Annotated in this window: 57 protein-coding genes (1 of these 57 cut by a window edge); 43 read left to right on the forward strand and 14 right to left on the reverse strand. The window is 64.3% G+C overall.

Translation table 11 applies throughout. The features are described 5' to 3' along the window. Positions 1–89: 89 nt before the first annotated feature. Positions 90–749: a hypothetical protein gene (locus FJU11_RS02950; protein WP_141165533.1), complete on the forward strand. Its 660-nt coding sequence runs from the start codon at positions 90–92 to the stop codon at positions 747–749. A gap of 6 nt (positions 750–755) precedes the next feature. On the opposite strand, the gene FJU11_RS02955 is transcribed toward FJU11_RS02950, so the two are convergent. After that, a complete protein-coding gene (locus FJU11_RS02955) occupies positions 756–1,112 on the reverse strand; it encodes a hypothetical protein (protein ID WP_141165534.1) in 357 nt (118 codons plus the stop codon). A 37-nt stretch (positions 1,113–1,149) separates the two neighbouring features. Between FJU11_RS02955 and FJU11_RS02960 the strand changes: the two genes are divergently transcribed. From FJU11_RS02960 to FJU11_RS03000, 9 genes are all read left to right on the forward strand, one after another. After that, positions 1,150–1,548 (forward strand): DUF6950 family protein, encoded by a 399-nt coding sequence (locus FJU11_RS02960; RefSeq protein ID WP_141165535.1) that lies wholly within the window; start codon positions 1,150–1,152, stop codon positions 1,546–1,548. Next, positions 1,539–3,758: a phage tail protein gene (locus FJU11_RS02965; protein ID WP_141165536.1), complete on the forward strand. Its 2,220-nt coding sequence runs from the start codon at positions 1,539–1,541 to the stop codon at positions 3,756–3,758. Before FJU11_RS02960 ends, FJU11_RS02965 begins: the two co-directional genes overlap by 10 nt. Before the next feature lie 75 nt (positions 3,759–3,833). Continuing rightward, positions 3,834–5,735 (forward strand): phage head spike fiber domain-containing protein, encoded by a 1,902-nt coding sequence (locus FJU11_RS02970; protein WP_141165537.1) that lies wholly within the window; start codon positions 3,834–3,836, stop codon positions 5,733–5,735. Next, on the forward strand, positions 5,735–6,163 hold the full coding sequence (locus FJU11_RS02975) for a hypothetical protein (RefSeq protein ID WP_141165538.1): 429 nt from the start codon (positions 5,735–5,737) through the stop codon (positions 6,161–6,163). The genes FJU11_RS02970 and FJU11_RS02975 overlap by 1 nt, the downstream gene beginning before the upstream one ends. Continuing rightward, the gene (locus FJU11_RS02980) at positions 6,160–7,254 is read left to right on the forward strand and encodes a hypothetical protein (RefSeq protein ID WP_141165539.1); all 1,095 of its coding nucleotides are present in this window, start codon (positions 6,160–6,162) and stop codon (positions 7,252–7,254) included. The genes FJU11_RS02975 and FJU11_RS02980 overlap by 4 nt, the downstream gene beginning before the upstream one ends. Positions 7,255–7,950: 696 nt before the next feature. Next, positions 7,951–8,799 carry a lysozyme family protein gene (locus tag FJU11_RS02985; RefSeq protein WP_141165540.1) on the forward strand — a complete coding sequence of 283 codons (849 nt, stop codon included), beginning with the start codon at positions 7,951–7,953 and terminating at the stop codon, positions 8,797–8,799. Next, on the forward strand, positions 8,789–9,274 hold the full coding sequence (locus tag FJU11_RS02990; protein ID WP_141165541.1) for a hypothetical protein: 486 nt from the start codon (positions 8,789–8,791) through the stop codon (positions 9,272–9,274). Before FJU11_RS02985 ends, FJU11_RS02990 begins: the two co-directional genes overlap by 11 nt. A 24-nt stretch (positions 9,275–9,298) precedes the next feature. Beyond that, positions 9,299–9,646: a hypothetical protein gene (locus FJU11_RS02995; protein WP_141165542.1), complete on the forward strand. Its 348-nt coding sequence runs from the start codon at positions 9,299–9,301 to the stop codon at positions 9,644–9,646. Between the two features lie 33 nt (positions 9,647–9,679). After that, on the forward strand, positions 9,680–10,582 hold the full coding sequence (locus FJU11_RS03000; RefSeq protein WP_141165543.1) for a glycosyltransferase family 2 protein: 903 nt from the start codon (positions 9,680–9,682) through the stop codon (positions 10,580–10,582). An 88-nt stretch (positions 10,583–10,670) separates the two neighbouring features. Here FJU11_RS03000 and FJU11_RS03005 read toward each other — a convergent pair whose 3' ends face one another. Then, positions 10,671–10,850 carry a hypothetical protein gene (locus FJU11_RS03005; RefSeq protein ID WP_141165544.1) on the reverse strand — a complete coding sequence of 60 codons (180 nt, stop codon included), beginning with the start codon at positions 10,848–10,850 and terminating at the stop codon, positions 10,671–10,673. A 287-nt stretch (positions 10,851–11,137) separates the two neighbouring features. Here FJU11_RS03005 and FJU11_RS03010 point away from each other — a divergent pair, with 287 nt between their 5' ends. Continuing rightward, entirely contained in the window at positions 11,138–11,365 is a 228-nt protein-coding gene (locus tag FJU11_RS03010; RefSeq protein WP_141165545.1) for a hypothetical protein, read from the forward strand. Between the two features lie 16 nt (positions 11,366–11,381). Here FJU11_RS03010 and FJU11_RS03015 read toward each other — a convergent pair whose 3' ends face one another. The 3 genes from FJU11_RS03015 to gph all read right to left on the reverse strand — a co-directional run bounded on the left by FJU11_RS03015 (position 11,382) and on the right by gph (position 13,426). Next, complete coding sequence (locus tag FJU11_RS03015) at positions 11,382–11,780, reverse strand: hypothetical protein (protein ID WP_141165546.1); 399 nt, start codon at positions 11,778–11,780, stop codon at positions 11,382–11,384. 48 nt (positions 11,781–11,828) lie between these two features. After that, positions 11,829–12,248 (reverse strand): thermonuclease family protein, encoded by a 420-nt coding sequence (locus FJU11_RS03020; protein WP_141165547.1) that lies wholly within the window; start codon positions 12,246–12,248, stop codon positions 11,829–11,831. Between the two features lie 503 nt (positions 12,249–12,751). Next, positions 12,752–13,426 carry a phosphoglycolate phosphatase gene (gene gph / locus FJU11_RS03025; RefSeq protein WP_141165548.1) on the reverse strand — a complete coding sequence of 225 codons (675 nt, stop codon included), beginning with the start codon at positions 13,424–13,426 and terminating at the stop codon, positions 12,752–12,754. 179 nt (positions 13,427–13,605) lie between these two features. Between gph and rpiA the strand changes: the two genes are divergently transcribed. From rpiA to FJU11_RS03080, 11 genes are all read left to right on the forward strand, one after another. Beyond that, entirely contained in the window at positions 13,606–14,322 is a 717-nt protein-coding gene (gene rpiA / locus FJU11_RS03030; RefSeq protein ID WP_141165549.1) for a ribose-5-phosphate isomerase RpiA, read from the forward strand. Between the two features lie 4 nt (positions 14,323–14,326). Then, positions 14,327–14,878: a DUF2059 domain-containing protein gene (locus FJU11_RS03035; RefSeq protein ID WP_141165550.1), complete on the forward strand. Its 552-nt coding sequence runs from the start codon at positions 14,327–14,329 to the stop codon at positions 14,876–14,878. Between the two features lie 99 nt (positions 14,879–14,977). Further along, positions 14,978–16,378, forward strand: a complete 1,401-nt coding sequence (gene gor, locus FJU11_RS03040) for a glutathione-disulfide reductase (protein WP_141165551.1) — start codon at positions 14,978–14,980, stop codon at positions 16,376–16,378. 2 nt (positions 16,379–16,380) lie between these two features. Further along, complete coding sequence (locus FJU11_RS03045; protein ID WP_235890791.1) at positions 16,381–17,016, forward strand: gamma-glutamylcyclotransferase; 636 nt, start codon at positions 16,381–16,383, stop codon at positions 17,014–17,016. A gap of 123 nt (positions 17,017–17,139) precedes the next feature. After that, a complete protein-coding gene (locus FJU11_RS03050; protein ID WP_141165552.1) occupies positions 17,140–18,519 on the forward strand; it encodes a class II 3-deoxy-7-phosphoheptulonate synthase in 1,380 nt (459 codons plus the stop codon). 101 nt (positions 18,520–18,620) lie between these two features. After that, on the forward strand, positions 18,621–18,962 hold the full coding sequence (locus FJU11_RS03055; RefSeq protein WP_407946652.1) for a diacylglycerol kinase: 342 nt from the start codon (positions 18,621–18,623) through the stop codon (positions 18,960–18,962). A gap of 59 nt (positions 18,963–19,021) precedes the next feature. Next, a complete protein-coding gene (locus FJU11_RS03060) occupies positions 19,022–20,701 on the forward strand; it encodes an NAD+ synthase (RefSeq protein ID WP_141165554.1) in 1,680 nt (559 codons plus the stop codon). Between the two features lie 125 nt (positions 20,702–20,826). Next, positions 20,827–22,029: a hypothetical protein gene (locus FJU11_RS03065; RefSeq protein WP_141165555.1), complete on the forward strand. Its 1,203-nt coding sequence runs from the start codon at positions 20,827–20,829 to the stop codon at positions 22,027–22,029. A 70-nt stretch (positions 22,030–22,099) separates the two neighbouring features. Next, positions 22,100–23,356, forward strand: coding sequence for an MFS transporter (locus FJU11_RS03070; protein ID WP_141165556.1), 1,257 nt, complete (start codon positions 22,100–22,102; stop codon positions 23,354–23,356). 125 nt (positions 23,357–23,481) lie between these two features. Continuing rightward, positions 23,482–24,897, forward strand: a complete 1,416-nt coding sequence (gene mgtE / locus FJU11_RS03075; RefSeq protein ID WP_141165557.1) for a magnesium transporter — start codon at positions 23,482–23,484, stop codon at positions 24,895–24,897. A 96-nt stretch (positions 24,898–24,993) separates the two neighbouring features. Then, on the forward strand, positions 24,994–25,380 hold the full coding sequence (locus FJU11_RS03080) for a MerR family transcriptional regulator (protein WP_141165558.1): 387 nt from the start codon (positions 24,994–24,996) through the stop codon (positions 25,378–25,380). Between the two features lie 25 nt (positions 25,381–25,405). On the opposite strand, the gene FJU11_RS03085 is transcribed toward FJU11_RS03080, so the two are convergent. Further along, on the reverse strand, positions 25,406–26,419 hold the full coding sequence (locus FJU11_RS03085; protein WP_141165559.1) for a heparan-alpha-glucosaminide N-acetyltransferase: 1,014 nt from the start codon (positions 26,417–26,419) through the stop codon (positions 25,406–25,408). 169 nt (positions 26,420–26,588) lie between these two features. Here FJU11_RS03085 and FJU11_RS03090 point away from each other — a divergent pair, with 169 nt between their 5' ends. Further along, positions 26,589–27,416: an aldo/keto reductase gene (locus tag FJU11_RS03090; RefSeq protein ID WP_141165560.1), complete on the forward strand. Its 828-nt coding sequence runs from the start codon at positions 26,589–26,591 to the stop codon at positions 27,414–27,416. Positions 27,417–27,955: 539 nt separating this feature from the next. Next, positions 27,956–28,378 carry a DUF1489 family protein gene (locus tag FJU11_RS03095; protein WP_141165561.1) on the forward strand — a complete coding sequence of 141 codons (423 nt, stop codon included), beginning with the start codon at positions 27,956–27,958 and terminating at the stop codon, positions 28,376–28,378. Between the two features lie 3 nt (positions 28,379–28,381). Here the strand turns inward: FJU11_RS03095 and FJU11_RS03100 are convergent, their stop codons facing one another. Together FJU11_RS03100 and FJU11_RS03105 are read right to left on the reverse strand one after the other, a co-directional pair. Beyond that, a complete protein-coding gene (locus FJU11_RS03100) occupies positions 28,382–28,672 on the reverse strand; it encodes a hypothetical protein (protein WP_141165562.1) in 291 nt (96 codons plus the stop codon). Positions 28,673–28,755: 83 nt separating this feature from the next. After that, the gene (locus FJU11_RS03105; protein ID WP_235890793.1) at positions 28,756–30,075 is read right to left on the reverse strand and encodes a serine hydrolase; all 1,320 of its coding nucleotides are present in this window, start codon (positions 30,073–30,075) and stop codon (positions 28,756–28,758) included. 387 nt (positions 30,076–30,462) lie between these two features. Here FJU11_RS03105 and FJU11_RS03110 point away from each other — a divergent pair, with 387 nt between their 5' ends. From FJU11_RS03110 to clpA, 3 genes are all read left to right on the forward strand, one after another. After that, positions 30,463–30,792, forward strand: a complete 330-nt coding sequence (locus FJU11_RS03110; protein ID WP_141165564.1) for a phasin family protein — start codon at positions 30,463–30,465, stop codon at positions 30,790–30,792. 231 nt (positions 30,793–31,023) lie between these two features. Continuing rightward, positions 31,024–31,377 carry an ATP-dependent Clp protease adapter ClpS gene (gene clpS / locus FJU11_RS03115; RefSeq protein ID WP_141165565.1) on the forward strand — a complete coding sequence of 118 codons (354 nt, stop codon included), beginning with the start codon at positions 31,024–31,026 and terminating at the stop codon, positions 31,375–31,377. Between the two features lie 9 nt (positions 31,378–31,386). Next, positions 31,387–33,858: an ATP-dependent Clp protease ATP-binding subunit ClpA gene (gene clpA, locus FJU11_RS03120; protein ID WP_141165566.1), complete on the forward strand. Its 2,472-nt coding sequence runs from the start codon at positions 31,387–31,389 to the stop codon at positions 33,856–33,858. A gap of 133 nt (positions 33,859–33,991) precedes the next feature. Here the strand turns inward: clpA and FJU11_RS03125 are convergent, their stop codons facing one another. The 5 genes from FJU11_RS03125 to FJU11_RS03145 all read right to left on the reverse strand — a co-directional run bounded on the left by FJU11_RS03125 (position 33,992) and on the right by FJU11_RS03145 (position 37,374). Then, entirely contained in the window at positions 33,992–34,417 is a 426-nt protein-coding gene (locus tag FJU11_RS03125; protein WP_141165567.1) for an HIT family protein, read from the reverse strand. A 34-nt stretch (positions 34,418–34,451) separates the two neighbouring features. Further along, positions 34,452–34,781, reverse strand: coding sequence for a DMT family transporter (locus FJU11_RS03130; RefSeq protein ID WP_141165568.1), 330 nt, complete (start codon positions 34,779–34,781; stop codon positions 34,452–34,454). Between the two features lie 96 nt (positions 34,782–34,877). Further along, positions 34,878–36,068, reverse strand: coding sequence for a GNAT family N-acetyltransferase (locus FJU11_RS03135; RefSeq protein ID WP_141165569.1), 1,191 nt, complete (start codon positions 36,066–36,068; stop codon positions 34,878–34,880). 107 nt (positions 36,069–36,175) lie between these two features. Continuing rightward, the gene (locus FJU11_RS03140) at positions 36,176–36,895 is read right to left on the reverse strand and encodes a glycerophosphodiester phosphodiesterase family protein (RefSeq protein WP_141165570.1); all 720 of its coding nucleotides are present in this window, start codon (positions 36,893–36,895) and stop codon (positions 36,176–36,178) included. Between the two features lie 14 nt (positions 36,896–36,909). Next, positions 36,910–37,374 (reverse strand): RidA family protein, encoded by a 465-nt coding sequence (locus FJU11_RS03145; protein WP_141165571.1) that lies wholly within the window; start codon positions 37,372–37,374, stop codon positions 36,910–36,912. Between the two features lie 108 nt (positions 37,375–37,482). Between FJU11_RS03145 and FJU11_RS03150 the strand changes: the two genes are divergently transcribed. The 16 genes from FJU11_RS03150 (at position 37,483) to FJU11_RS03225 (ending at position 55,180) form a co-directional block, all read left to right on the forward strand. After that, entirely contained in the window at positions 37,483–38,313 is an 831-nt protein-coding gene (locus tag FJU11_RS03150) for a cell envelope integrity EipB family protein (protein WP_141165572.1), read from the forward strand. Between the two features lie 173 nt (positions 38,314–38,486). Beyond that, positions 38,487–39,701, forward strand: a complete 1,215-nt coding sequence (locus FJU11_RS03155; RefSeq protein WP_181408021.1) for an efflux RND transporter periplasmic adaptor subunit — start codon at positions 38,487–38,489, stop codon at positions 39,699–39,701. 1 nt (position 39,702) lies between these two features. Further along, on the forward strand, positions 39,703–41,691 hold the full coding sequence (locus tag FJU11_RS03160; protein ID WP_141165574.1) for a MacB family efflux pump subunit: 1,989 nt from the start codon (positions 39,703–39,705) through the stop codon (positions 41,689–41,691). A gap of 172 nt (positions 41,692–41,863) precedes the next feature. Continuing rightward, positions 41,864–42,691: a 30S ribosomal protein S2 gene (rpsB, locus tag FJU11_RS03165; RefSeq protein ID WP_141165575.1), complete on the forward strand. Its 828-nt coding sequence runs from the start codon at positions 41,864–41,866 to the stop codon at positions 42,689–42,691. Positions 42,692–42,857: 166 nt separating this feature from the next. Beyond that, complete coding sequence (tsf, locus tag FJU11_RS03170) at positions 42,858–43,760, forward strand: translation elongation factor Ts (protein WP_141165576.1); 903 nt, start codon at positions 42,858–42,860, stop codon at positions 43,758–43,760. A 102-nt stretch (positions 43,761–43,862) separates the two neighbouring features. Continuing rightward, positions 43,863–44,585, forward strand: coding sequence for a UMP kinase (gene pyrH / locus FJU11_RS03175; RefSeq protein WP_141165577.1), 723 nt, complete (start codon positions 43,863–43,865; stop codon positions 44,583–44,585). A 71-nt stretch (positions 44,586–44,656) separates the two neighbouring features. Beyond that, positions 44,657–45,217: a ribosome recycling factor gene (gene frr / locus FJU11_RS03180; protein ID WP_141165578.1), complete on the forward strand. Its 561-nt coding sequence runs from the start codon at positions 44,657–44,659 to the stop codon at positions 45,215–45,217. Positions 45,218–45,267: 50 nt separating this feature from the next. Then, positions 45,268–46,002, forward strand: a complete 735-nt coding sequence (locus tag FJU11_RS03185; RefSeq protein ID WP_268935185.1) for an isoprenyl transferase — start codon at positions 45,268–45,270, stop codon at positions 46,000–46,002. After that, complete coding sequence (locus FJU11_RS03190) at positions 45,999–46,919, forward strand: phosphatidate cytidylyltransferase (RefSeq protein WP_141165579.1); 921 nt, start codon at positions 45,999–46,001, stop codon at positions 46,917–46,919. Before FJU11_RS03185 ends, FJU11_RS03190 begins: the two co-directional genes overlap by 4 nt. Next, complete coding sequence (gene rseP / locus FJU11_RS03195) at positions 46,907–48,040, forward strand: RIP metalloprotease RseP (RefSeq protein WP_141165580.1); 1,134 nt, start codon at positions 46,907–46,909, stop codon at positions 48,038–48,040. Before FJU11_RS03190 ends, rseP begins: the two co-directional genes overlap by 13 nt. A 216-nt stretch (positions 48,041–48,256) precedes the next feature. Continuing rightward, on the forward strand, positions 48,257–50,614 hold the full coding sequence (gene bamA / locus FJU11_RS03200) for an outer membrane protein assembly factor BamA (protein ID WP_141165581.1): 2,358 nt from the start codon (positions 48,257–48,259) through the stop codon (positions 50,612–50,614). Between the two features lie 149 nt (positions 50,615–50,763). Then, positions 50,764–51,825, forward strand: a complete 1,062-nt coding sequence (gene lpxD, locus FJU11_RS03205; RefSeq protein ID WP_141165582.1) for a UDP-3-O-(3-hydroxymyristoyl)glucosamine N-acyltransferase — start codon at positions 50,764–50,766, stop codon at positions 51,823–51,825. Next, a complete protein-coding gene (gene fabZ, locus FJU11_RS03210; RefSeq protein WP_141165583.1) occupies positions 51,818–52,285 on the forward strand; it encodes a 3-hydroxyacyl-ACP dehydratase FabZ in 468 nt (155 codons plus the stop codon). Before lpxD ends, fabZ begins: the two co-directional genes overlap by 8 nt. Before the next feature lie 3 nt (positions 52,286–52,288). Continuing rightward, positions 52,289–53,098, forward strand: a complete 810-nt coding sequence (gene lpxA / locus FJU11_RS03215) for an acyl-ACP--UDP-N-acetylglucosamine O-acyltransferase (protein ID WP_141165584.1) — start codon at positions 52,289–52,291, stop codon at positions 53,096–53,098. A gap of 1 nt (position 53,099) precedes the next feature. Then, positions 53,100–53,975, forward strand: coding sequence for an LpxI family protein (locus FJU11_RS03220; RefSeq protein ID WP_141165585.1), 876 nt, complete (start codon positions 53,100–53,102; stop codon positions 53,973–53,975). Next, complete coding sequence (locus tag FJU11_RS03225; protein WP_141165586.1) at positions 53,972–55,180, forward strand: lipid-A-disaccharide synthase; 1,209 nt, start codon at positions 53,972–53,974, stop codon at positions 55,178–55,180. The genes FJU11_RS03220 and FJU11_RS03225 overlap by 4 nt, the downstream gene beginning before the upstream one ends. Before the next feature lie 73 nt (positions 55,181–55,253). On the opposite strand, the gene gltA is transcribed toward FJU11_RS03225, so the two are convergent. Beyond that, on the reverse strand, positions 55,254–56,221 hold the 3' portion of the coding sequence (gene gltA, locus FJU11_RS03230; protein ID WP_141165587.1) for a citrate synthase. Its footprint extends 325 nt past the window's final position; only the last 968 of its 1,293 coding nucleotides appear in the window; the start codon falls outside the window, past its right edge; it ends in the stop codon at positions 55,254–55,256.

The raw sequence follows: 56,221 nt of genomic DNA on the forward strand, positions 1-56,221 counted from the left end.
ATCCGGTCCCTCCCTGGACTCTGAAGTCTCACAACCTCAGCATCCCCGGTCCGGACCGGATGGACAACCTAATGAAAGCTCACATCTAGATGCCCGGCTTCTATGACGCCATCGACGGCCTTCTCGACGAGACGGCGAAGAGCGACCGGCAACTGGTCTGCCGGCCGACGGTCGAAGCACACTTCCTTTCGTCCACGGTACGCATCTGGGGCGGCATCGGCCCGATGATCACGCCGGACGGTGAGCGCTGGCACGGGTGGAATGCGATCAACGACGGCGGCGACGTGGTGTCGTTCTTCCAGCCGCCGAAGCTCACAGACATTCGGGATGGGTCCTCGCCGCTCTACGAATTCACACTCGGCTATGTGGACGAGGAGACCTACCACAAGACGCGCGACCTCGAGGAAGAGGTGAAGGGCCGCCTGCTCGTCTGCTCGTCGGTCTACCTTGAAGAGGGCAAGACGCGCGCCGCCACGCCGCCCGGCGATAGCTGGCGCCTGCGGATGAAGCAGTCCCGGTTCAGCGAGAAGATCACGAAGGACGAGGACGGTGGCCACCGCCGGCTCTACTCCATGTCGGTGATCGCGAAGAACATCAACGAGGGACGGTCTATGACGCAGTTCGGAATCATGAACGATGCCGGGCAGCGCGCCCGCTCGCTCGAGATGTTCGGTGTCGCGGACGATGCCTATGCGCAGTTCGTGGTCGCCTACATCAACGGCAAGCACCTCAACATCAGCGACTCGTGAGGCACGCTATGAAAGATCGGGCTGCCAGTCTTCTAGGGCTTTCTGTTCCGCGGCTTCCATTTCCTGAGCCTCGGAAAATAGCTCTTGTGCTGACTTACCTTCAGCACATGAAAGAGCGCGGTGCATCTGTTCAACCGCTTCCCGATAAAGAGCTTCGCGCATATCGCCGATGGATTGCTCTGCACTCGTCGTGATGCGGACTTTGACGCGGACGTTATGGGCGACCGGTATGTCGTCGACTTGCCCGTCGAAATTGAAGGCAACGGTGCCGTATACGCCGCGAACACCGTCTAGAAATCCAAACTCTTCAAACTGAAAAAACTGCATGGTTGCCTCCCCTTTGAATGCTTGCCAGTCGAGCATGCCAGAGATCGGGAGCGCATGTCAGAGTGATCAATCCATGAACATCGAAGAGGCGATCGCCGCAACGCTGGCCGATTGGCACGCGAACCCTTTCGGTTGGGCCGATGCCAACTGCGACTTCTCGGTGGCGGACTATGTCGTCCGGCTGACCGGCCGCGATCCCGCTGCGGAATGGAGGGGGCGCTGTTCGGGCGAGAGCGAGGCCCACAGGCTCAAGGATGAGGCGGGCGGCAATGCTGCGCTGATCAGGCAGGGAATGCTCTCAGCGGGCGCATGTGTGGTCGATACGCCGGCCCTCGGCGATGTGGTTGCCTGCCGCCTGCGCGGTCTGGAACTGCCTGGCATCTATCTCGAACCATACGCTGCCTTCCGCTCGCCGGCCGGTGTGCTGCGCAGCCGCATGCATGAACTGATCGAGGCATACCGATGCGTGTGATGCGACCGCTCAAGATGCTTGCCGGTGCGCTGCTCATGTCGACCGCGCTCACAGCGCCGGCAAAGGCCGACCCGGTCAGTGGGCTTGTGGCATTGATCTCTTCGGGTCTGAACGCCGTTGGCGCAACCGTCGCAACGCAGGCGATTGTAGGGCAAGCGATCGTCGGTGTCGCGGGCTCTGCGTTGGGGCAGGCGGCGATCGTCGCGGGGCTTTCCTACGCCGCCAACTCGCTGCTTGCGAACAAGCCGAGCGCCCCGCCGCCGCAGGCCCTGCAGTCGAATTTCACGACCGACCAGAAGAAGCGCTACTACGCTTCCGGCGAGCTTCGCCTCGGCGGCATCGTGACGTTCGCCGAAGCGAAGGATGGCCGGCTCTACAAGCAGATCGCGCATGCCGATGCGGAGGTGACGGAAGACATCCAGATGTACCTCGACAACATTCCGGTCACGTTCCACGATGGTGGGAATGGCGTTGAAACCGACGAGTTCTACGAGAGCGACGAGGATCCGTATTTCTACCTCTTCTCGCGACATGGGACGGTCGATCAAGCAGCGCAGGAAAAGCTGACATCGGTTTTCAGCGAATGGACCGAGCGGCACGTAGGTGCGGGCGTATCAGACACGTTGCTGCGCGTCCGGCAGATGAGCAACAAGCATCGGGCGCGCTATTACGTCTTTAGGGGCGTGCTCGGCCTCGGTGAGCCCGACATCACACGCGCAGCGATGTATGGCCGCTATTACGATCCCCGCAACGACAGCACGCGCGGCGGGGACGGCGACGAGCGCCCCGACCAGCCAAGCACCTGGGGGCCAAGCAAGGGCAATATCGCCCTCCTGATCGCCCAGCATCGCATGGACCCCGAGCGGTTCGCGATGAGCCCCGACGACATCAACTGGGCGAACATCGCCGAACAGGCCGACATCTGCGACGAGACGGTCGTCGATCGCTACGGTGACAGCATCAAGCGCTACCGTGGCTCCGTCATCATCGACAAATCGGAAGAGAGCAACATCGAGGCCGAGAACCGCCTGATGGCCGCGTGCGACGCGATCCGGTTCGAGGATGAGGACGGTCGTTTCGGGATCTACGTCGGCAAATATGTCGAGCCGGACGTGGTCCTGACCGATGCCGATGTTTTCGAGATCGAGAGCAACGAGAACGACGACGGCGAGACGGACTACACCCACTATTACGGGATCTATACCGAGCCGGCTTTTGCGTACAAGGAAAGCTCCACGGCGCAATGGGTCTCGGACGACTGGAAGCAGGGCCAGCCGATCAAGACGAAGGACGTCACGCTCCACGTCCTGCTCGACCACAACACTGGGGTGCGCGCGGTCAAGGCCACGGCGCGGCGGCAGTCGGCGAAGCGCTCGCTTGCGGTTACGGCCGGCCTGCGCGCGCGGCGCCTGCGGTCCCGGCGTTTCGTGCGGCTCAGCCTCGGCGACGCCAACCTGTCCGGTGTCTACGAGGTGGCGAGCCTCGCGCCGGGCGAGGACGGGCTGACGCAGCATCTCACGCTGATCTCGACCGACGCGAGCAACTGGACGCTTTTGCCCGGCGAAGAGGGCGACCGCCCGAACCTCAACATCACGGTGCAGAACAACGGCGGCAGCATCGACAACATCGATCCCGCCGACATGCAGATCGTCTCGCAGACCATCGAGGGTGCCGGCGTCCGGTTCGTGGCCGATTTCCCGGTCCCGAGCCGTCCCGACTACATCGTCCAGATCCAGTATCGCGAGAAGGGCGATACGATCTGGGACGAGTTCGCGATGAAAACCGAGGACGGGGCAGGGCGATCCGGCGGCGTCGCGATCGGCACGACCTATCAAATCCGCTGGCGCGTGACCACGATCACCGGCAGCTCCTCGGGCTGGTCCGACATCGTCGAGATCAAGGCGTCCGGTGACAGCACGGCGCCGGCTGAAGGCGTGCTCGGCACGCTGACCGTCATCAACTCGACCGTCCAGGTGCCTTGGCGCAATGCCAACGACCGGCGGGTCTCGGCGGCACTGATTTACCGCAGCGCGACCAACGACTTCTCGAGCGCAACCGATCTCTACGGCCCGATCTATTCCTCGCCCAACCAGCAACTGCAGCAGCAGGACAACCCAGGCTCGGGCACCTGGTACTATTGGGTCGTCATGCAGAGCGCCACAGGCGTGGCATCCGACCCTGACGGCCCCGGCTCCGTAAGCATCGCTTAGCCGGGCCTGTCACCCAGAAATCAAAGCATGAATGCCTTGGCCGCGTGCCGGGGCGCTTTCGCATGGAGCATTCGCGTGGCCAGTGCACCCCTCGATCCTAAGCAGATCTTTTTCGGCAACCCCGTTCGGGACGATCATCGACCCGACCCGAAAGAGATTGTCCAATTCCTGATCTACCTCAAGTCAGCAATTGATGCCTTGCGCGGTGCGACCGGTGATGCCGACGCACTGGACGATATCGCGGCTGACATCGCAGACTTGCGAAGCGATCTCGACAAGATCCTGGCCAATGCGCCTGAAGATGCAGACACTTTTTCCGAAATCAGCGAGGCATTGAACGCTCTTACCGAGGGTGCGCCACCCGACCGGAATACATTTGCGGAAGTCAGTAGCGTACTCGACGAGCTCCTGAGCCTCACGGTGCAATCGCTAATGGTTGCAAATAGCGATCCGAACAACATCGTTGCGGCGACTACCAGCCCGTCTAAATCCCTTAGCTCTGGGATGCTGTTCTCGCTGTCTCCCGCAGACACCAATACCGGCCCGGTGACGATCTCGATCGACGGCTCCGACCCGATCCCACTCATCGTAAACAGCCGGGCCTTGAAAGAAGGAGAGCTTACGCGGCCGAATACCGTTCTCATCCGCATCTTTTCTGGCGGGGCCCAAGCCAGAATAGTCGGTGGGAACTTGGGCGCCGATCTCGTCAAGGACCGGGTCGATGATCTGACCGGGTTGCTTGTTCCATCCCCCTTTCCGGCACCGCGGACACTTTTGTCGACTAAGCAATGGGTGACGCGCAAAATCGCAGACATGATCGGCGATGATCCGGACGTCGTTTTCGTTGCCGATTTCCAAGCGCAGATGGCGTTGGCCGTCGGCGTTGGCACCATGGACGATTGTCTCGCCTACGATCGAGCTGCATCAGCTTACTACGTCGACCAGGCGGGGCGATATATTTCGACGGCGAGCGGCGATCCGCGCTGGGGCGATCGCGGGTTGATGATCGAGCCATCTCGAACCAACCTTTTCAAGCAGTCGCGCGACCCGACCGCTTCCTCGTGGACGCGGGCCCGGTCGACCGTCTCGCCATCATCAATGTTTGTTGGTGGCCTGTCTGCTGCAAAGTTGATTGAGGACACGTCGAGCGGCACGCACAACATCAGCCAGACGTTCGCCGTGACCGCGGGCGACTGGATCACGGTCTCGATGCTGGTATCCGCCGGCGAGCGGAACTTTGCGGCGATCCAGCTCCAGGGTTCCCCGTTTCCAGGGCAGCCGCGCGCGTCCTTCAACCTTTCCAGCGGGATCGCGAAGGTCACGCAAGGCACGGCCACCGCAACCGCGCGCGCCGTTGCCGGCGGCTGGCTCGTCGAGATCACCGCTCAAGCGACGGCGACGGGCAACGCCGCCGCCTACGTCTTCGCGGCGGTCACGGACAGTGCGATCTCCTACGCGGGCGACGGGTCGTCCGGCATCTACGTGTCCGGCCTGCAAGCCGAGATCGGTCGCTACGCGACGAGCCTCATCCGCACGCTCGACGCCGTCGGGACGCGGCCTGCTGATGTCATGACGTTCGCGGACGCGTCCTGGTGGCCAAAGGCCGTCGGCACCGTGTGGATGCAGGCAGAGGCGCGACCTATCGACGGTGTCAGACTGATCGGTGGGCTCGGCTCCGGCGACACGCCGCTGGCGATGGTGTCGGCAACCGGGAGCATTTCGGCGCAGACCAACGGTGTCAAACTGACCGCAGAAACCGGCGGCAATTCTTGGGGCCTCGGATCAACCGTGGAAGTCGTCTCGTCTTGGGACCTGACCGGGCGATCGCTGGCAATGGAAGAGGGGATCGTCGCTGCGGACGCCGAACCCTCCCGGTCGACCGTCATGACGCACATCGGATCGCGCGGCACCGACACGCCCATTGACGTGATGTGCGGCTACGTCAAGCAACTCAAAGTCTGGAAGGCGCGGGCATAATGAAGAGCATTTCTCAGATCTTCGCGGATGAACCCTATGTCGTGGCGACCGGCGGCAACGGCGCGGGCTTCGAAAACAGTTCAACGCTGGTCTTCACCAACACCTACACGTTCGGACGGCAGGAGATCGGCTCCACGAACGGCACTTTGACCGTCGATTACGAGCAAGGTCAGCAGGTGCGCGCGGTGCTGACGGAGAACGTCTCGACCATTGCGCTGCAGAACATGCCGGTGTTCGGCGGGCGGCTCGAGATGATCCTAGTGCAGGACGAGGTCGGCGGACGCACCGTATCGTGGCCAGCGGCTTGGGTCACCGGGGGCAGCTTCGCGCCGGAGGTCACCGCGACGCCGGGCGCGAGAGACCGGTTCGTGATCTCGAACGACGGCTTCGATATCTACCTCGACATCGCCGGGCAGGACTACCGATGAGCGAAAACACGTTCGGCCCCGCCGATCTCACGGCGCCGATCCGCATCCTCCACAACCGCGTCCAACCGCGGCCGGACGACACGATCGACAGCTACGACGGCTTCCCGATCGGGATGGCAGCATCCCAGAACATCGCCAACATGAACGCCGTGCCGGCGGGCTGGGACGGCGAGATCGCCCATTTCCAGTGGGCGCATCGCGCGTCGGCAATCGAGGGTACGGAGAAGGGCACCAAGCCGAACCCGATCTCGCCGACGATCCGGCGGGCGGACGGGATCGTCTGCCGCGTCCAGTATTCGACGATCGCCAAGGCCATGGCGGCATCTAAGGTCTGCATCATGACGACGCTCGGCTACGACCCGGCCGAGTGCGCGGTCGTTGCGGCCGATGCTGGCTTCGATTCTTCGGCGATCGTGTCCTACGCCGACGCCGTGGACGGGTGCGAGGCGCTGTTCGCGGACGACCCGAACCCCGACGCGACGCCGCCCTACGCCGGCGAGCCCTACCATGTCGCGACAGACCGGATCATCCTGGCCAATGCGCGGATCGTCGACAACCCGGCTCAGGCGTGGGGTATCGTCTACGACTATGAAGCGCAGGACGGCCGCTCGTCCGATGCAACGCGCACACACATCGCCGATCTCGCCGAGGTCTGCCACACGAAGGGCTTCAAGCTTCTTGTCTACACCAACCCGCTGGACGGAGCCGGCGTCCTGCAGAGTGGCCTCACTCGCGACAGCCTCGGCGACGTCCTGGCCGCCGTCGATCGCCTCAGCATCCTCGTCGGCACCGCCTATTCCGGCGGGAACGTCGTTGGGCATTTCCGCCGCCAGCTCGCAATGCTGACGGGGCCGGACGGCAGCGGATCACCTGACATGGCGAAGGTGTTCGTGACGTTTGCTTTATCGAGCGGCGAGGTCGACGCCCGACAGGTCCGGCGGCTACTAACCGAGCTCTCCGCAGTGCGGATGCTCTGGTATTGGCCGGACTTACAAACGCTCGGTGGCGATCGAAGTCGCACAGTTAATCGTGTTATCGCCGCCTCAGCCTACGGGCACTTGATGCCTCGCCCAAGCACCGCAATCGCTTAATTTCAAAAGTGCTGGCAACATGCCGAGCCGCCTGCCTCCGAGCGGGCTTTCGATGGGCGGCGCCAGCAAAAAAACCGGTCCACAGGCAACAAGGTCGCGGACCGGTTTTTAGGAGCAAAGCAGAAGGGAGGAGAACCTGCTTCGTCTGAGATCCTGCCCCAACATGGTTAACCGGTGGTAAACCGAATAAGGCCCGAACTCAGTTCCCAGTTCCGGAACACGCCGTCCGTGAGCAGTATAATCTCCAAGCTGCGCCAATTATAAAGGTTGTCATAGCGATCGCCATGAAGGCTGCAGCCATCAGCATCAAGGTTGCCGTCAAGAACAGATGGCCGGCCAAGAGCAGACTGCCGGCAAATCGTTCCGCAATGTTCGAATAAGCGATTTCCATGACCCCTCCATGGTTATGGAGCGAGATAAAAACACGGCATCGTTCTTGAGTCGAGTCTTACGTTCCTTAGAACCAGCCTCAGGGCGCGTCCAGGAATTACCGATAAACCGAAGAGTACGCTACGCGCTTCCATGAGAAGGGCGCGGCATTCTAACGGTCGGCGGCCAAACGTGCGAGCGCATACGTGGCGGCAATAAAGCCGGCGGTGAGTGCGAGATAAAGCATTTCTGAATCCCCTCAGGTTGCATCGACCAGCAAAACACAAGTCGAGCTATCTGTCACATCCCCACGATCAGGAGACCATCATGGACCCTACCGTTCCGTCCGGAGCGGCGCGGCTGCTCGACTACGTGCGCGACACGGAGACGGGCTCTGCCGGCGCCGACAGCTACCGCACGATCTACGGGCACAACGAGGACAAGCTCGCCAAGCCGCTCACGTCCATGACGCTCGGCGATGTGGTCGATGCGCAGGGTGGTTGGAGCAAGCGCTTCGGCTCGTCCGCTGCCGGTGGCTACCAGTTCATGCGCGCGACGCTGCAGGATCTGTCCAGTGATCTCGGCCTGCGCGGCACCCAAGTGTTCGACCCGAACCTACAGGACCGGCTCGGCTACCACCTGCTCAAGCGGCGCGGCTACGAGGCGTTCGCATCTGGCGAGATCGGCCCGACCGAGTTCGGCCGGCGGCTGGCAATGGAATGGGCGTCTTTCCCCGTCCTCGAAGACTGTCAGGGCGCGCACCGTAAGCTCAAGCGCGGCGAAACCTACTATGCCGGCGACAAGCTCAACAAGGCGCTGATCAAGCCGGCAGAGATGGAAGCGTGCCTTCGCGAGGTGCGCGAGATGATTAATGGCGAGGCCGCGCCCGTGCCGTCGGAAATCCCGACCCAATCCCCTCGACCGACACAGGAGGCAGACATGCCCGAAAAGTCCACACCGGCCAAGCAGGTCGCCAAGGCCATCGGAGGCGGGAAGGGCGCCGCGCAGGGAGTGACCTTTGCCGGCGGCCTCGTGATCATCTGCTCGTATTTCGGGCTGATCCCGCCCGATACCACGCCGACGCAGATTGCACTGCTCTCGACGGCGGTAACCGCGGTGGTCGCGCCGCTCGTATCGTTCGTGCAGGCGTACATGGCGCCGCGCAATGCCGAGTAAGCGCGCAGCGATGCCGCAGCGAGATCAATGGAGCACGGCCGGTGAAATGTTCCCCTCGCGGGTCTTCGGCCGGCTCAAGCGCCGGTTCCCGGAGCGCATCGTCGAATGGCTGTGCGCTGCGGAGCTGGTCGGATGGGGGGCGGTCTTCTACGGCCGCCCCTTCATTTTCAGCAACCCGGCCATGGGCATGCTTCGTAAGATGGCACCGGCCGAGCTGTGGGGCGTTTGCCTGATGACAGTCGGAGCCCTCTGGATCGTCGGGCTCGTCGTCAACGGCGCTCGACACAAGACGACATCCAAGATCCGGGCGACCTGTGCGACCGCGGGCCTCGTTACCTTCCTGCTGCTCGCACTCGGCTTTGCCGTCGCATACCCGGAGCAAATGACCGGGCTGTGGCTCGTGACGCTCATCCTGCATGTGCTCGCCGCGGCCTACAGCGTCTTTCGCGCCATGGTCGACCACGAGCGCGGGTAGGGCGGCATGGGGGACGTAATGACCATGGCATCAGTACCGGACTGGCTCGTCTATATCGCGGTCGGCGTCGGCATCGCGATCTCGACGGCGATTGGCCGGCTCGGCATGCAGTGGGGCCGAGCAAAGCCGCACGGCCAGGCCGGTGAGCAAAATTTTCAGCTATCAGGCGCGCTGGTTGATTCCTCGGCCGTCCGGCAGATGGCGAGCGCTGTGGAGGCGCAGACCATGGAGATGATCGAGCAGCGAAAGATGGCTGAGAACCACGCTCATTCCCTCAATCGCCGGCTGGAAGCACTTGGCGACCAGGTCGACCATCTGACGGGCGAACTGCGGCTGCTGCGCGAAGAGATGATCCGGGGCGTGCGCTTATAGAATTCTGTCGCGTGCTGTTTTACGCTCCATCACATGGGAAAATTCGACGACACAGATCCAATTGTCGCGCTTACGATCCTCGTTCGGAACGAAGCAGATATCATCGAAACGAATATTGATTTCCACCGCCGAGCCGGGTTCGACGTCATCATCGTCACCGACAATGCTTCTACCGACGGGACTAGCGAGATCCTGCGCCAACGGGAACAACTCGGTCAGATCGTCCTTCTGCAAGAACGATCAGACGCATATCGTCAGGACGCATGGGCCACGAGGATGGCGCTGCTCGCGCGAGAAACGTATGGCGCAGACTGGGTATTGAGCGGCGATGCTGATGAGTTCTGGGTTGTGCCAGGCGGTTCGATCAAGGATGAGTTGACCAACCGAAAGAAGCTCGTTCTGGCATGCGAGCGACGGAACATGGTGACAGATTACGAAACTCTCGGAAGAGAGCCGTGGTGGGAAGCCCTGATATACCGAGCGGATCCGCCTGTTCCCATGCCGAAGAACCACGACCGCATACGCGACCCACTGCCGGCCCCGTATTTCTTCCTGCAACTGCCGGGGAAGTCAGCCTTCAGCCTCGACGGTCTAGAGCGGATTGAGCGAGGCGCGCATAACGCCGTATATGATTCTGGGAAGCCGCAGAAAGGGGAATGTGGTATCGTCATCTATCACTTCCCGCTTCGCGATATCGCCGAATTCGAACGTTCGACCCGTCAGATCGGAGCTGCCATTCGCTCGGACGCATCGCTTCAACCAAATACATCGTGGAAGTATCGACGGTGGCTCGCGCAACTTGAGGCGGCGGGCTCAATCGATACCGCTGTTGCCGAAGCGCTGCCCAGCTCTGTTGAGCTTTCGGAGAGGCTCATGAACAACGAGGCAATCCAGGATACGTGGATGCGTGATCGTCTTCGAAAGATCGTGGCGTGATCCAGGTACAAGTCCCGTCTCGCACGTTCTGGATTGCCCATATCTGATACAACGGCCCGTCGGCCTTAGCGGTCGGCGGGGCGAATTGCTACTTGATCAGACGGATGCGCGCCTGCTCGTAGGCTCGGGCGATCGTAAGGCAGTTGCGCGCTTCGTCGCCTGCCATTTCGACGAGATGCGCGAGAAAGCCCCCATCCAGCTTCCTCGCATTGGTCAGCGCAGACTGCAGATCTTGCTGCACCGCTTCCAAGATTTCCCTCTCGCTCATGGTCTATATTCCCCTCAATTGCAATTTACGCTGTGTAAGGTGTGCTCCATAACGAGACGAGTCGAGCGCGAATACCGCGGTAAATGCCCTTCGATTGGGCAAATGCCATCACGGTCCTGTGAGATTCCATCTGAGAAAGGGTCCCGGCGACAGGGACGCAGCCATCCCCGTGTTGTTGCGTCGCAGAACAAATAAGCGATGCAGCCAGCCGGGAAACAAGACGTTACTGATACATGGTTGCATTGCGGGGACCGTCAGCCTTACGCATAGCGGCGGAGGGTGCTTCCATGACTTCGAGACGAATGGCCGATTTAAGTGTGGAGTTCGAGCGGGCGATTTTTACGGGCGACGGAGACCGGGCTGCAACGGCTTTCGCCGATCTGATCCGGGCCGGGGATCTCCAGATCTCCACCGACGCGCGCGAGTTTCTCGACGATGCGATCCACGGCCGCGACGCACAAACGCGGCTGCTCGACAAGCTCGGCCGATCTCGGCCTCAGGGATGCCGCGGGTAGAATTCCGTGGCCGACTTCAATCGTCGCGCAAGCTAAAGCCACGCTTTTCGGCCCACGCTGCATGGGCCGCCCGGGCTGCCGTTGCATGTTCGTCGGCCTCAACGAGTTTGTCGCGCCAGCCAAGTGCATCGACCGCGTCGAGCATGCGGAAATGCGCCGCCTCGGCTAGACGGGCTGCTTCGCCTTTAGTCGCCGCATAGCCTCTGTCTTGACCGATACGAGGCGAAATCCGCGTGTCGCTCCCCACGACGTGGTTGGCGTGCCATTCCCACGGCTCGCGCCCGGGATTGCCTGTTGGTTCGAAGACCCAACAGACGGATACGGAAAAGCAGTTTTCCCGGTCCATCGCGATGTAGTTCCGCGGCACGTCGGGCCAGGTATGTCGCCAGTCGAGGCGTAGGGGGGCATCAACCATGCCGCGATGCTGCCGATTCCAGACCGGAACATCAAGAGAACATTTTCGCTATCGGCACCATGGGTTCCCGTGGTTCGGCCACTTCTGCGCCAAACCTTCGCTCATCAGTACATCACCCGCGTCGCGCCCATCCGCCAGCGTGATCGTCACGATCTTGCGGCCGTAGTAGCCTGTCTCGCCGGTGTCGTTGACGGTGTAGCCGTCAGCCATCAGAGCGCGCAGTCGGTCGCGGGACTGCTTCGCCAGGCGCTTCTCTCGCGGGCATGACGCATGCGATCCCATCTCCGGCGCGTCGATCGCGGCATAGCGCCATTTGACGCCGTCCTGCCATCCGCTATCGCCATCGATCAAGCAAGTGACCTTGCGCTCGGCGCGGTGCGACCCGTGGCAGATCGGGATGGCGAAGGCAGGGGTGGCGCACAGCATGAGTGCGGCGGTGATGATGGTGCGTCGCATGACGGCTGCCACGCTAGGGTCTCCGTCTGCGGAGCTTGATCAACTCGCTTCGAAGCGCTTCTCGGCAGTTCCGCATCGCCGTCTGAAATTCATCGGATTCTATCTGTCTGCTGATTTGCGTAGATGTGGCGGCGAGTGACGATCGAAGCCGATCAAACGCGAGGTCCCGTTCTCGGGCACGCTCGTTGTGGAGGCGCTGCTGGGGCTTGGGATCTTGGGCGCGCGGTTCGAGCATAGCCGGTCCTTTCGAATGTGCTGTCATTGACCATGTCCCATCTTCCGTTCCTGCGCAATAGGACCACGGGGAAGCAGTGCTCCCCGGTTCACTTGAACCAGAGACCGTGCCCATACCGTGAACATCAGTCCGGCATTGCCGCAAGCGTCCGCGAATAAGCCCCGCATTTCCGGGGTTTCCTGCTTGCCCACTGCCTTCACACGGCAGGGGTCCCTGGTTCGATCCCAGGCGCGCCCACCACCTTCGCTCACCTCTGTTTATTCACGCCCGAGAGGCTCGCTCAGTCGGCGAGCATGTCGTGCACGAGCTCGGCCGTCAGCCCTTCGTAGCTGTCGAGCACGCGGTCGGCGCCGAGCGTCGTGACGGGAACGTCGGAATAGCCGAAATCGAAGACGATTGCGGGAACGCCGGCCGCCTTGGCGGCATCGACGTCGTTGTGCGTGTCGCCGACCATGACCGCACGGGTTGCGCCTTCCACCTTCTCGATCGTCGCGAGGATCGGGCCGCCGTCCGGCTTGCGCGTGGAAAACGTGTCTCCGCCTCCGACGAAGGCAAACCGCGAAGAAAGGTCGAGAAGATCGAGCAGTTTGCGTGCCAGCCTTTCGTGCTTGTTCGTGCAGACCGCGAGTTTCATCCCGTCGGCCGCGAGCCGGTCGAGGCATTCGAGCATGCCCGGATACGGTTTGGAGGCGCCCGGCATCGAACGCTCGTAGTGATCGAGAAAGACCGTGAGCAGCCGCTCCACCTTCTCGTCGTCATGGGCCACACCGCGGATGTCGAGCGCTCTCTGGACCATGACGCGCGTGCCCTGGCCGACGAGGCGGTTGACGTCGGCGTTTTCGAATGGGGCGACGTCGATCGTCGCCAACGCATGGTTCAGCCCTTCGACGAGGTCTGCGCCGGTATCGAGCAGCGTTCCGTCGAGGTCGAAGATGACGAGGTCGCTTTGCGGCATGGCGGCAGGGTCCCAATTCGTGCGGCTTGAACGGATCGACGGCGTAGCGTCGATCTTCGGCTAAGCGATTGTGCATGGAAGCGCAATGTCGAACGTCTCGCTGCGCTGTCACGCCGCTTTGCTCCCGCGGGGCTTCATGCTAACAGCGCGGGCGAGAAAATCGGGAAGGACCGGGCGCAATGGACGCCGAGACGTTGAAGAGGCAGGCCGCCGAGGCCGCGTTGTCCCATGTGGAGGACGGCATGCGGCTTGGAATCGGAACGGGATCGACGGCCGAAGCCTTCGTTCACCTGCTCGCCGAACGGGTGGCGGACGGCTTTTCCGTCGTCGGCGTGCCGACCTCGGAGCGCACGGCGCGGCTCTGCCTGGACCTCGGCGTGCCGCTTCGCTCGCTCGAAGAGGAACCGGAACTCGACCTGGCGATCGACGGGGCCGACGAGGTGGACCACGAACTGCGCCTGATCAAGGGCGGGGGCGGGGCGCTTCTGCGCGAGAAGATCGTCGCTGCCGCCTCCCGCGCCATGGTGGTGATCGCCGACGAAGGCAAGCTCGTCGATACGCTCGGCGCGTTTCCGCTGCCGATCGAGGTCAATCCCTTCGGCCTGAGCGCAACGCGCATCGCCATCGAGCGTGCCGCCGAGCGGTGTGGGCTGAGCGGTGACGTCACCGTGCGCATCGGCGGCGACGGCGCTCCGTTCGAGACCGACGGCGGTCATTACATTCTCGACGGCGCCTTCGCGCGGATTCCGAATCCGGAGGGCCTTTCGAGCGCGCTTTACACGATACCGGGCGTCGTCGAGCACGGCATCTTTCTATCCATGACCTCGGCGGCCATCGTCGCCGGCGAACAGGGCGTGCGCACGCTGACCCCGCAACGTCACGAACAGGAGCATTGATACCATGACCCCATTCTTCCGACGCGGCGGCCTTGTGACGGCCTCCTTCGCTGTGGCCATGCTGGCGCTTTCGTCGGCCGCGCCTGCCCAGGACGCCCCCTCCAAGGAACAGCTCGACGCGGCACGCAATGCGATCGACGCGCTCAACGCGACGGATCGCTTCGACGCGATCCTGCCCAACGCGGCGGCCCAGATCAAACACTCCTTCATCCAGGCCGAGCCGAACTACGAGAACCAGATCACCAAGACGGTGGACGATCAGGCGCTCAAGCTTGCGCCGCGCCGGGCCGACCTCGAAAACGAGATCGCGAAGATCTACGCCAAAGACTTTACGGCCGACCAGCTGAAGGCGATCGCGAAGTTCTACAATTCCGATGCCGGGAAGGCCCTTCTCGACAAGGGTGACGATGTCGCGCAGGAAACGCTGAAGGCGGCCAATATCTGGGCAAGCGGTGTCTCCCGCGATCTTGCCACCGCAAGCCGCAAGACGCTCGAGAGCCAGATCGGCAAGACGGTCAAGGCCCAGCCGTCGGAAACCTCCAAGACGGACCAATAGCCACGGTCGATTCGACCGAAGGGTGTCGGCCGCCACTGGTTTCGTCTGCTCGGCGTCCTAGGTCGGCGTTAACGGACCGTGCAGCATGAAGGGATTGTGATGGCCGGCTACGACTACGACCTTTTCGTCATCGGCGGCGGCTCGGGCGGCGTGCGTGCCGCGCGGCGGGCTTCGTCGCTCGGCAAACGCGTGGCGATCGCGGAGGAATACCGCTACGGCGGAACCTGCGTCATTCGCGGTTGCGTACCGAAGAAGCTGTTCGTCTACGCCTCGCAATTCTCCGAAGCGTTCGAGGATGCCGCCGGCTACGGCTGGACGGTCGGCGAAACCCGCTTCGACTGGCCGACGCTGATCGCCAACAAGGACGGAGAGATCTCGCGTCTGGAGGGTCTTTACCGTAAGGGCCTCGACAATGCCGGCGCGACGATCCTGGATACGCGTGTCACGCTTCGCGACGCCCATACGCTCCATCGCCAGGATACCGGCGAGACGGTGAGCGCCGAAACCATCCTGATCGCGACGGGCGGAAGGCCCAATCCCTTCGCCTCCATGCCCGGCCACGAGCTCTGCATCACCTCCGACGAGGCCTTCCATCTGGAAACGTTGCCGAAGGCGATCACGATCGCCGGCGGCGGCTATATCGCGGTCGAGTTCGCCAACATCTTCAACGGCCTCGGCGTCGACGTCACGCTCGTCCAGCGCGGCCCGAAGATCCTTTCCGACTTCGACGAGGACTTGCGCGACATGCTCGACGGCGCGATGCGCGAGAAGGGCATTCGGCTTGTCTACAAGAACGTCCTCGAAAAGGTCGAGCGCGGCGAGGACGGACGGCTGCGCGCCCATACCTCCGGCGGCGAAGCCATCGAGGCGGACACTGTCATGCTGGCGCTCGGGCGGACGCCCAACGTCGAGAACCTCGGTCTCGAAAAGGCCGGCGTCGAGACCGCGCGATCGGGTGCCATCTGCGTCGACGGGTTCTCGAAGACGAACGTCGACAACATCTATGCCATCGGCGACGTGACGGATCGCCTGCAACTGACGCCGGTCGCGATCCACGAGGCGATGTGCTTCGTGGAGACGGTGTTCCGGAACAACCCGACTTCGCCGGACCACGAACTGGTGCCGACGGCGGTCTTCTCGCATCCGGAAATCGGCACGGTCGGCATCACCGAGGCGAAGGCCGCGAAAGATTACGCGCATGTCGAGGTGTATCGCGCCGAGTTCCGCCCGATGAAGCATACGCTGACCGGCCGGAACGAACGAATGATGATGAAGATCATCGTCAACGGCACGGATCGCACGGTGCTCGGCGTCCACCTCTTCGGGGCGGATGCCGGCGAGTTGGCGCAGACGATCGGCATCGCACTGAAGGCGGGCGCCACGAAGGACGATTTCGATCGGACAATGGCGGTCCACCCGACGGCGAGCGAGGAACTCGTGACGATGTATGCCCCGAGCTACGTGCTCAGGGACGGCAAGCGGCTCGACGAGGCGGCGTAACGGTGGCCTCCGACGGCAGCGCGAACGCGCTCGGCAAGGCGCCGATCGCCTATTTCGGCTACGGCTCGCTCGTCAATCGCGCCACGCATCGCACGGAGATCGTCGCGGCCTACCGAGCGCGGCTTCACGGCTGGAAGCGCATGTGGCGTTCGCGGCCGGACGTGCTTCTCGATCCCGCGCACGGTACGGCGTTGTCCCTGTTGAGCGTCGCCTGCAAGGCCGAGGCGGAAACCGACGGTCTTCTTGTGGTCGACCGGGCAGAGAATCTACCGGCCGTCGACGAGCGCGAAGCGCATTACGACCGTCACCTCCTGAGCGCTGCTGACATCACGCTCTTCGAGGGAAGCCTCCCGTGCGACTGTCCGGTCTACGTTTATGAAGCGCGTTCGGGCGCCGGCGACGCGGTCGCATGCCCGACGCGGCAATCCTACCTCGATGCGGTAATGCAGGGCTTTCTCGCCGAGCACGGCGAGGCGGGCCTGCGCGCCTTCGTCTTCGAGACGGACGGCTTCGACCTTCCCGTTCTCGCCGACCGTGCCGTGCCGCTCTATCCGCGTGCGGTGCGCCTCGACGCCCGCGAGGCCGGGCTCATCGACGGGCTGCTGCACGAGCGGGGCGTGCGCTTTCTCGCGGTCTGAAACGGTGGGTTTCGCGTGCGGACTATTGGCGCTATAAGCGCGGTCCAGCGCGCGAAAAGAGCCGGATCGGCGACATTTCGCGCCGAAACGCAAAACGGCACGAAGGCCGACGGGAAACGCGCCATGGCACAGGATTGGACACCCAAGAGCTGGCGGAACAGGCCGATCGAGCAGGTTCCGGAATATCCGGACCCGGCGGCGCTCGCCGATGCCGAGGCACGGCTCGCCTCCTATCCGCCGCTCGTCTTCGCCGGCGAGGCACGCCAACTGAAGGCTGGGCTCGCCAAGGTGGCCGAAGGCAAGGCGTTCCTGCTCCAGGGCGGCGACTGTGCGGAAAGCTTCGCCGAGCACGGCGCCGACAACATTCGTGATTTCTTCCGCGCGTTCCTGCAGATGGCGGTAGTCCTGACCTTCGGCGCGCAGAAGCCGGTCGTGAAGGTCGGGCGCATCGCCGGCCAGTTCGCCAAGCCGCGCTCGTCGCCGATGGAAACGCAGGCGGGTGTCCAGCTGCCGAGCTATCGCGGCGACATCGTCAACGGCATCGACTTTTCCGAAGCGGACCGCCTGCCGGATCCAGAACGCCAGATCATGGCGTACCGCCAGTCGGCCGCGACGCTGAACTTGCTGCGCGCCTTCGCGCAGGGCGGATATGCCAATCTCGACAACGTCCACCAGTGGATGCTCGGCTTCCTGCAGGATTCGCCGCAGGTGGAGAACTATCGCCGTCTCGCCGACAGGCTTTCCGAGGCGATGGAGTTCATGAAGGCGATCGGCATCAGCTCGGAAAACCATCCGGCGCTGCGCGAGACGGACTTCTTCACGAGCCACGAGGCGCTGCTTCTCGGCTACGAGGAGGCGATGACGCGCATCGATTCGACGTCGGGCAACTGGTACACGACGTCCGGCCACATGATCTGGATCGGCGACCGCACGCGCCAGCCCGACCATGCGCATGTCGAGTTCGCGCGCGGCGTGAAGAACCCGATCGGCCTGAAGTGCGGCCCATCGCTCAAGCCCGACGAACTCATCGAACTGATCGACATCCTCAACCCGGAGAACGAGGCCGGCCGGCTGACGCTCATCTGCCGCTTCGGCCACGAGAAGATCGGCGATCACCTGCCCGAACTGATCCGCGCCGTGGAACGCGAAGGCCGCAAGGTCGTCTGGTCGTGCGATCCGATGCACGGCAACACGATCACGCTCAACAGCTACAAGACGCGGCCCTTCGAGCGCGTTCTCTCCGAAGTCGATTCCTTCTTCCGCATCCATGCCGCGGAGGGAACGCATCCCGGCGGCATTCATATCGAGATGACGGGCCAGAACGTCACGGAATGCACCGGTGGCGCACGTTCGGTTTCGGCGGACGACCTGTCCGACCGCTACCACACCCACTGCGATCCCCGGCTCAATGCCGACCAGGCACTGGAGATGGCCTTTCTCGTCGCCGAACGGCTGAAGGACGGGCGGCAGAGCAAGCCTGCCATGCAGGTCGTCGGCCTTTGACGAACAGCGCGCCCTGCCACCGGGGCGCGCCCTCCGAATGAATGTGCGGTTCCGGCCGGCCTCCGGCAAGAACGCATGACGGCCCGGGAAACGCCATGCGCTTGATCAAGGCCTTTCGCAACTCGTGCGCGGGGATGGCGCACCTGATCCGCCACGAAGCTGCCTTCCGTTCGGAAATGATCCTCTTCGTCGTCGCGATTCCTGCCGCCTGGTACCTGGCGGATTCGCTGGCAACGTTCATCTGGCTCCTGGGCTCGCTCCTCGTGATCATGATCGTGGAACTGTTGAACACTGGCATCGAGCAGGTGTGCAACGCGCTGACCCGCGAGTATCGGGACGAGATCCGGATCGCCAAGGATTGCGGTTCGGCAGCTGTGCTGCTGGCGACGCTGCTTGCCGGCGCGGTCTGGCTCGTCACGCTCTACACGGTGTTTGCAGACTGAACGGTTCTTCGCTCACCGTCGGCGTTGCGCAAAGGACGGCCAGGGGCTAATTGCCCGGTATGACCGGCTCAACGATCACCGATACGATCCGCATCGCGCTCGCGCAGCTCGATCCCACCGTCGGCGACATCGCCGGCAATCTCGAGAAGGCGCGCGCGGCCCGTTCGCGAGCGGCGGAGGAGGGGGTCGACCTCCTCGTCCTCACCGAACTGTTCCTGTGCGGCTATCCGCCGGAGGATCTCGTCCTCAAGCCCGCGTTCATCGCCGCTTGCGGCCGTGCGCTGCAGGCGCTCGCCGAAGACACGGCGGACGGCGGGCCGGGCGTCGTCATCGGCTTCCCGCGCGAGGAAGACGGCAGGCGCTACAACTCGGTCGCGCTGCTCGATGCCGGCCGGATCGTCGCGGTCCGCGACAAGGTCGATCTGCCGAACTATGCGGAGTTCGACGAGAAGCGCGTCTTCGCCGCCGGCCCGATGCCGGGGCCCGTCAATTTCCGGGGCGTACGGCTCGGCCTGCCGATCTGCGAGGATCTCTGGAACGATCTCGGCGTGTGCGAGACGCTTGCCGAGAGCGGTGCGGAACTGCTGCTCGTGCCGAACGGCTCGCCCTATTACCGCGGCAAGCTCGACGTGCGCCAGCAGGTCGTCATCCGGCAGGTGATCGAGAGCGGTCTGCCGATCGTCTTCGTCAACCAGCTCGGCGGGCAGGACGAACTCGTTTTCGACGGTGCGAGTTTCGTAATCGGCGCCGACAAGACGCTTGCGTTGCAGATGCCGCAGTTCGAGGAGGCGATCGTCGTCTCGACATGGCGGCGTGCGGGCGAGGGGTGGCGCTGCGAGCCGGGACCCTTCGCTACGATCCCGGTCGGCGAGGCTTCCGACTATGCCGCCTGCATGCTCGGTCTACGCGACTACGTGAACAAGAACGGCTTCCAGGAAATCGTCATCGGCCTTTCGGGCGGCATCGATTCGGCCGTATGCGCCGCGCTCGCCGTGGACGCGCTCGGTGCCGAACGCGTGCGCGCGATCATGCTGCCGTATCGCTACACATCCGAGCATTCGCTGCGCGACGCGAAGGAATGTGCCGCAGCACTCGGCTGCCGCTACGACACGGTGCCGATCGCCGGTCCGGTCGAAGGCTTCGCTGCCGCCCTCGAACAGACCTTCGACGGCGATAGCGGAGGCGTGACGGAGGAAAACCTGCAATCGCGCACCCGCGGCACCATCCTGATGGCCGTTTCCAATCGCTTCGGCTCGATGGTGGTGACGACCGGCAACAAGTCGGAGATGTCGGTCGGCTACGCGACGCTCTACGGCGACATGAACGGCGGCTTCAATCCGATCAAGGACCTTTACAAGATGCAGGTCTACGCGCTGGCGCGCTGGCGCAATACCGCGCGTCCGGCCGGCGCGCTCGGACCGGAGGGTGAGGTCATTCCGCCGAATATCATCGAGAAGGCGCCTTCGGCGGAACTGCGCGAGGACCAGACGGACCAGGATTCGCTGCCGGCCTATCCGGTCCTCGACGACATTCTGGAATGCCTGGTGGAAAAGGAGATGGCCCTCGAGGATATCGTCGCGCGCGGCCACGAAGGCGAGATCGTGCGCCGTATCGAAAATCTTCTCTATATAGCCGAATACAAGCGCCGGCAGGCCGCCCCCGGCGTGAAGATCACGCGCAAGAATTTCGGGCGCGATCGCCGCTATCCGATCACCAACCGCTTCCGCGACGTGCTTTGAGGCAAACTGCGCCGATCGTCCGGAGGGGGGTAGCGTCGCGCCCCCTCGCGGGAACCGGAAGGCGGCGGCTGCATTCAATGGGCGTTGCATCGTCCCGTCCGGGACCCCTTCGGCGGGAGTGCTGAGTGTCCATCGATCCGATCGATCTCGTCGTTCTGGCTGCCTTCGTTCTGATCGGCGCCCTGTTCTTTTTCCCCTTCGTATCCAAGGCGAAGCTCTGGCGGGCGACGATCACGCCGCTCGCCTCGATCATCGGCAGCGGTTTTCTTGTCTCGGCCCCGCTCATGGCCGAGATCGCCGGGCGATACGCCGTTATCGTCATGGCGGTGCTGTGCGTGGCGGCCTTCTTCATCGGCTCGGCCGTGCGCCACAATATCGACGTTGTGGAGGACCGGCTGGAAAGCGATGACGCCGGCCGCACGCTCGTCTGGCTCGGCGTAGCGGCGGACACCGCGCTGTCGATCGCCTACGTCATCTCGATCTGCTTCTACGTGAAGCTGCTTTCCGCCTTCGCTCTGAAGCCGCTCGGCATGAATGCCGGCGTCATCGGAGACATTCTGACGACGGTCATCGTCGCCGGCCTCGGCCTGATCGGGCTCATTCGCGGCTTCGGCTCGCTGGAGATCGTCGAGGAATATTCCGTCGCGCTGAAGCTCGCGGTGATCGCCGGTCTCATCGGCGGGCTCGCGATGTACGACGTCGATGCGCTGAATGCAGGAAGTCTGACGCTGCCCGCTCCGCCATCGGATTTCGGCTGGCAGTCGATCCGTCAGGCGCTCGGCGCGTTGCTCATCATCCAGGGCTTCGAGACCTCGCGTTATCTGGGCGCGCACTACGAAAAGCAGACGCGCATCCGCTCCATGCGCTTCGCGCAATTGCTGGCCGGCGCCATCTACATCGCCTTCATCGCCCTCATCACGCCGCTGCTTGCCGACTTGCACGACACCAGCGAGACGGCGATCATCGACTATGCCCGCATCGTCACGCCGTTGCTGCCGATCCTGCTCACGGCGGGTGCGATCGCGGCGCAGCTTTCCGCCGCGACGGCGGATTTCGTCAGTGCGGCCGGCCTTGCGAGCCAGAACGTGCCCTCCCTGTCGCGGCGCATCCTCTATCCGGCGATCGCCGCCGTCGTCATCGCGCTGACGTGGGTGACGGATGTTTTTCAGGTGTTGACCATCGCCTCGCGCGCTTTTGCGGCCTATTATGCGATTCAATGCGTTCTCGCCCTCATGTGCCGCAGCCGCGGACTGGGCAGGAACCTCCTGTTTTCCATCGGCCTCGTCGTTTCGCTGGCAACGCTCGTCTTCGGCGTTTCGGCGCACTGACGGCCCCTGATCCTCGATCGATCCGAACGCTCCGGTGCGGCCGGCGGCACGGACTTCTTGCGTGCGTCCCATGAACCTTTCGGCACCCGCCGCCTTCCTTCGCGACAATCTGCGCTGGCTCGCCGGCGGCTTCCTGCTGACGTTCTTCTCCTCGTTCGGCCAGACCTTCTTCATCTCCCTGTCCTCCGGCCACATCCGCTCCGCGTTCGACCTCAGCAACGGCCAGTTCGGTACGCTCTACATGCTGGCGACGCTTGCCAGCGCGGTGACGCTGACGCGCCTCGGCAAGATCGTCGACACGCGAAGCGTGGCGAGCGTGGTCGTGCTCACAATGCCGTTCCTGGCGCTCGCCGCCCTGTCGATGGCCGTCTCGGGCTCCGTGCTGGTGCTGGGCGTGACGCTCTACGGGTTGCGCCTTTTCGGGCAGGGCATGATGACCCACAACGCGTTGACGGCGATGGGCCGATGGTTCTCCGCGCAGCGGGGACGGGCGGTCTCCATCACCGTGCTCGGCCAGCAGGCCGGCGAGGCGATCTTTCCGAGCCTCTTCGTGTGGCTCGCCGTCTTCGTCGGCTGGCGCACGACGTGGTTTGCCGGTGCGGTCTTTCTCGTGGTCGTCGGCCTGCCGGCGATCTACGTGCTGATGCGCGTGCCGCGTACGCCGCGTGCTTCCGACGGGCCGGAGCCGCGCAAGGCGCCGCGCGAGTGGACGCGGCCGGAAGTCCTGCGCGACCCGTATTTCTGGCTGACGCTATGCGGCGTGCTGGCGCCCGGCTTCATCGCCACGACGATCTTCTTCAACCAGGTCTATCTGGTCGAGTTGCGTGGCTGGTCGATGCCAGTCTTCGCGGGTTCCTTCGCACTGATGTCGGCCTTCAACTGCATCTTCGCCCTCATCGCCGGTTCGCTGATCGACCGCTTCACGGCCGTTGCGATCCTGCCGAGCTTTCTGGTGCCGCTTTCGCTCGCCTGCCTCGTGCTCGGCTTCGTCGGCGAACAGTGGTCGATCTTCGTCTTCATGCCGCTTCTCGGCATATCGTGGGGCTTTGCCTCCACGCTCTTCGGCGCGGTCTGGCCGGAGATGTACGGCACGCGCCATCTCGGCGCCGTGCGCTCCATCGTCATGGCGCTGATGGTGTGTTCCACCGCGATCGGTCCTGGCCTCAGCGGATACCTGATCGACATCGGCGTTTCCTATCCGGGCCAGATCGTCGCCATGGGATGCTATTGCGTCTTCGCCGCCGGCCTGATGCTCGTCGTCTCACGGCGCATCAGCGCCCGTAACGCCGTGGCCGAGACCGACGGCATGGTTCCCGTACGCGGCTGAGGCGAGACCCGCCGACCGGGCGTCGATTGTCGCCGCGCCGAGGCCTCTTCGCCTTGCGGCCCGGCTGGCCTTCCCCTATGCGGAAGGTCGGACTTTCGAACCATCCTCAATGAAAGATGCTCGCCATGAGCGACCTTCTCGAAAAAGATAGCAACGAGAAGTCGGCCGATCCGCGTGAGGCCGAGGACATCTATGCCGAGGATGGCTCCGTGCGTTCGAGCTATCTGGACCGCGTGCGCGCGGCGCTCGCCGAGGGTCGATCCGACGCGCTGACGCGCGACGTCGGTCGGCTGCACGAATCCGAACTCGGCGACCTTCTGGAGGCGCTCGACCCGGAAGAACGTACGCGGCTGGTCGATCTCCTCGGCGATGCCTTCGATTTCTCGGCGCTGACCGAGGTCGACGAGGGGATCCGGCTCGAGATCGTCGAAAGCCTGCCGAACGACAAGATCGCCATCGCACTCAGCGAGCTCGATTCCGACGATGCGGTCTACATCCTCGAGGATCTCGAGGAAGACGACCAGAACGACATCCTCGCCAAGCTGCCCTTCACCGAGCGCATCCGGCTGCGCCGTTCGCTCGATTATCCCGAGGATACCGCCGGCCGGCGCATGCAGACGGAGTTCGTCGCCGTGCCGCCGTTCTGGACGGTCGGCCAGACGATCGACTATCTGCGCGACGACGAGGAACTGCCGGAAAGCTTCTCGCAGGTCTTCGTCATCGATCCGACCTTCAAGCTGCTCGGCGCAGTCGATCTCGACCGCGTGTTGCGCACGCACCGGGCGACGAAGATCGAAGACATCATGCGCGATACGAGCCACCCGATCCCCGCGCAGATGGATCAGGAAGAGGCCGCGCAGATCTTCGAGCAGTACGATCTGCTTTCGGCCGCCGTGACGGACGAGAACGGCCGGCTCGTCGGCATCCTGACGATCGACGACGTCGTCGACGTCATCAACGAGGAGGCCGACGAGGATATCCGCCGTCTCGGCGGTGTCGGCGACGAGGAGCTTTCGGACACTGTCAGGCGCACCTCGCGCTCGCGGGTGCCGTGGCTGACGATCAACCTCGCGACGGCGATCCTGGCCGCGACCGTCATCAATCTCTTCGATGCCACGATCCAGAAGGTCGTGGCCCTTGCCGTGCTGATGCCGATCGTCGCCGGCATGGGCGGCAATGCCGGTTCCCAGACGATGACCGTGACGGTGCGTGCCCTGGCGACGCGCGACCTCGGCATCAACAACGCCGCTCGCATCATTCGCCGCGAAGTGCTCGTCGGGCTCGTCAACGGCGCCGTCTTCGGTGTCCTGATCGGCGTCGTCGCCGGCCTGTGGTTCGAAAGTCCGCAGATCGGCTACATCATCGCCATCGCCATGGTGGTCAACATGCTGGCCGCGGCCCTTGCCGGCATCTTCATCCCGCTTCTGCTCGACCGGGTCGGCGCGGATCCGGCCGTCGCTTCGACGGTGTTCGTCACGACTGTCACCGACGTCGTCGGCTTCTTCGCGTTTCTCGGCATCGCCAGCATCTGGCTGGGATAGCGTCGTCTCGGGTTCGCCGGGACGAGGACTCGTTGCCGAGCACCGGATTGACGTTTACGTAAGACGGAACCGGCGTCTTTGGACAGGGAGCGAGCGGTGGAACGAACTTACGGCATCGGCGATCTCACGCGGGAATTCGACATCTCGACGCGCACCCTGCGCTTCTACGAGGAGGAGGGCCTGATCCAGCCGGAACGGCGAGGGCGCACGCGCATCTATCGCGCGGCGGACCGGCGCACGGTGCGCGACATTCTCCGCGGCCGGCGCCTCGGTTTCACGCTGGCCGAGATCCGGGACATTCTGGCAGCGCGCGACGGCCCGCCGGCCGAGGGTGCCGACGTGCAGCGGCTTTTGAAGGACGTCGGCGAGAAGCGCGAGGCGGTACGCCGCATGCGCCGCGACATCGACGAAATGCTGGCGCAGCTCGACCACGTCGAGGAGGCCTGCCTGACGCGCCTTGCCGAAATCGGCGTCGGGACCTGAAAGGCTCTGAGCCTGCGGCAGCGCCTCATCGGGGATCGGATGGCGAAGCGTCGGCGCGCCGCGTGCACTGGCGCGCAAGGGTGAGCACCCGTTCGTCGCGAGACGTGTCGATGCGACCTTCGGTGACATCGCGGAACAGGTGCCGGCCGTTGAGTTCATCGAGCGTGCAACCGCAAAAGCGCGTGCAGAAGGCTTCGCCGCGCGAGGCGGTGCACTGCGTCCGGCAGCTCGACAGGTAGCTTTCCTCCACCCCGCTCGTGCTCGGCGGAACGGTCTGGCTGGCGAGGAAAACCAGACCGAACAGGATCGGCTGGTGAAGGAGATAGACCCCCAGGCTGTGTCGACCGGCAAGGGCGAGCCAGCGCGTCGGGCGGATGTTGCGGGCAGGGGCGCGCTCGCGAAGCCATGTGAAGACGCCATAGCGCAGGCCGAGGCGCGCGCCGGCGATGCCCGCCAGGACCGGTGCCAGCCATGGAAGCAGCGGCACGTAGTCGTTCGACGGCGGCAGATGTCGCGAAAGTCCGACGAACCATAGCGGCGCAACGTCGAACAGGGAGCTCGAGTCGAAGAAGGGGACGACGAGGACCACACACGCGACGACGAGCGTCGCGACCGCCGGAAGGCGCAGGAAGGCGAGCCCGATCACGCTCGAAAGGGCAATGGAGTGGAGGATGCCGAAGAAGATGAAGGTCTCCGGCGTCATGAAATAGGTGACCACCGTGATGGCGGCCGCGCCGGCGAGAATCATCGCCAGGCGCTTGGCGAAGCTTCGCCACCGAATGCCGGGCCCGTGCGCGAGCACGAGGCCGACACCGACGAGGAAGAGGAAGCTCGAAGCGTCGATGCGTGCGAGCAGCTTCCAGCCGCCGACATCGACCGCGGGCGCGGCGATGTAGCCGAAATACTGAAGATCCCAGCCGAAATGGTAGGTCGCCATGGCGACGATCGCGAGTCCGCGCAGCGCATCGATCCAGACGATCCGTCCCGATCCGCGAGCGACGGGCGACAGGCCCGTCGCCTCGGGCTTTACCTGCTGCATGAAGACCCTACCCTTAGCACCTCGACCGTGCCGCGCTGCGACGATGACGATCCGTCCATCGACGGCGACAATCGCAGCGACGCGGCATGGCCACGCCCGACCTATATGGACGGCACCGTTTGGGCAAACCGAACGGTGCCCCCGAACCCTCGAAATCAGGAGCAGCCCCATGGACGCCATTTCCGCCGGCGGTGCAGAAATCCCCGTCATCGGCTTCGGAACGTGGACGCTGAAGGGCGACGCGTGCACCGATCTCGTCAGCGAAGCCCTCGCGGCCGGTTACCGGCATATCGATACGGCGATCATGTACGGAAACGAGGAAGAGGTCGGCAAAGCCATCGCCGGTTCGTCGCTGGCGCGAGACGACGTCTTCCTGACGAGCAAGGTCTGGTACACCGACATCGGCCCCGGCGACCTCGAACGCGCGGCCGAGGCAAGCCTCGGAAGGCTCGGCGTCGAAACGCTCGACCTCTTGCTCATCCACTGGCCGAACCCCCAGATCCCGCTCGCCGATTCGATCGGCGCCCTGAACCGGGCGCGCGAGCGCGGCCTTGCACGGCACATCGGCGTATCGAACTTCACCATCGGCATGCTGGAGGAGGCCGTCGAACTGTCCGACGCGCCGATCGTGTGCAATCAGGTCGAGTCGCATCCCATGCTCGACCAGCGCCGCGTCCATGCCGCGTGCCGCGAGCACGACGTCGCAATGACGGCCTACGCCCCGCTCGGCCGTGGCGAGGCGTTGTCTGCAGACCCCGTGAAGGACGCAGCGGAGGCGCACGGCAAGACGGCGGGGCAGGTCGTCCTTCGCTGGCACGTGCAGCAGGGCGGGATCACCTGCATTCCGCGCAGCTCGCACGCCGAACGCGTGCGCGAGAACATCGACATCTTCGACTTCGAATTGAGCGATGCCGAGATGGATGCCATCGGTACGCTTCGCAGCGCGAACTACCGCATCTGCGATGCGGATTTTGCGCCGACATGGGACGCGCCGTAAGGAGGTATCGGGCCGCCGGCGCGTTGACGCCGCGTTAACGTTCGAGGCCGAAAGATGGTCGCGGCGGGTAGGCTTTTCGAGGCCGTTTCCGTCAAGCCATTGAAAGGACAAGGGCCGATCGGGAGCCGTTGCGTCATGCACATGGCTGACCTGTGAAAATGCGCCACGCAAAAGCCGTTTTCCGGGTTGTCGGGCCTGCCGCCTTTCTGTAGAAGCCGCCACGCGCCGGGCGGGGAGCTCGGCAACGTGTTCACATTGGATCGGGAGTCGTCATGGAAGAGACTGCTCACAAGTCCTGCTGGGGCGTAACGCTCCGTGCGGTTATCGGCTTTGCGGGTGTTCTGGTTCTGGCGTATCTGCTCGGCGGAATCTGAAGCGCCCCCGAAGCGAGCGATATTCGCATCTATTTCCGAGATCGAACGGGCGGCTCCATCGGCGAGCCGCCCGTTTTCTTTGTGTGAACGAGCCAGTTGTGGATCGACGCTCTTCGCCCGAGCGCGCATGCTTGACGGGGCGTGCGGGCGATCTAACAAGGAACCATGGCCCTCAATCTTCTCAAGCTTTGCGTCGGAGTCGAGACCGTCGAGGATCTCGAGGCGAGCATAGCGCGCCGGATCGCCGGAAACGGAACGCATCGCCCGTTCCACACGACGCGCATGGTGCCGCGCCGGGCGGAAGAACTGCTTGAAGGCGGTTCGCTCTACTGGGTCATCCGCGGCAACGTGCAGGCCAGGCAGCGGCTCGAGGCGATCGATCCGTTCACCGACGCGGAAGGCATTTCGCGCTGCCGGCTCGTGCTCGATCCGGCGCTGCAGCGCACCCGCTGGCAGCCGCGCCGTCCGTTCCAGGGCTGGCGCTATCTGGCCGCGAAGGACGCTCCGCCAGATCTCGGCGCGGACGACGATATGGCCGGCTTGCCGGGCGAGCTGCAGCGCGAACTCGCCGACCTCGGCCTTCTGTGAACCTCAACCGTCCGTAAGCGGTGCTTCCAGGCTGATGCGCACGGCGCTCTCGCCGATGGGCGAAAGGACGTCGATCCTGATGCGCGTCTGCGGCTGGGAGGCGCGCCAGGCGCGTGCGCCATGGCAGCGCAGGAGGCCAACGATGTCGCGTGTGCGCATGCGCGAGCGCGAGAAGCGAAACTCCGCCAGCCGCATGGCCGCTTCGTGCAGCGGATTGAGCCTCTGGCGGCGTGGCGTGGTGTCGACGGGTCCCGGGTCGGTGGGAAGATCGACGGCGCTTTCCCGTATGGTCATGGTTGCCTCGCTACGCAGAACAAATGAAAACGCGTGGTCGTTGGAGCCGTCCGCCGGCCGCAAATCGGCGGGCGGCCCGTCTCTTACTGTTCGCTCGCCCAGCAGGCGAAGCCAGCCTTCTTCAGCCGGTCGCAGGCCGACCAGGCATCGTCCTTGCCGTCGAAGCCGCCGAAGCGGGCGCGGTACATGCGCGTATCGCCATTGCCGTAGACGACGGTGAAGGGCTGGGCGGAAGCGAGCTGGGCACCCTTGGCGTCTTCTGCCTTGCGGAGAAGCCGCGCTGCCGCGGCGTGGTCGGGCATGGCGCCGATCTGGATCACCCAGCCGCTCTGCGAGGCGATCGTCGAACCCGTCGTCATGGCATCGATCTTGGCCGTCTCCCGCGCCGCATCGGGCTGCGGCAGGGTCTGCGCGCCGGGATCGGCGGCAGGAACCGCGATCGCGTCCTCTTGCTGCTGCAGCGTGCGGATGAGCGCCTGACGGCCGATGACCGGGCGCGGCTCGGGCATCGGGAAATCGTCCTCGGGCATCGGTTCCGCATAGGCGAGCGCGACGCGAGCGGTCGTCGATTCGCGGAACTGCGGACGCGGGCCGTGGTTGGGCAACTCGATCGCAGCCAGCGTCGGGGCAGGGGCCGTGCGGGCGATGAGGTCCGAGGAGCCCCGGGTGGAGGCCTTCGGCACGTAGGTCGCGAGAAGCTTCTTCATCGTGTTGTCGCGCGAGCGCCAGCTCGTGCCGCCCATGACGACGGCGACGACCTTGCGGTTGTCGCGATCGACCGAGGTGACGAGATTGAAGCCCGAGGCCGAGGTGAAGCCGGTCTTGATGCCGTCGACGCCCTTGACCTCGCCGAGCAGGTGGTTGTGGTTGCCGATCGTATGGCCCTTGTAATGGAAGGCCTGCGTCGAGAAGAAGTGGAAATACTGCGGGAAATGCTCGCGCAGGGCGATGCCGAGGCGCGCCATGTCGCGCGCCGTGGTCATCTGGTGGCGGTTCGGAAGACCGTTCGCGTTGCGAAACGTCGTGCGCGACATGCCGAGCGCATGCGCCTTCGTCGTCATGATCCGCGCGAAGTTGTCCTCGGTTCCGCCGAGCAACTCGGAAAGAGCGACCGCGACGTCGTTGGCCGAGCGCGTGACGAGCGAAAGGATCGCCTGCTTCACGGTGACGGAGGAACCCACTGGCACGTAGAGCTTCGACGGTTCCTGGCTCGCGGCGAGCCTCGAGATCGGCACGGGCGTATCCATCGAGATGCGTCCGCGGGAAAGCGCCTCGAAAGTGAGGTACAGCGTCATCATCTTCGTCAGCGACGCGGGATAGCGATGTGCGTCGGGCGCGCTCGAATAAAGCGTCTTGCCGGTCTTGGCATCGACGACGATCGCGGCATCGTTGGAGTCGGCCATGGCGGTCGACAATCCGCCTGCGACGAGCGCAAACGCCAGAACGACGATCTGGACGAGCGCCGCGAAACGGCGATGGTCCTTATTCAGTTGGGGACGATATGGCTTTAAATGAAACACGCGGAGACTCTTCGGCTCGAACTCGATTGGATTCGTTTCGGACCGCATCCCCGTAGCACCCCCGTGCATCCCCAGCGCGACCCGTGATGAAACGCTAGCCGCGCGCCGTTACCATTCCGTTTATCGTGAACGGAAGCTTGACGAGGGGCAACCCTTCCGTGCCGATAGCGAACGCCAGAAATTGTGCGCTGCACCATACGGCTTGACATTTTTGTGCGCTGCATTCATATTCCGGCCATGCGAACGACAAACACGAAGGGAGTGACGGCGATGTATAATTTCGACGATGCGAACAAGGTCGGCCAGGAAGCCATGGATACGATGCTCAAGAGCTATTCCATGATGGCGCAGGGCTTCCAGACGCTCGCCAGCGAAGCTTCGGACTATTCGCGCAAGTCCTTCGAGGACAGTGCTGCGATGGTCGAGCAGCTCGCCGGCGCGAAAAGCATGGAAAAGGCTTTCGAGATCCAGGGCGAATATGCCCGTTCCGCCTACGAAAGTTTCGTCAGCCGCGCCACGCGCATGAGCGAGATCTACGGCGAGATGGCGCGCGAAGCCTACCAGCCTTTCGAGAAGGCCGCGTCGAAGGTCAACGGCTAAGCCGCGACCGAACGACCCAATACGCTCGATATGACCCGGCAGCGCCTCCGCTGTCGGGTTTTTCGCGTTTCAAGACGACGAACGGGTGAATGTTTACCGTTGCGGCACGCTTCAAGGGGCTTAAAATCATGGTCGAAGAACCCATTTAGCTGGGTGAGGCAAACCGGGCCGAAAGGCCGGCTTTCGTCGGTCGGGGCCGCAAACGCATTGGGGATACGACGAGTGCTCGTGATGTCGATCAGGATGGCCGACAAGGACGGCGACAACGGCGACCGCAAGAACGGCGACGACCGTGGGACGTCCGTCATCACGCGCACCAAGCCGCGGGTAAAGAAGCCCAGCCTCTACCGGGTTCTCCTCCTCAACGACGACTACACGCCGATGGAGTTCGTCATCCACGTACTGGAGCGCTTTTTCAAGAAGGACCGCGAAGCGGCGACGCGCATCATGTTGCACGTGCATAATCACGGCGTCGGAGAGTGCGGGATATTCACCTACGAGGTGGCGGAAACGAAGGTCACGCAGGTCATGGACTTCGCCCGTCAGAACCAGCATCCGCTGCAATGCGTGATGGAAAAGAAATGAGGATTCATCGTGCCTACATTTTCTCCAAGTCTTGAAAAGGCGCTGCATCAGGCGCTGACGCTGGCGAACGAGCGCCATCACGAATATGCGACGCTCGAACACCTGCTTCTCGCGCTGCTCGATGATACCGACGCATCCGCCGTCATGGGCGCATGCAGCGTCGATCTCGCGGAACTTCGCAAGGTCGTGACCGACTACGTCGACAACGAGCTTTCGAACCTTGTGACAGGCTACGACGAGGACTCCAAGCCCACTTCCGGATTCCAGCGCGTCATCCAGCGCGCGGTGATTCACGTGCAGTCGTCCGGTCGCGAAGAAGTGACCGGGGCCAACGTGCTGGTCGCGATCTTCGCCGAGCGCGAGAGCCATGCGGCGTATTTCCTGCAGGAGCAGGACATGACGCGCTACGACGCGGTGAACTTCATCTCCCACGGCATCGCCAAGCGTCCCGGCGCCTCCGAAGACCGTTCGGTGCACGGCGCCGAGGAGAGCGAGCAGGAGAACAAGGCTTCCGGCGAACCGGAAGAAGGCGGCAAGAAGAAGAACCAGGACGCGCTCACTGCCTATTGCGTCAACCTCAACGAGAAGGCCCGCAACGGCAAGATCGATCCGTTGATCGGCCGCGTTTCCGAGGTCAATCGCACGATTCAGGTGCTGTGCCGCCGCTCCAAGAACAACCCGCTCTATGTCGGCGATCCCGGCGTCGGCAAGACGGCGATCGCCGAAGGTCTCGCCAAGCGCATCATCGAGGGCGACGTTCCCGAAGTCCTGAACGAGGCGGTGATCTACGCCCTCGACATGGGCACGCTGCTCGCCGGCACGCGCTATCGCGGTGACTTCGAAGAGCGGCTGAAGCAGGTCGTGAAGGAACTCGAAGAGATGCCGCACGCGGTGCTCTTCATCGACGAGATCCATACCGTGATCGGCGCCGGCGCGACGTCGGGCGGTGCGATGGATGCGTCGAACCTTCTCAAGCCCGCGCTTTCGTCCGGTACGATCCGATGCATCGGTTCGACGACCTACAAGGAGTTCCGCCAGTTCTTCGAGAAGGACCGGGCGCTGGTGCGCCGCTTCCAGAAGATCGACGTCAACGAGCCGTCGCTTGACGACGCGATCGACATCATGCGCGGGCTGAAGCCGTATTTCGAGGATTACCACAAGATCAAGTACACCGATCAGGCGATCCGCACCGCCGTGGAACTGTCCTCGCGCTACATCAACGACCGCAAGCTGCCGGACAAGGCGATCGACGTGATCGATGAGACGGGCGCAGCGCAGATGCTCCTTTCCGAGAAGAAGCGGCGCAAGACGATCACCGAAAAGGAGATCGAGGCGACCGTCGCGACCATGGCCCGCATCCCGCCGAAGACCGTCTCCAAGGACGACGAATCCGTCCTCGAAAATCTTGAGCAGGAACTGAAGTCCGTGGTTTACGGCCAGGATCTGGCGATCGAGGCGCTCTCGTCGGCGATCAAGCTGTCGCGGGCCGGCCTTCGCGAACCGGACAAGCCCATCGGCAGCTACCTCTTCTCCGGCCCGACCGGTGTCGGCAAGACGGAGGTCGCCAAGCAGCTCGCGACGTCGCTCGGCGTGGAACTGCTGCGCTTCGACATGTCGGAGTACATGGAGCGGCACACGGTCTCGCGCCTGCTCGGTGCGCCTCCCGGCTATGTCGGCTTCGACCAGGGCGGCCTGCTGACGGACGGAATCGACCAGCATCCGCACTGCGTGCTCCTCCTCGACGAGATCGAGAAGGCGCATCCGGATCTGTTCAACATCCTGTTGCAGGTGATGGATCACGGCTCGCTGACCGATCACAACGGCAAGAAGATCGACTTCCGCAACGTCGTCCTCATCATGACGTCGAATGCCGGTGCGTCGGACATGCAGAAGAACGCTATCGGCTTCGGTTCCTCGCGCCGCGAGGGCGAGGACGTCGAGGCGATCAACCGCCTCTTCACGCCGGAGTTCCGCAATCGTCTCGATGCCATCATTCCGTTCGGCGCGCTGCCGACGCCGGTCATCCACCGCGTCGTCGAGAAGTTCGTCATGCAGCTCGAGGCACAGCTCGCCGAGCGCGGCGTGACCTTCGACCTTTCGGAGGAATCGATCTCCTGGCTCGCCGAAAAGGGCTACGACGAGCGCATGGGTGCCCGTCCGCTCGGCCGCGTGATTCAGGAGAACATCAAGAAGCAGCTCGCCAACGAGGTGCTCTTCGGCAAGCTCAGGAAGGGCGGAACGGTGAAGGTCACCGTCGGCCAGAAGGACGACGGCACGAACGGCCTCATCCTCGAGGCGATCCCGGACGAAAAGCCGGTTCGCCCGAAGAAGGAGAAGGCGGCATCGCGCGGCAAGGCGAGGTCCGGTACCGCAGCGGGCGCCGCGAAGGTCGGCGACGGCTCGAGCGAGCCGAACGACAAGGCCGAAAGCAGCGCGCAGCACAAGAACGGAACGGTTCCGAAGGTCTCCCGGAAGAAATAGAGAACCGATCCTTCTGAACGAGAAAGCCGCGGGCCTTCCGGTCCGCGGCTTTCTCGTATGGGTCGTCCATCGAGCGGGGTCGTCGAGCCGCTATCGAGGCGGCTTGCCGGTCGATCGGTGCGGTACGCGCGGCTCAGCCGAGTGCGGCGCGGATCTTTTCGCCGCCTTCGCGAAGCGTTTCGGGATCGGCCATCGCGTCGCTGTGGCGCTTCAGTTCCACCCCTTCGAAGCGCGGCACGATGTGGACGTGCGTGTGGAAGACGGTCTGGCCGCTTGCGGGTTCGTTGTAGGACTGGATGAGCACGCCATCGGCCCCGAACCCCGCTTTCGCCGCACGCGCGACCTTCTGGACCGTCGCCATCAGATGCGAAAGATCCTCCGGCCCGATGTCGAGGAGGTTGCGCGAAGGCGCCTTCGGAATGACCAGGCAGTGGCCCGGCCCCATCGGCATCGCGTCCATGAACGCATAGCAGTGTTCGTCCTCGTAGAGCTTCTCCGAGGGGATCTCGCCGCGCAGGATCTTGGCGAAGACGTTGTCGGGATCGTAATCGGCGGCCATGCGCGTTTCTCCGTGAATTTTCCTCGCGGTGAGACTAATGCGGCAGGTTCCGCGAGAACAGGTTGACGATGATGATTCCGGCAATGATGAGGGCAAGCCCGATAACGGCCGGCGCATCGAGGCGCTCGCCGAGAAACACGACGCCGATGGTCGCGATGAGGACGATGCCCGTCCCCGACCAGATGGCGTAGATCACGCCGACGGGCATGCTGCGCACCGTCAGCGAAAGGAAATAGATCGCCAGCGCGTAGCCGACGATGCAGATCGTCGATGGAAGCAGTCTGGTAAAGCCGGCGGTCTGCTTCAGGGCAGAGGTGGCGACGACCTCGAAGCACACGGCGACGAAGAGCAGAAAATAGGTCAAGGCACGCGATCTTGAACGGATGGAACGGTCGGTCCGGGAAGGACGGTATCGGGACGTGAATGCCCCGAACGGCTCTAACACGACGCGAAAGGCGGGTCAGCCCTTGCGGTAGGGTCCTCGGTCGCTCAGCACCTCGCTCACATGCTCGACCTCGTCGCGTTCCTCTTCGAGATAGGCCGAGACGGCACGGCGCAGCCCGCGGTGCGAAATGAAGTGCGCCGAATGGGTCGTTACCGGAAGGTAGCCGCGCGACAGCTTGTGCTGCCCCTGCGCGCCCGCCTCGGCGCGGGCGAGCCCGTTGGCGATGATGTAGTCGATCGCCTGGTGATAGCAGATCTCGAAATGCAGGAAGGGATGGTCCTCGACGCATCCCCAGTGCCGGCCGTAGAGGCAGTCGCCGCCGATGAAGTTGATCGCGCCGGCGATGTAGCGCCCCTCGCGCCTGGCCATGATGAGAAGGACGTCGTCGGCCATGCGCTCGCCGATCATGGAGAAGAACGAGCGCTTGAGATAGGGCCGGCCCCATTTGCGGCTGCCGGTATCCATGTAGAATTCGAAGAAGGTATCCCAGGTGTCCTCGGTCAGGTCGCGGCCCGTCAGCCATTCGACCGAAACGCCGTTTTCGAGCGCCTCCCGGCGTTCGCGCCTCAGCGTCTTGCGCTTGCGCGAGGCGAGCGTCGCAAGGAAATCGTCGTAGCTCCCATATCCCTCGTTGGCGAAGTGGAACTGCTGGTCCGTGCGATGCAGGTAGTCGTGCTCGGTAAAGACGCCGATCTCGTCGTCGGGCACGAAGGTGACGTGCGCCGAGGAAACGTCGTGGCGCCGGGCGAGCGCCTTCAGCCCCTCGGCAAGCGCGACCTGGACGCTTGGACGGCGCTCGTCGGCGACCGTGAGCAGGCGCGGGCCCGTCGCCGGGGTAAAGGGAACGGAAGCCTGCAGCTTGGGATAGTAGCGCCCGCCGGCGCGCTCGAACGCGTCGGCCCAACCGTAGTCGAAGACGTATTCGCCCTGGCTGTGGCTCTTCAGGTAGCAAGGCAGCGCGCCGATCACGCTCCCGTCTTCGTCGCGAAGCAGGAGGTGCTGGCCGAGCCAGCCGGTGTCGGCCGTCGCCGAGCCCGATTCTTCCAGCGCCGAAAGAAAGGCATGGGAAAGAAACGGATTATAGGGGTGTGCTTCCGTGGAAGCCGCGCGGGTCGTACCGGCAAGCCGGCTCCATTCAGCCGGGTCGATGTCCGAGAACGAGGAAACGACCTCGATGCGGACCTCCCGTTCGTCTGGACTGCTCATCGCTTCCCCGCCCGATCCTGCGTGATCCATGAACCGGGATGTAAACCTTTGCCGCGCTGCGGCAAGAACCCGGGTGGCAAGGCGACGCACCGGGCCGGTCGCCACATTCACTCGTCTGCGCGTGGGTCGAATCCTTCGAAGGTCATCTGATCGGCGTGCGCACGGCTCGTCTCGCGGCCTGCCGTGTTGCGCACCGTCCAGGAAACGACCGGGATCCCAGCCTTGCGAAGCCCGTCGGTAAACGGGTTCGGCAGGTGGTCGACATTGTAGGAGACGAAGTGGAGGCCCTGGGCCATGAGGGAGCGGTGGCGCGAGAACGCCTTCTCGTCGTTTCCTTCCGCCGTCAGTCCGATGGGCACGGAGGGTTCGAGTGCAATCAATTCTTCGAGAATCCAGTCATCGAACGACATGAGCGCGACCGGTCCCACATAGGTTTCGACTGCTTCGAGGACGGCGCCGGCAAGGCCGTCGTCGTCTCCACGGCGGCCTTTCAGTTCGATGACGAGCGGAACGCGGCCGGCGACACGATCGAGCGTCTGGCCGAGCGTCGGGATGCGCTGGCGGGTGCCGGCGAGCACCATCTGCTGCAGGTCGGTCGAAAGCTTGTCCGCCACCGCACCACCGAGCGGGCAAAGCCGATCCAGCGTTTCGTCGTGAAAGACGATCGGAACGCCGTCGGCGGGAAACTGGACGTCGCACTCGATGGCGAAGCCTGCTTCGGCCGCGCGCTCGAAGGCGGCGAGCGAGTTCTCGACGATCCCCGCATCGAGGTCGTGAAAGCCGCGATGGGCGATCGGGTGCGCAGTCAGCCATTCGAGATCGGGCATCGGCAGATCCTCCTTCAGGCGATTTCGAAATGCGCGTCGATCTCGACGGCGGCATTCATCGGCAGCGCGGCCATGCCGACCGCCGCCCGCGCATGGCCGGCCCGCTCGCCGAGAACGTCGGCGAAGAAGTCCGATGCGCCGTTGATCACCTTGTGCTGGTCGGTGAAATCCGGCGTCGAGGCGACGAAGCCGTTGATCTTGACGAGGCGGACGACGCGTTCGAGCTCGCCGAGCGCCGAAGCGGCCTGCGCGAGGATATTGACGGCACACCACAACGCCGCTTCCTGGCCCGCCGCGACGTCGAGGTCCCGGCCGAGATGGCCCGTATATGCAAGCGTGCCCTCCCGCATCGGCAACTGGCCGGAAACGTAGAGCGCGTTGCCGCAAACGACGAAGGGCAGGTAGTTCGCTGCCGGGGCGGCGGCGTCGGGCAGGGCGATGCCGCGCGCTTCCAGGCGGCTGGCGATGGTCGTGCTCATGAAAGGCTCCGTGGCGGATGGGGCGGGGATGGCGATCGAAGCGAACCGCTCGCTTCTGCCTTCGCCTGTCTATATCATGCGAGAGCGGGTTCGACAGGAGGCGCGTGCATGCGAATTCGGGCGGCATGGATGGCGAAGGCCGCCGCACTCGTCTGGCTTCTGGCCGGCAACGCGCCGGCGTTTGCCGTTTCGGCGAGCGACCTCGCGACGCATCGTGCCGTCTACGACCTTTCCCTCGTCGACGCGACCGACCGTTCGGGCGTCGGCGCGATGAACGGGCGGATGGTCTACGAGTTCACCGGCTCGTCCTGCGAAGGCTTTTCGTCGCGCTTTCGCCTCGTCACGCAGATGGCGAGCGACGGCACGGTTCGCGTCAGCGACCAGCAGTCGACGACCTACGAGGATCTGAAACGGCGGATCTTCCGCTTCATCAATCGTTCCTTCGTCGACGATCGCGCGGATTCCGTCGTCCGCGGCTTGGCCGAAGGCGAGGCGAACGGCATTGCGGTCGACGTCACACGGCCGGCCGGTCGTCACTTCGACCTGCCGGCCGCCCTTTTCCCGACCGAGCACACGCTCGAAATGATCGACCATGCGCAAAAGGGCGAACGGGTCTACCAGTCGACGATCTACGACGGTACCGGCCGCGCGGACGCCACCTCCATGACGACGGTGGTGCTCGGACACCGGCATGCGCCCGATCCCCAGAACGCCGAGACGAAGGCGCTCGGCTCGATGGCGGACCAGCCGTACTGGCCGGCCAGTGTCGCCTTCTTCGACCAGAACAAGAGAGCCGATGAAACGCCGAGTTATCGCATGGAGTTCAAGCTCTACCGGAACGGCGTCACGCGCGACCTGACGATGGATTACGGCGATTTCGCCCTTCACGGGACGCTCGTCGACCTCGCCTTCCTCAAGCAGCCCACCTGCACGCAATAGGTCGCGTATTCACCCGTTCAGCAAACCGACAGGTTCTCTCCGGTAGGATGCCGGCCAATCGCATAGCGTGCCTGTGGCGTAGCGTATCGGCGCCGTTGTCCGCACGTCTGGGGTTTGGCGTTTCGAACGGATCGCGCCGGCCCACTCACGATCGAACATACGGGAGTCGCCTGATGAAACGAGGATTGAAGAAACTTCTGCAAACCCTTGTCGTCGCGGGACTCGTTGTGGTCGTCAGCGGTGCTGGCTGGATGATGTTCGGCGAAAGCGAGCCCCAGGCCGCGCCTGCGACCGCAAGCGTGGAGCCGGGCACGATCGAGGAGACGGTACTCGCTTCCGGTTCCCTCGAAGCAAGTTCCGTCGTCAGCATCGGTGCGGAGGTTTCCGGACGCATCGAGACGATCGCTCCGAAGCTCGGCGATCACGTCGAGAAGGGCGATCTCGTCGCCACGATCGATTCGCAGAGCCAGCAATACGCGTTGAAGACCGCCGAGGCGCAGCTTGCCAACGTCAAGGCCGAGCGCGCGCAGCAGGACGTCGCGTTGAAGCAGGCGAAGATCGCGCTGACCCGTTCCAGCCAGCTGCGCAAGAAGAACCTCGTCTCGGAGCTGGACTACGAGACGGCAGAGGCGAACGTCGATTCCGCCGATGCCAAGCTGCAGGGCGTCGACGCGCAGATCGAGCAGGCCGAACTCGCCGTCGACACGGCGAGGGTCGACCTCGACCGCACGCGTATCCGCGCCCCTTCGAGCGGCACGGTCGTCGCGGTGCTCGTCAGCCCCGGCCAGACGGTGAACGCCAACCAGACGACGCCGACGCTCCTCAAGATCGCCGATCTCGCGACGATGGAGATCAATGCGCAGATCTCCGAAGCGGACGTGACCAAGGTGAAGCCGGGCCAGAAGGCCTATTTCAGCATCCTCGGCGAGCCCGATCGCAAGATCGACGCCGAACTGCTCTCCCTGGAGCCGGCGCCGACGGACATCAAGACGTCGGATACGGGCCTCGCCTCGGACGATCAGGCCGTCTACTACAATGCGATCTTCCGGGTGAACAATCCGAACGGGCTGCTGCGCATCGCCATGACGGCGCAGGTGACGATCGTCATCGATCGCAAGAGCGGCGTCCTGACGGTACCTTCGGGTGCCGTCGTCCACCGCGGCGGTGCGAGCTACGTCCTTGCCTACGATCCGCAGACGAAGGACGTCACGCGCACGCCGGTCACCGTCGGCCTCGACAACGACGTGACCGCCGAGATCACCGACGGCCTCGAGAAGGGCGAGACGGTGCTTGCCACCGGCAGCCGTTCCGCCGCCGGCTCCGGCATGGAGGACCGGCAAGCCAAACGCATGATGCGCCATATGGGCGGCCCGGGCTTCGGAGCCTGACATGAGCGCGACCGGCGACACGGGTGCGACCCGAAAGGACGGCGAGCCTTTGATCCGGCTTGCCAACGTCACGCGCGCGTTTCCCAGCGGCGAGGATACCGTGACGGTTCTGCATGGCGTGGACCTGACGATCGAGGCGGGCGAGATGGTTGCGATCATCGGCTCGTCCGGGTCGGGCAAGTCGACGCTGATGAACATTCTCGGCTGTCTCGACCGTGCCTCCGAAGGAAGCTATCTTTTCCGCGGTAAGGACGTTTCGGCGCTCGATGCGGAGGAGCGCTCGGCCCTCCGGCGTGAGCATTTCGGCTTCATCTTCCAGCGATACCAGTTGCTCAGCGAACTCGATGCCGTTGAGAACGTCGAGGTTCCGGCGGTCTATGCCGGCGAAAATCGCAGCGAACGGCGCCGCCGCGCGGTCGATCTCCTGACGGGACTGGGACTTGGCGATCGGCTGCACCATCGTCCCGGCCAGCTTTCCGGCGGACAGCAGCAGCGCGTCAGCGTCGCCCGCGCGCTGATGAACGGCGGCGACGTGATCCTTGCCGACGAGCCGACGGGCGCGCTCGATACGGCGAGCGGGAGCGAACTGATGAAGCAGCTCAAGGCGCTGAACCGGGCAGGGCACACGATCATCATCGTCACGCACGACCGCGAGGTGGCCGCCGAAGCCGAGCGCATCATCGAGATCAGCGACGGCCGCATCCTCGCCGACACGCGCAAGGACGGCGCGGACGAGGCGCACGCGGTCCTGGCCGATATCCAGCCCCGGCAGCGTTCGGCGCTCGGCGGCCTCGGCGACGGTGTGCGCGAGGCGATGCGCATGGCGTTGCGGGCGATGGCCGCGCACAAGCTGCGCACGTTCCTCACCATGCTCGGCATCATCATCGGCATCGCGTCGGTGGTTTCCGTGGTCGCGCTCGGCAAGGGCAGCCAGGAGGCCGTGCTCGAAAGCATCAGTTCGATCGGTACGAACACGATCACCATCATGCCCGGTCGCGAGGCGGGCGACCGCCACTCCGGACGCGTGCACACGCTGAAACCTTCCGATGCCGAGATGCTCGCGCGCCAGCCCTATGCCGACAGCGTCACGCCGCAGGTTTCCACGAGCGAAACCGCCGTCTTCAGGGATTCCGCGGCAACGGTTTCCGTCCAGGGCGTCGGCGCGAGCTATTTCCGCGTGCAGGGAAGCGAATTCACCGCAGGGCGCGCCTTCGACGAATCGAGCGTGGGCGAGCGCGCCCAGACGGCCGTCATCGACAGCAACGCCGAGGAAACGCTTTTCGGCGACGGCACGAACCCGATCGGCCAGGTCGTTATCCTGAACAAGGTGCCCGTGCGCGTCATCGGTGTCGTCGACGCCAGCCACGCGGTCGGTCCGCGCAGCGGCTCGGCGACCTTCTACCTGCCTTATACGACCGCGATGAGCCGCGTCATGGGCCGCGACTATCTCGAAGCCATCACCGTGCGCGTGGGCGACGGCTACAACATGGACGACGCGGAAGCGGCGATCTCCAACCTGATGACGCGCCTGCACCGTACGCAGGACTTCTTCCTGCTCAACGCCAACACGATCCGCGACACCATCGAAAGCACGGGCCGCACATTGACGCTGCTCGTCTCCTCGATCGCGGTGATCTCGCTCGTCGTCGGCGGCATCGGCGTCATGAACATCATGCTCGTCTCTGTGACCGAGCGCACGCGCGAGATCGGCATTCGCATGGCCGTCGGCGCGCGACGAGGGGACATCCTGCGCCAGTTCCTCATCGAGGCGGTGCTCGTCTGCGCCACGGGCGGGGTCGCCGGCGTCGCGCTCTCCTTCGTCATGGGAGCCGGGCTCTCGCGCTTCGTGGAAGGCACCGAACTTTCCTACTCGCCGGCGACGATCGTGCTCGCCTGCCTGTCGGCGAGCCTCATCGGCATCGTCTTCGGCTTCATGCCGGCGCGCTCGGCCGCCCGGCTCGATCCCGTCGTCGCGCTGGCACGCGAGTAGAGCCGGTTCTCGTGGCATCCGGCTTGCAAAGCGCGGCACGGGTCGTTATATGCGCGCCATCCCTCACGCGGAGATGCGGGAGCGGACGGGAGAAATCCGTTCGCTTCCACCGGTGGTGCCCGAAAGGGCACTGATGATTTCCGCGGCGGCTCAACCGGAAAGGAGACAAGGCATGGCATTGCCTGATTTCAGCATGCGCCAGCTTCTCGAGGCTGGCGTGCACTTCGGCCACCAGACTCACCGCTGGAACCCGAAGATGCGCCCGTATATCTACGGCGACCGCAACAACGTCCACATCATCGATCTTGCCCAGTCCGTCCCGTTGCTTTCGCGGGCGCTGCAGGTCGTGTCCGACACCGTCGCCGGCGGCGGTCGCGTGCTCTTCGTGGGCACCAAGCGTCAGGCCTCCGACATCGTCGCCGATGCCGCGCGGCGTTCGGCGCAGTATTACGTCAATTCCCGCTGGCTCGGCGGCATGCTGACCAACTGGAAGACGATTTCGCATTCGATCCAGCGCCTGCGCAAGCTCGACGAGATCCTGGCTCAGGACGACACCGGCTTCACCAAGAAGGAACGCCTGAACCTCGATCGCGAGCGCGACAAGCTCGAGATGGCGCTCGGCGGTATCCGCGACATGGGCGGCACGCCGGACCTGATGTTCGTCATCGACACCAACAAGGAAGCGATCGCCATTCTCGAGGCGCGTCGCCTCAACATCCCGGTCGTCGCGATCATCGATTCCAACTGTGATCCGGATCCGATCGCCTATCCGATCCCCGGCAACGACGATGCGGCCCGTGCGATCTCGCTTTATTGCGATCTCGTCTCGCGCGCCTGCATCGACGGCATCGCCCGTCAGCAGGGGGCGTCCGGCGTCGACATGGGCGAACAGGCCGAGCAGCCGCCCGAGCCTGCTGTCGCGGGCGAGGTCGAAGGTCTCGAGCCGATCGCCGGCAAGAACGAGCCGGCTGAACCGTCGCACAGCGGCGAAGCGAGCTAGAGCCAAGCGCGAGTGTAAAGGCCGCGGGAAGCGCGGCCTTTCCCTCCCGCGTACGCGCAACCACGACCTGCGTACGCGCAACCATGCATATGGCGCCGACCCGTGCGCCGAAGGTCCGAGCCGTTCGCGCGCCGAGCGGCCGACCGACGTTTGAAGAGAGGCGAAGATGGCAATTTCAGCTTCACAGGTGAAGGAACTGCGCGAAAAGACCGGCGCAGGCATGATGGACTGCAAGAAGGCGCTCAGCGAGACGGACGGCGACATGGACGCTGCCGTCGACTGGCTGCGCGCCAAGGGCATCTCCAAGGCGGAGAAGAAGTCCGACCGTGCGACGGCCGAGGGCCTGATCGGCGTTGCCGCGGGCGAGAACGAAGCCGTTCTCGTCGAGGTCAATTCGGAAACGGACTTCGTCGCACGCAACGAGACGTTCCAGAAGCTCGTCGCGGAGATCGCCGGCGTCGGCCTTTCCACGGACGGCAGCGTCGAGGCGATCTCGGGCGCCACCCTGCCTTCGAGCGGCCAGCCGGTTTCCGATACAGTGCGTGATGCGGTCGGCACGATCGGCGAGAACATGACGTTCCGCCGTGCGCAGAAGCTTTCCGTCGAGAAGGGCGCCGTCGCGAGCTACATTCACAATGCCGTCGGCCCCGATCTCGGCAAGCTAGGCGTGCTCGTCGCCCTTCGTTCGGAAGGCGATCGCGGTGCGCTCGAAAAGCTCGGCAAGCAGATCGCCATGCACGTCGCGGCGACGAACCCGCTGTCCCTGACGAAGGATGACGTGGCGCCGGAAGTCGCAGAGCGCGAGCGCCGCGTCTTCGCCGAGCAGGCGCGCGAGTCCGGCAAGCCCGACAGCATCGTCGAGAAGATGGTCGAGGGGCGCATGCGCAAGTTCTACGAGGAGGTCGCACTTCTCTCGCAGGATTTCGTGGTCAATCCGGACCAGACGGTCTCGGAAGCCGTAAGTGCGGCGGAAGCGGAAGCCGGCGCGCCGATCACCGTCGAGGGCTTCGTTCGCTTCTCGCTCGGCGAAGGAGTAGAGGCGCAAACCGAGGGTGCCGAGGCGGCCTGACCGTCACAACGCGGAATCGGTTCGAACCTGCGGGCATCGCGTGACAACGCGGTGCCCGTCGTGTATCCGGCAGGGAAACGAAGACAGAACGGCAAAGGGTCTATGGTGGCGAGTCCCCTCTACAAGCGCGTACTTTTGAAAGCCTCCGGCGAGGCGCTGATGGGGAAACAGGGCTTCGGCATCGACGTCACCGTCGTCGACCGCATTGCCGCCGACATCGCCGCCGCACGCGAGCTCGGTACGGATGTCGGCGTCGTCGTCGGCGGCGGCAACATCTTCCGCGGCGTGGCCGTCGCCTCGCGCGGGGGCGACCGGGTGACCGGCGACCACATGGGCATGCTCGCCACCGTCATCAACGCGCTGGCGCTCGCGACGTCCTTGCGCAAGCTCGGCGTCGAGACAGAGGTGCTTTCGGCAATCTCCATGCCCGAAATCTGCCAGAGCTTCTCGCAGCGCGCGGCCCTCCATCATCTCGCCAAGGGCCGCGTGGTGATCTTCGCCGGCGGTACCGGCAATCCCTTCTTCACGACGGACTCGGCCGCCGCGTTACGGGCGGCGGAACTCGACGCCGAGGCGATCTTCAAGGCGACGCTCGTCGACGGCATCTATTCCGCCGATCCCAAGAAGGATCCCGATGCGGTGCGCTACGACCGGCTGACCCATGGCGAGGTTCTTTCGAAGGGGCTGAGCGTCATGGATGTCGCCGCGGTGGCGATCGCCCGGGAAAACGATATTCCGATCGTCGTCTTTTCCATCCACGAACAGGGCGCTTTCGCCGAAATTCTGCAGGGGCGGGGACGCGCGACGGTTGTCAACGACGGCTAGAGTATTTCCTATGCGCGCAAGCCATTTCGATCTGGCATGCTGACGCGCGACACGAACGGGAGAACGAACGAATGAGCGACGGAGTGGACATCGGCGATCTCAAACGGCGCATGGAGGGGGCGGTCACCGCCTTCAAGAGCGACATCGCCTCGCTCCGCACGGGTCGCGCCTCGGCCAACCTTCTCGATCCGGTCGAGGTCTCGGCCTACGGCACGCGCATGCCGCTCAACCAGGTGGCGAACGTCTCCGCGCCGGAACCGCGCATGCTTTCGGTCAATGTGTGGGACAAGGGGCTGGTGGTTTCCGTCGACAAGGCGATCCGCGAGGCGAATCTCGGCCTGAACCCCGTGGTCGACGGACAGAACCTGCGCATTCCGCTGCCGGACCTGACGGAAGAGCGGCGCAAGGACCTCGTCAAGCTTGCACACGGCTATGCCGAAAACGCGCGTGTCGCCGCTAGGCACGTGCGCCGCGACGGCATGGACACGCTCAAGAAGGCGGAAAAGGACGGCGACCTCGGCAAGGACGAGAGCCATGCCCAGTCCGAACGCGTGCAGAAGCTCACCAACGAGACGATCGAGACGATCGATCACCTTCTGGCCGACAAGGAAAAGGAAATCATGCAGGTATAGCTTCGCATAAGGCCGCCCGCCCCGCGTTCGAGTTCAGCCCCGGCAAGGAGATCGGATTGTCCATTCCGCAGCATGTCGCCATTATCATGGATGGCAACGGCCGCTGGGCGCAGCAGCGCGGCCTCGCGCGCTCGTTCGGACACCGCAAGGGCGTCGAGATGGTTCGCCAGACGGTCCGCACGGCCGGCGAGATGGGCATCGGCTGTCTGACGCTCTTCGCCTTCTCCTCGGAAAACTGGCGCCGACCGCCCGAGGAGGTGACCGATCTGATGGGGCTGCTCAAGCTCTTCATCCGGCGAGATCTCGCCGAACTCCATCGCGAGAACGTGCGCGTGCACGTCGTCGGCAGCCGCAAGAATCTGGCGCCCGACATCAAGGGTCTGCTGGACGAAGCCGAAACCCGCACGCGCGAGAATACCGGCCTCAACCTCGTCATCGCCTTCAATTACGGAGGTCGCGACGAGATCGCCCGGGCCGTGCGCGAGATCGCCGAGGACGTTGCGGCCGGACGGGTCGCGGCCGACGAGGTCGACGATGCGCTGCTGGGCGCGAGGCTCGACACCGCCGGCTTGCCCGATCCCGACCTCATCATCCGTACGAGTGGCGAGCAGCGCCTTTCCAACTTCCTGCTCTGGCAGGCCGCCTATGCCGAGCTCGTCTTCGTGCCCTGCCTCTGGCCCGACTTCGACCGCGCTGCCTTCGAGGGTGCGCTCGCCGAGTTCGACCGACGCGACCGGCGTTTCGGAGCCGTGGACGACGCCGATCTCGCCGTCGGTTCGGGATGAGCGGCGATCTCGGCCGCCGGGCGGCTTCCGCCCTCGTCATGGGCGTCGTCGTTCTCGTCGCGACCTGGTTCGGCGGGCTTGCGTTTCGCATCCTCATGGCGGTCGCGGCCGTTCTCGTTTTTCACGAATGGGCCGGCATCGTCGGCGCCCGGGTGCTGCACGAAAAGGTGGCGATCTTCGCAGGGCTCGCGGTCGTGCTCTGCGCGCTCGCCATCGTCTTCCATCACGGCGAGATCGCCATGGCGCTCGCCGTCATCGCGGCGGTCTGTGTCGCGGCATGGCAGCGATTGGCACGACGCAGGCTCTGGCTCGCCGGCGGCATCGTCTATGCGGTCGTTCCGGCGGTCGCGCTCGCCGTTCTGCGCGGTGACGGCGGGCAGGGGCTCGTCGCCATCCTGGGCCTGTTCGCGGTCGTCTGGACCAGCGACATCGCGGCCTATTTCGTCGGCCGGCGCGTCGGCGGGCGCAAGCTCGCACCGCGCATTTCGCCCGGCAAGACGTGGTCCGGTGCAGTCGGCGGCACGCTTGCCGGCATCGTCGTCGGCACGGCGGTCTTCAGCATCGGCGAGGGCGGCGGTCCGATCGTCTGGCTCGGCCTCGTCTGCCTGGCGCTTTCCGTTTGCGGCCAAGCCGGCGACCTTTTCGAATCATGGATCAAGCGGCGCTTCGGGGTGAAGGATTCGAGCCGGCTCATTCCCGGCCATGGCGGCCTGATGGACCGGATCGACGCGCTTGTTTTCGCCGCTTTTGCGGCCTATCTCGTGACGGTTCTGGTGCCGGGGCTCATCAAGCCGGCACAGGCGGGCACGATGACGAGCCGGGCCGTTTCGTCGAGAGGTGCAGCGCTTTGCGCGGACGCTCGCCCGTCTCGTCGTGCACTGCGCGTTGCTCAAGGGGGTGGTTCATGGACATCCTGACGTCGATCGGTAGTTTCCTCATTGGCACGATCGTGCCGTTCCTCCTCGTCCTCACGGCGGTCGTCTTCTTCCATGAACTCGGGCACTACCTCGTCGGGCGCTGGTGCGGCATCCGGGCGCTCGCCTTTTCGGTCGGATTCGGGCCTGAACTCATCGGCTGGACGGACAAACGCGGCACGCGCTGGCGCCTGTCGGCCGTTCCGCTCGGCGGCTATGTGCGCTTCCTCGGCGACGAGAATGCCGCAAGCGCGCCGGACACCGGCTCGATCGCCGAACTGTCGCCGGAAGAGCGCCGGCATTCGCTGGGCGGGGCCGATCTCTGGCGGCGCGCGGCGACCGTCGCCGCCGGTCCGCTTGCCAATTTCGTTCTGGCGATCGCCGTGTTTTCCGCCCTCTTCCTGATGGATGGCCGGATGGTCGCCGACCCGGTGGTCGCGCGCGTGCAGCCTGGAAGTGCCGCAGCAGCCGCCGGTATCGCGCCCGGCGATCGTTTCGTATCCATCGACGGGGCCAGAACCGCGACCTTCGACGACGTGCGGCGCATCGTCAGCCAGCGGCCGGGCGAACGGCTCGACATGGTCCTTTCGCGGGACGGTCACGACGTCTCGCTCGATATCACTCCGCGCTCCAGCGAGATCACCGATCGCTTCGGCAATACGATGCAGGTCGGGCTCATCGGTGTCGTCACCGATCAGTCGGCCGGCAATTTCCGGCGGATCCGGTACGGTCCGGTCGAGGCCTTGGGGCAGGGCGCGCTCGAAAGCTGGCGCATCGTCGCGCATACTGGTCTCTACATCGGCAATATATTCGCGGGCCGCCAGAGCGCCGACGAACTGGGCGGACCGATCCGCGTCGCGCAGGTTTCCGGCCAGGTCGCCACACTCGGCGTCGTCGCGCTCATCCATCTCGTCGCGGTTCTTTCCGTCTCGATCGGTCTTTTGAACCTGATGCCGATTCCCATGCTCGACGGCGGCCATCTCGTCTTTTATGCTATCGAGGGAGCGACGGGCCGTCCGCTGGGCGAACGGATTCAGGAGGCGGCGTTCCGGTTCGGGCTCGCGCTGGTGCTGATGCTGATGGTGTTCGCCACCTGGAACGACGTCAGCCGCATCTTCGGATAAGCGGCCGTGGAGGGATCGTGGTGCCGGGCGGAAACCATTCGTTTACCATGACTGATCGCACCTGTCGCTTAAGGGTCACGATGCGGATCGAAGTAAACGGAATTTAACCGGGCGCCTTGTCTCTAGGGGAAAAGCGAGTACAACGGCGATCGGGTGCGGGGTACCTTCTAGTGGTGCCGCGGGGACAAAACGGGACAAGAAGGTGACGATTTGACCATGAGGGCCGCATCGAGCTTTTTGGGTGCCGCTTCGGCACTTGCGCTATCGACAACCATGGTTGTGTCCGGCGCCGCCGTCGTCACGATCGGCACCGTCGAGATGGCGCAGGCAGCTACCGTCAGCCGCATCGTCGTCAAAGGGAACGGCCGCATATCCGCTTCTACGGTGCGTGGAAACATCACCATCAAGCCGGGCAAGTCGTTCACCAACGACGACATAAACGAATCCGTCAAGCAATTGTTCCAGACGGGTCTGTTTTCCGACGTGCAGATGCAGGTCTCCGGTAACAGCCTCGTGGTGACGGTGCAGGAAAACCAGATCGTCAACGCGGTCGTCTTCAACGGCAACAAGAAGATCAAGGACGAGCAGCTCGAGCAGGCGGTCCAGACCAAGGCGCTCTCACCCTACAACAAGCCGCAGCTCGAGGCCGACAAGCGGACGATCCAGCAGGCTTACGAATCGATCGGGCGCAAGGATGCGACCGTCGAGACGCAGGTCGTTCCGCTCGACAACGGCCGCGTGAACATCGCCTTCAACATCAACGAGGGCGACCGCACCGACATCAAGTCGATCAATTTCGTCGGCAACCACGCTTTCACCGACGGGCGTCTGGCCGACGTGCTTCAGACGAAGCGCACCAACTTCCTGAGCTGGCTGACGCGCAAGGACGTCTACAACCCGACGAAGCTCGACGCCGATCAGCAGCGCCTGCGGCAGTTCTACTACAATCACGGCTTCGCCGACTTCCGCATCGTCTCCTCGGTCGCCGACTTCGATCCGAACGCCAACGCCTATACGATCACCATCACGGTCGACGAGGGCGCGCGCTACAAGTTCGGCAACGTGCAGATCGACAGTTCCGTCGCCGGCGTGAACTCCTCCGAATTGCGCGGCCTGTTGCAGACACGCAAGGGCGATACCTACAACGCCAAGGATGTCGAGGATACGGTCGAAGCGATCTCCGATCGCATTGCGAGCCAGGGCTATCCCTTCGCCGAGGTGACCCCGCGCGGCAACCGCGATTTCCAGAACCACACGATCGGCGTTTCCTATCTGGTCGACCAGGGCCAGCGCGCCTATGTCGAGCGCATCGAGATCGCCGGCAACACGCGCACCCGTGACTACGTCATCCGCCGCGCCTTCGACATTTCCGAGGGCGACGCGTTCAACAAGGTCGCCGTTCGCGAAGCCAAGCGTCGCCTCGAAGCGCTCGGCTACTTTTCTTCCGTGGACATCGACACGCGCCAGGGCTCCGAGCCGGATCGCGTGATCCTCGTCGTCAACGTGCAGGACAAGCCGACCGGCGAATTCTCGATCGGCGGCGGTTATTCCACCGATCAGGGCGCGACGGTCAACGCGAGCATCACCGAGCGGAATTTCCTCGGTCGTGGACAGTTCATCCGTGTCTCGGCCGGCGGTGGCTCCGACTCGCGCAACTATCAGGTGTCGTTCACCGAGCCGTACTTCCTCGGTTATCGGCTCGCGGCCGGCTTCGACGCCTCGCACATCGACAACAGCTATTTCGACAATTACGACTACTCGCAGGACAGCTTCACGCTGCGCGCCTCTGCGCCGATCACCGACGATATCCGAGCGGGTCTCGCCTACACGTTCGAGCGTACGGACTACGACATCACCGACTCGGACGACCTGTCGCAAACCTATAAGCGCGACCTCAGCGTCGACGATCGCATCACCTCGTCGGTAACGGCGAGCCTGACCTACGACACGATCGACGACCACAACCTGCCGCGTGAAGGCTTCTACGCGAAGGCTTCGGCACAGTTCGCCGGGGTCGGCGGCGATGCCGATTTCCTGAAGATCACCGGCAAGGCGGCCTACTACCATCCGATCATCGAATCGGCGGACGTGATCGGCTCGCTCAGCGCCGGTGCTGGCCAGCTCATCAAGACGAACGGATCGGTCAACACGTTCGACCAGTTCTTCCTCGGCGGCGAGACCATTCGCGGCTTCGATACGCGCGGCATCGGCCCGCGCGCCTATTGCGACGACGACACGTCGGGTTGCGATCACAGCTACGATGATCCGCTCGGCGGCGCGACCTACCTGAACGCGTCGGCGGAAGTGAGCTTCCCCATGCCCGTCATTCCGCAGGATGTCGGTATTCGTGGCGCGGTGTTCGCCGATGCCGGCACGCTCTACGGCTTGGACAACAATCCGGCATCGGACGATCGCATCGTCGGCGACGACTTCAACATTCGCGCCTCGGTCGGAGCCAGCATCATCTGGGCCTCGCCCTTCGGTCCGCTGCGGTTCGACTATGCCGTGCCGGTCGCCAAGGAAGATTATGACGACGTCCAGAACTTCCGCTTCGGAGCGTCGACCAACTTCTAGGCACGGGGCCCCGTGTAGCGCCCTGCGATCGGCGGGGCGCCTTCGTTCGTCGGCGCGTGGCAGGAGGTTGCCGTCTTCATGGGAAAAGCCCGCTTCGCGCCGCACCCGACGGCCAGCCACCAACGCCGTGTCGTAGCCCGGCGGCGCCCATGAGTGCGCGTACCTTCTTTCCACAGGAACGGACAATTCCGGTCGGGGAGCTCGCATCGATGACCGGGGCCGAGCTCAGCGATCCGGGGCTTTCCGAAACGTCGATCCGTGGCGTCGCGCCGTTGTCGCGCGCCGTGGCGGGCGAGGTGACCTTCGCGCTTTCCAGGCGCAATACGGCGGAGCTTTCGGCAACGCGCGCCTCGGCGGTCTTCTGCTCGAAGGCGATGGCGGTCGCCGTGCCACGCGGCACCGCGGCCCTTCTGACACCCCATCCGCACAATTGCTTCGCGAAGGCGGCGTTGGCTCTGTACCCGACCGCAGCGCAGCCCGGCCCAATGACGAACGCGACGGGAATCAGCGAACGCGCGGTCGTCGACGAGACGGCGGTGCTCGAAGCAGACGTCGTCGTCGAGCCTTTCGCGATCGTCGGTGCCGGTGCGCAAATCGGCCGCGGCAGCCGGATCGGTCCCGGCGCGGTCGTCGGACCGGGCGTGACGCTCGGCCGGAACTGCGTGGTGGCGGCAACCGCGTGCGTCCAGTACGCGCTGGTCGGCAACGATGTCGTCCTTCATCCGGGCGTGCGGATCGGCCAGGACGGCTTCGGCTATGTCCCGGGGCCGTCGGGTATGGAAAAGATCATCCAGGTCGGCCGCGTCATCATTCAGGATTCCGTCGAGATCGGCGCGAATACGACGATCGATCGCGGGGCCATCGACGACACGGTGATCGGCGAGGGAACGAAGATCGACAACCTCGTCCAGATCGGGCACAACGTGCGCGTCGGCCGCCATTGCGTGATCGTCAGCCAGGTCGGGATCGCCGGTAGCGCGAATATCGGCAACCAGGTCATGATCGGGGGCGCGGCGAAGATCAACGGGCACCTGTCGGTCGGTGACGGGGCGCAGATCGCCGCGCTGAGCGGCGTCGCTTCCGACGTGCCGGCAGGCGCGCGCTGGGGTGGGGTGCCCGCTCGGCCGATGCGCGCGTTCCTGCGCGACGCGGCGGAAATCAACGCCAGGGCATTCGGAAGGGACAAGAACCGGGACAAGGGCGATGAGTGACGATTGGACGAGCGCGCTGGAGGCAGCGGATATTCAGGAAATCATGCGGTTGCTTCCGCACCGTTACCCTTTTCTCATGGTCGACCGGATCCGTGACATCGATGGCGATCAATCGGCCGTCGGTATCAAGAACGTGACGGCCAACGAGCCGCATTTCACCGGCCATTTCCCCGAGAACCCGATCATGCCCGGCGTGCTTCTGATCGAAGGGATGGCACAGACGGCAGGCGCGATCTGCGCGCGCAGCCAAGGGGGCGGGTCGAACGACGTGTTCTTCATGACGATCGACAACGCCCGTTTTCGCAAGCCCGTCGTTCCGGGCGATTGCGTGGAGTACCATGTGACCAAGACGCGCCAGCGCGGCAACATATGGAAGTTCACCTGCCAGGCCATGGTCGGCAGTGCCAAGGCAGCCGAAGCCGAAGTCGGCGCCATGCTCGTTCCGCGGGAGAAGTCCTAGTTCATGGCGTCAGCCAGCGACATTCATCCAAGTGCCATCATCGAACCGGGTGCCGAGATCGGCGCCGACGTGCGCATCGGCCCGTTCTGTCACGTCGGTCCGAAGGTCCGGCTCGGGGCCGGGGTCGATCTCGTCAGCCATGCCGTCGTGACGGGCAATACGTCGATCGGTGAGCGTACGCGCATCTTTCCCGGCGCAATTCTCGGCGGCGAACCGCAGAACGTGAAGTATCGTGGCGAGGATACGCGGCTCGTGATCGGCGCCGACTGCACCATCCGCGAAGGCGTCACGATGAACACCGGCATGCCCGACGCCGGAGGCGTCACGTCCGTCGGCGACCACTCGCTCTTCCTTGCCTATTCGCATGTCGCGCATGACTGTCACGTCGGCGATCATGTGATCCTTTCGAACAACGTCATGCTCGCCGGCCATGTCAGCGTCGGCGACCGGGTGATCATGGGCGGCGGAGCCGCCGTCCACCAGTTCACGCGCGTCGGCCACCACGCCTTCATCGGCGGGCTTTCCGCGGTCAGCCACGATGTCATTCCCTATGGCATGCTGAACGGCAATCCGGGCGTGCTCGCCGGGCTGAACGTCATCGGTATGGCGCGAAACGGCATGAGCAAGACCGAGATCCATACGGTTCGCCGTGCCTTCCGTCAGATTTTCCATGGCGAAGGCGCCATCCGCGAAAAGGCTGCGAAGCTTGATGGCGGTGCGGACGTACTGCCCGCCGTGCGCGATATCCTGGATTTCATCCTCACCGATCACGAGCGGGCGCTTTCCTCGCCGGCGCGCATCGACAGGCCCTGATATGCCGGGAGATCCCGGCACGGACGGTCGTCTGGCCATCGTCGCAGGCAGTGGCCGCCTGCCTCATGACGTCGCGGTGGCCGCGCGCGCCAACGGCGAAAACCCGTTCATCGTCGTCCTGCGGAACGAGGCCGATCGCGACTGGTCGGACTTCGATCACGTGACCATCGGTACAGGCGATTTCGCCGCGCTGCAGGCAGCCTTTCGGCGCGAGCAGATCGGCAGGGTCGTGCTTTCGGGTGGCGTGCGCCGACGCCCGGAACTGCGCGAGATCCGTAGTACGTTCAGCCACCTCCTTCAGGTTCCTCGGGTCGTGCGCATCCTCACCCGTGGCGGTGACGATGCCGTATTGCGCATGGTAATCACGCTGATCGAAGGCGGCGGTTATCGCGTCGTCGCCGCGCAACAGGTCGTGCCCGGCCTGCTTGCCGAAACCGGGCCGCTTACGCAGAAGCGTCCCGGCGCCAGCGAGGAACGGGATATCGCGGCAGCACGCGAGGCCGCATCGCTGCTCGGCCGTCTTGATATCGGCCAGGGCGCCGTTGCCGTCGGCGGCCGGGTCGTGGCACTCGAAGGCGTGGAGGGGACGGACGCGATGCTCGAGCGCGTGGCGTCCCTACGCGCTGCCGGTCGCCTGTCGCAGCGCAGCCGCGGCGTTCTCGTTAAGCTGTGCAAGCCGCAGCAGGACGAGCGCGCCGATCTGCCCTCCATCGGCTTGTCCACGATTGCCGAGGTCGCGGCCGCGGGTCTTGCGGGGATCGCCGTCGAGGCGGGCCGCTCGCTGGTCCTCGATCGGGAGGCGCTAATTGCCGAAGCCGATGCGAAGGGCCTTTTCGTCCTCGGTCTCTCGATGGATGTGCGCGGGAACGACACATGAGTGATGCGGGCGAAGGTCGGAAGCTTCGCAAAGTCGCCATCGTCGCCGGCGAAAGCTCCGGCGACGCGCTTGGCGCAGCGCTGATCGCCGCCCTGCGCAAGCGCGTCGGGGGCGATCTGGAACTGATGGGCGTCGGCGGCGAAGCGATGGAAGCGAAGGGCCTGCGCTCGCTTTTCGACTACCACGTCTTTTCCATCGTCGGCGCCAGTGCGATCGTGACACGCCTTCCGGTGCTACTCCTGCGTATCCGGCAGACGGCCGATGCCATCATCCGCGAGCGACCGGACATGCTCGTCATCATCGACAGTCCGGGCTTTACCCATCGGGTGGCACGACGCGTGCGGCGCCATCTGCCGGACGTTCCGATCATCGACTATGTCTGCCCGACGGTGTGGGCATGGAAACCGCGCCGGGCCGGGCGCATGGTCGCCTATGTCGATCACGTGCTCGCCGTCCTGCCGTTCGAGCCGGAGATCGTCACCGGGCTCGGCGGCCCGCCGATCACCTATGTCGGCCATTCCCTGGTCGAGGAGCCGGCGCTCGTCGAAACCCGCAGAAACCGGTCAACCCTGGACCAGGCTTCCGGCGAACGGACGGGGCAGCCGGTCTTCCTGCTTCTGCCGGGCTCGCGTTTGAGCGAGCTCAAGCGGCACCTGCCGGTCATGCGGGACATGCTCGTGGAACTTGGCGGCCGTTATTCCGCGCCCCGCTTCGTTCTGCCGGCCGTCCGCCGGCACGAGGAACGGATCCGCACCGCGGTTGCGGACTGGCCGGTAAAGCCCGAAGTCGTGGTCGGGCCCGAGCGAAAATGGAAGGCCTTTGCGGAAGCGGACGCGGCGGTCGCAGCTTCCGGCACGGTGCTTCTGGAACTGGCGCTCGCCGGCGTGCCGTGCGTCTCGATCTACAAGCTCGATCCGCTCGCACGCCTGCTCGTATGGCGCATCACGGCGTGGTCGGCGGCCCTGCCGAACATGATCGCCGACTATCCGGTGATCGCGGAATACATGAACGAGACGGTTCGTCCGGGCCGGCTGGCACGTTGGCTCGAGCGGCTTGCCGGCGACACGCTTCAACGCCGGGCGATGATCGAAGGGTTCGCCTGCGTACGAGAACGCATGGAGACGGCCCGTCCGCCGAGCGAACACGCCGCCGATATCGTGCTCGACGTCTTCGCCCAAAAGCAAAAACGCAGCGAAACGCGATAGCGTCCCGCTGCGCTGGCAGGGAAAACGGGTCGGGCGCTCGCGTTCGATCCGATCCGCAAACGCCCGATAAGGCTCAGCCGCGCCGGTCGATCGGCACGAATTCGCGCTTCTCCGCGCCAGTATAGAGCTGCCGGGGACGACCGATCCGCTGGTTCGGATCCTCGATCATCTCCTTCCACTGGGCGATCCAGCCGACCGTACGCGCGACCGCGAAGAGGACGGTGAACATTTCCTGCGGGAAACCGAGCGCCTTGAGCGTGATGCCGGAGTAGAAATCGACGTTCGGATAGAGCTTCTTCTCGATGAAGTACTCGTCCGTCAGCGCGATCTTCTCGAGCTCCAGAGCGACGTTCAAAAGCTCGTCGTCCTCGTTGCCGACTTCCTTCAGCACCTCGTGGCAGGTCTTCTGCATGATCTTGGCGCGCGGATCGTAGTTTTTGTAGACCCGGTGGCCGAAGCCCATGAGGCGGAACGGATCGTTCTTGTCCTTCGCGCGGTCGATGAACTCGGGGATGCGGTCAACGGTGCCGATCTCGGCCAGCATGTTGAGGGCCGCCTCGTTGGCGCCGCCATGGGCGGGGCCCCACAGGCATGCGATGCCGGCGGCGATGCAGGCGAACGGATTGGCGCCGGACGAGCCGGCGAGGCGCACCGTGGACGTGGAAGCATTCTGCTCGTGGTCGGCGTGCAGGATGAAGATCTTGTCCATCGCACGCGCGAGTACCGTGTTCACCTCGTACGCCTCGCAGGGCACGGAAAAGCACATGCGCAAGAAGTTCGAGGCGTAGTCGAGGTCGTTCTTCGGATAAACGAAGGGCTGACCGATATGGTACTTGTAGGCCATCGCCGCGATTGTCGGCATCTTGGCGATCATGCGCAGGCTCGCGATCATGCGCTGACGCGGATCGGTGATGTCGGTAGAGTCGTGATAGAAGGCCGACATGGCGCCGACGACGCCGCACATTACCGCCATGGGATGCGCATCGCGGCGGAAACCGGTGAAGAACCGGTTCATCTGCTCGTGAACCATCGTATGGTTCG

Source organism: Pararhizobium mangrovi (genome assembly GCF_006516965.1).
GTDB classification, from domain to species: domain Bacteria; phylum Pseudomonadota; class Alphaproteobacteria; order Rhizobiales; family Rhizobiaceae; genus Pararhizobium_B; species Pararhizobium_B mangrovi.

Coding starts and splice junctions, on each gene's coding strand:
- FJU11_RS02955 (WP_141165534.1), bottom strand. CDS start 1,112: ATGCTCGACTGGCAAGCATTCAAAGGGGAGGCAACCATGCAGTTTTTT.
- FJU11_RS03155 (WP_181408021.1), top strand. CDS start 38,487: ATGAAACGAGGATTGAAGAAACTTCTGCAAACCCTTGTCGTCGCGGGA.
- FJU11_RS03085 (WP_141165559.1), bottom strand. CDS start 26,419: ATGCAGCAGGTAAAGCCCGAGGCGACGGGCCTGTCGCCCGTCGCTCGC.
- FJU11_RS03190 (WP_141165579.1), top strand. CDS start 45,999: ATGAGCGGCGATCTCGGCCGCCGGGCGGCTTCCGCCCTCGTCATGGGC.
- lpxA (WP_141165584.1), top strand. CDS start 52,289: ATGGCGTCAGCCAGCGACATTCATCCAAGTGCCATCATCGAACCGGGT.
- gor (WP_141165551.1), top strand. CDS start 14,978: ATGGCCGGCTACGACTACGACCTTTTCGTCATCGGCGGCGGCTCGGGC.
- FJU11_RS03050 (WP_141165552.1), top strand. CDS start 17,140: ATGGCACAGGATTGGACACCCAAGAGCTGGCGGAACAGGCCGATCGAG.
- rpsB (WP_141165575.1), top strand. CDS start 41,864: ATGGCATTGCCTGATTTCAGCATGCGCCAGCTTCTCGAGGCTGGCGTG.
- FJU11_RS03110 (WP_141165564.1), top strand. CDS start 30,463: ATGTATAATTTCGACGATGCGAACAAGGTCGGCCAGGAAGCCATGGAT.
- FJU11_RS03220 (WP_141165585.1), top strand. CDS start 53,100: ATGCCGGGAGATCCCGGCACGGACGGTCGTCTGGCCATCGTCGCAGGC.
- FJU11_RS03015 (WP_141165546.1), bottom strand. CDS start 11,780: ATGGTTGATGCCCCCCTACGCCTCGACTGGCGACATACCTGGCCCGAC.
- pyrH (WP_141165577.1), top strand. CDS start 43,863: ATGGTGGCGAGTCCCCTCTACAAGCGCGTACTTTTGAAAGCCTCCGGC.
- FJU11_RS03010 (WP_141165545.1), top strand. CDS start 11,138: ATGACTTCGAGACGAATGGCCGATTTAAGTGTGGAGTTCGAGCGGGCG.
- FJU11_RS02980 (WP_141165539.1), top strand. CDS start 6,160: ATGAGCGAAAACACGTTCGGCCCCGCCGATCTCACGGCGCCGATCCGC.
- FJU11_RS03000 (WP_141165543.1), top strand. CDS start 9,680: ATGGGAAAATTCGACGACACAGATCCAATTGTCGCGCTTACGATCCTC.
- FJU11_RS02985 (WP_141165540.1), top strand. CDS start 7,951: ATGGACCCTACCGTTCCGTCCGGAGCGGCGCGGCTGCTCGACTACGTG.
- FJU11_RS03145 (WP_141165571.1), bottom strand. CDS start 37,374: ATGAGCACGACCATCGCCAGCCGCCTGGAAGCGCGCGGCATCGCCCTG.
- FJU11_RS03225 (WP_141165586.1), top strand. CDS start 53,972: ATGAGTGATGCGGGCGAAGGTCGGAAGCTTCGCAAAGTCGCCATCGTC.
- FJU11_RS03090 (WP_141165560.1), top strand. CDS start 26,589: ATGGACGCCATTTCCGCCGGCGGTGCAGAAATCCCCGTCATCGGCTTC.
- FJU11_RS02975 (WP_141165538.1), top strand. CDS start 5,735: ATGAAGAGCATTTCTCAGATCTTCGCGGATGAACCCTATGTCGTGGCG.
- mgtE (WP_141165557.1), top strand. CDS start 23,482: ATGAGCGACCTTCTCGAAAAAGATAGCAACGAGAAGTCGGCCGATCCG.
- rseP (WP_141165580.1), top strand. CDS start 46,907: ATGGACATCCTGACGTCGATCGGTAGTTTCCTCATTGGCACGATCGTG.
- FJU11_RS03125 (WP_141165567.1), bottom strand. CDS start 34,417: ATGGCCGCCGATTACGATCCCGACAACGTCTTCGCCAAGATCCTGCGC.
- FJU11_RS02995 (WP_141165542.1), top strand. CDS start 9,299: ATGGCATCAGTACCGGACTGGCTCGTCTATATCGCGGTCGGCGTCGGC.
- FJU11_RS02965 (WP_141165536.1), top strand. CDS start 1,539: ATGCGTGTGATGCGACCGCTCAAGATGCTTGCCGGTGCGCTGCTCATG.
- lpxD (WP_141165582.1), top strand. CDS start 50,764: ATGAGTGCGCGTACCTTCTTTCCACAGGAACGGACAATTCCGGTCGGG.
- bamA (WP_141165581.1), top strand. CDS start 48,257: ATGAGGGCCGCATCGAGCTTTTTGGGTGCCGCTTCGGCACTTGCGCTA.
- FJU11_RS03035 (WP_141165550.1), top strand. CDS start 14,327: ATGACCCCATTCTTCCGACGCGGCGGCCTTGTGACGGCCTCCTTCGCT.
- FJU11_RS03140 (WP_141165570.1), bottom strand. CDS start 36,895: ATGCCCGATCTCGAATGGCTGACTGCGCACCCGATCGCCCATCGCGGC.
- tsf (WP_141165576.1), top strand. CDS start 42,858: ATGGCAATTTCAGCTTCACAGGTGAAGGAACTGCGCGAAAAGACCGGC.
- FJU11_RS03135 (WP_141165569.1), bottom strand. CDS start 36,068: ATGAGCAGTCCAGACGAACGGGAGGTCCGCATCGAGGTCGTTTCCTCG.
- gph (WP_141165548.1), bottom strand. CDS start 13,426: ATGCCGCAAAGCGACCTCGTCATCTTCGACCTCGACGGAACGCTGCTC.
- FJU11_RS03160 (WP_141165574.1), top strand. CDS start 39,703: ATGAGCGCGACCGGCGACACGGGTGCGACCCGAAAGGACGGCGAGCCT.
- clpS (WP_141165565.1), top strand. CDS start 31,024: ATGTCGATCAGGATGGCCGACAAGGACGGCGACAACGGCGACCGCAAG.
- FJU11_RS02990 (WP_141165541.1), top strand. CDS start 8,789: ATGCCGAGTAAGCGCGCAGCGATGCCGCAGCGAGATCAATGGAGCACG.
- FJU11_RS03105 (WP_235890793.1), bottom strand. CDS start 30,075: ATGGCCGACTCCAACGATGCCGCGATCGTCGTCGATGCCAAGACCGGC.
- FJU11_RS03070 (WP_141165556.1), top strand. CDS start 22,100: ATGAACCTTTCGGCACCCGCCGCCTTCCTTCGCGACAATCTGCGCTGG.
- FJU11_RS02950 (WP_141165533.1), top strand. CDS start 90: ATGCCCGGCTTCTATGACGCCATCGACGGCCTTCTCGACGAGACGGCG.
- fabZ (WP_141165583.1), top strand. CDS start 51,818: ATGAGTGACGATTGGACGAGCGCGCTGGAGGCAGCGGATATTCAGGAA.
- FJU11_RS03060 (WP_141165554.1), top strand. CDS start 19,022: ATGACCGGCTCAACGATCACCGATACGATCCGCATCGCGCTCGCGCAG.
- FJU11_RS03005 (WP_141165544.1), bottom strand. CDS start 10,850: ATGAGCGAGAGGGAAATCTTGGAAGCGGTGCAGCAAGATCTGCAGTCT.
- FJU11_RS03095 (WP_141165561.1), top strand. CDS start 27,956: ATGGCCCTCAATCTTCTCAAGCTTTGCGTCGGAGTCGAGACCGTCGAG.
- FJU11_RS02960 (WP_141165535.1), top strand. CDS start 1,150: ATGAACATCGAAGAGGCGATCGCCGCAACGCTGGCCGATTGGCACGCG.
- frr (WP_141165578.1), top strand. CDS start 44,657: ATGAGCGACGGAGTGGACATCGGCGATCTCAAACGGCGCATGGAGGGG.
- FJU11_RS03100 (WP_141165562.1), bottom strand. CDS start 28,672: ATGACCATACGGGAAAGCGCCGTCGATCTTCCCACCGACCCGGGACCC.
- FJU11_RS03150 (WP_141165572.1), top strand. CDS start 37,483: ATGCGAATTCGGGCGGCATGGATGGCGAAGGCCGCCGCACTCGTCTGG.
- rpiA (WP_141165549.1), top strand. CDS start 13,606: ATGGACGCCGAGACGTTGAAGAGGCAGGCCGCCGAGGCCGCGTTGTCC.